The organism is Rhizobium sp. 10PS4 (assembly GCF_032464805.1).
GTDB classification, from domain to species: Bacteria; Pseudomonadota; Alphaproteobacteria; order Rhizobiales; family Rhizobiaceae; genus Rhizobium; species Rhizobium laguerreae.
This window is the reverse complement of record NZ_JAWDIW010000022.1, coordinates 1-56767: the sequence shown is the minus strand read 5'-3', so window position 1 is coordinate 56767 and position 56767 is coordinate 1. Positions and strand designations below refer to the sequence as shown.

At 61.3% G+C, this 56767-nt stretch carries 53 protein-coding genes and 1 pseudogene (1 of these 54 cut by a window edge); 17 read left to right on the top strand and 37 right to left on the bottom strand.

Annotated features, from left to right (window positions below):
* From RWJ89_RS31695 to RWJ89_RS31680, 4 genes are all read left to right on the top strand, one after another.
* Nucleotides 1-628, top strand: partial view of an ABC transporter ATP-binding protein gene (locus RWJ89_RS31695; protein ID WP_168283384.1) — the 3' portion only. It extends 176 nt beyond the left edge of the window; 628 of the gene's 804 nt are visible here — the last part of the coding sequence; its start codon lies off the left edge, out of view; its stop codon occupies nt 626-628.
* A gap of 76 nt (nt 629-704) precedes the next feature.
* Entirely contained in the window at nt 705-1715 is a 1011-nt protein-coding gene (locus RWJ89_RS31690; RefSeq protein WP_168283383.1) for an ABC transporter substrate-binding protein, read from the top strand.
* Between the two features lie 121 nt (nt 1716-1836).
* Nucleotides 1837-3057, top strand: coding sequence for an acyltransferase family protein (locus tag RWJ89_RS31685; protein ID WP_316031969.1), 1221 nt, complete (start codon nt 1837-1839; stop codon nt 3055-3057).
* Between the two features lie 167 nt (nt 3058-3224).
* Nucleotides 3225-3962, top strand: a complete 738-nt coding sequence (locus RWJ89_RS31680; protein WP_316031968.1) for a sugar transferase — start codon at nt 3225-3227, stop codon at nt 3960-3962.
* 154 nt (nt 3963-4116) lie between these two features.
* Here RWJ89_RS31680 and RWJ89_RS31675 read toward each other — a convergent pair whose 3' ends face one another.
* The 13 genes from RWJ89_RS31675 to RWJ89_RS31615 form a co-directional block, all read right to left on the bottom strand.
* Nucleotides 4117-4524 carry a F0F1 ATP synthase subunit epsilon gene (locus RWJ89_RS31675; RefSeq protein ID WP_131663230.1) on the bottom strand — a complete coding sequence of 136 codons (408 nt, stop codon included), beginning with the start codon at nt 4522-4524 and terminating at the stop codon, nt 4117-4119.
* Nucleotides 4524-4763, bottom strand: a complete 240-nt coding sequence (locus tag RWJ89_RS31670) for a hypothetical protein (RefSeq protein ID WP_003543462.1) — start codon at nt 4761-4763, stop codon at nt 4524-4526. The genes RWJ89_RS31675 and RWJ89_RS31670 overlap by 1 nt, the downstream gene beginning before the upstream one ends.
* The gene (gene atpD, locus RWJ89_RS31665; RefSeq protein WP_003543464.1) at nt 4763-6199 is read right to left on the bottom strand and encodes a F0F1 ATP synthase subunit beta; all 1437 of its coding nucleotides are present in this window, start codon (nt 6197-6199) and stop codon (nt 4763-4765) included. Before atpD ends, RWJ89_RS31670 begins: the two co-directional genes overlap by 1 nt.
* Before the next feature lie 23 nt (nt 6200-6222).
* Entirely contained in the window at nt 6223-7107 is an 885-nt protein-coding gene (locus RWJ89_RS31660) for a F0F1 ATP synthase subunit gamma (protein ID WP_131663229.1), read from the bottom strand.
* A gap of 28 nt (nt 7108-7135) precedes the next feature.
* Nucleotides 7136-8665, bottom strand: coding sequence for a F0F1 ATP synthase subunit alpha (gene atpA / locus RWJ89_RS31655; protein ID WP_168265461.1), 1530 nt, complete (start codon nt 8663-8665; stop codon nt 7136-7138).
* The gene (locus RWJ89_RS31650; protein WP_222061779.1) at nt 8665-9231 is read right to left on the bottom strand and encodes a F0F1 ATP synthase subunit delta; all 567 of its coding nucleotides are present in this window, start codon (nt 9229-9231) and stop codon (nt 8665-8667) included. Before RWJ89_RS31650 ends, atpA begins: the two co-directional genes overlap by 1 nt.
* Nucleotides 9232-9486: 255 nt before the next feature.
* Entirely contained in the window at nt 9487-9876 is a 390-nt protein-coding gene (locus RWJ89_RS31645) for an AGROH133_08824 family phage infection protein (RefSeq protein ID WP_168283381.1), read from the bottom strand.
* A gap of 80 nt (nt 9877-9956) precedes the next feature.
* Nucleotides 9957-12173, bottom strand: a complete 2217-nt coding sequence (locus RWJ89_RS31640; protein ID WP_316031967.1) for a primosomal protein N' — start codon at nt 12171-12173, stop codon at nt 9957-9959.
* Nucleotides 12174-12279: 106 nt separating this feature from the next.
* Nucleotides 12280-13170, bottom strand: coding sequence for an ABC transporter ATP-binding protein (locus tag RWJ89_RS31635; protein ID WP_221946039.1), 891 nt, complete (start codon nt 13168-13170; stop codon nt 12280-12282).
* Entirely contained in the window at nt 13167-14189 is a 1023-nt protein-coding gene (locus RWJ89_RS31630; RefSeq protein ID WP_410056125.1) for an ABC transporter ATP-binding protein, read from the bottom strand. Before RWJ89_RS31630 ends, RWJ89_RS31635 begins: the two co-directional genes overlap by 4 nt.
* A gap of 16 nt (nt 14190-14205) precedes the next feature.
* Nucleotides 14206-15063 carry an ABC transporter permease gene (locus RWJ89_RS31625; protein ID WP_168268754.1) on the bottom strand — a complete coding sequence of 286 codons (858 nt, stop codon included), beginning with the start codon at nt 15061-15063 and terminating at the stop codon, nt 14206-14208.
* 6 nt (nt 15064-15069) lie between these two features.
* Nucleotides 15070-16074 carry an ABC transporter permease gene (locus RWJ89_RS31620; protein WP_003543481.1) on the bottom strand — a complete coding sequence of 335 codons (1005 nt, stop codon included), beginning with the start codon at nt 16072-16074 and terminating at the stop codon, nt 15070-15072.
* 67 nt (nt 16075-16141) lie between these two features.
* A complete protein-coding gene (locus tag RWJ89_RS31615) occupies nt 16142-18043 on the bottom strand; it encodes an ABC transporter substrate-binding protein (protein WP_316031966.1) in 1902 nt (633 codons plus the stop codon).
* A gap of 349 nt (nt 18044-18392) precedes the next feature.
* Here RWJ89_RS31615 and RWJ89_RS31610 point away from each other — a divergent pair, with 349 nt between their 5' ends.
* Nucleotides 18393-20021, top strand: a complete 1629-nt coding sequence (locus tag RWJ89_RS31610; protein WP_316031965.1) for a GH39 family glycosyl hydrolase — start codon at nt 18393-18395, stop codon at nt 20019-20021.
* A 56-nt stretch (nt 20022-20077) separates the two neighbouring features.
* Here RWJ89_RS31610 and RWJ89_RS31605 read toward each other — a convergent pair whose 3' ends face one another.
* Nucleotides 20078-20749, bottom strand: coding sequence for a GntR family transcriptional regulator (locus RWJ89_RS31605; protein ID WP_077977825.1), 672 nt, complete (start codon nt 20747-20749; stop codon nt 20078-20080).
* A gap of 132 nt (nt 20750-20881) precedes the next feature.
* Nucleotides 20882-21907 (bottom strand): Gfo/Idh/MocA family protein, encoded by a 1026-nt coding sequence (locus RWJ89_RS31600; protein ID WP_316028336.1) that lies wholly within the window; start codon nt 21905-21907, stop codon nt 20882-20884.
* A gap of 239 nt (nt 21908-22146) precedes the next feature.
* Here RWJ89_RS31600 and RWJ89_RS31595 point away from each other — a divergent pair, with 239 nt between their 5' ends.
* The 3 genes from RWJ89_RS31595 to RWJ89_RS31585 are packed head-to-tail and all read left to right on the top strand — an operon-like array spanning nt 22147 to nt 25675.
* Complete coding sequence (locus tag RWJ89_RS31595) at nt 22147-23859, top strand: IlvD/Edd family dehydratase (RefSeq protein ID WP_316031964.1); 1713 nt, start codon at nt 22147-22149, stop codon at nt 23857-23859.
* On the top strand, nt 23856-24728 hold the full coding sequence (locus tag RWJ89_RS31590) for an amidohydrolase family protein (protein WP_316028338.1): 873 nt from the start codon (nt 23856-23858) through the stop codon (nt 24726-24728). Before RWJ89_RS31595 ends, RWJ89_RS31590 begins: the two co-directional genes overlap by 4 nt.
* A 14-nt stretch (nt 24729-24742) precedes the next feature.
* On the top strand, nt 24743-25675 hold the full coding sequence (locus RWJ89_RS31585; protein ID WP_131663219.1) for a dihydrodipicolinate synthase family protein: 933 nt from the start codon (nt 24743-24745) through the stop codon (nt 25673-25675).
* Here the strand turns inward: RWJ89_RS31585 and RWJ89_RS31580 are convergent.
* Together RWJ89_RS31580 and RWJ89_RS31575 are read right to left on the bottom strand one after the other, a co-directional pair.
* Nucleotides 25656-26153 carry a GNAT family N-acetyltransferase gene (locus tag RWJ89_RS31580; protein ID WP_221946045.1) on the bottom strand — a complete coding sequence of 166 codons (498 nt, stop codon included), beginning with the start codon at nt 26151-26153 and terminating at the stop codon, nt 25656-25658. The two genes, RWJ89_RS31585 and RWJ89_RS31580, sit on opposite strands and share 20 nt — an antisense overlap.
* Before the next feature lie 13 nt (nt 26154-26166).
* On the bottom strand, nt 26167-27117 hold the full coding sequence (locus RWJ89_RS31575; RefSeq protein WP_221946046.1) for a GNAT family N-acetyltransferase: 951 nt from the start codon (nt 27115-27117) through the stop codon (nt 26167-26169).
* 139 nt (nt 27118-27256) lie between these two features.
* Between RWJ89_RS31575 and RWJ89_RS31570 the strand changes: the two genes are divergently transcribed.
* On the top strand, nt 27257-28192 hold the full coding sequence (locus RWJ89_RS31570; RefSeq protein ID WP_131663216.1) for a tyrosine recombinase XerC: 936 nt from the start codon (nt 27257-27259) through the stop codon (nt 28190-28192).
* A gap of 184 nt (nt 28193-28376) precedes the next feature.
* Nucleotides 28377-29453 carry a TraB/GumN family protein gene (locus RWJ89_RS31565; RefSeq protein ID WP_222061659.1) on the top strand — a complete coding sequence of 359 codons (1077 nt, stop codon included), beginning with the start codon at nt 28377-28379 and terminating at the stop codon, nt 29451-29453.
* Nucleotides 29454-29582: 129 nt separating this feature from the next.
* Here the strand turns inward: RWJ89_RS31565 and lpdA are convergent, their stop codons facing one another.
* The 16 genes from lpdA to sdhC form a co-directional block, all read right to left on the bottom strand.
* Entirely contained in the window at nt 29583-30989 is a 1407-nt protein-coding gene (gene lpdA / locus RWJ89_RS31560; RefSeq protein ID WP_168283369.1) for a dihydrolipoyl dehydrogenase, read from the bottom strand.
* A gap of 96 nt (nt 30990-31085) precedes the next feature.
* The gene (locus RWJ89_RS31555; protein ID WP_168329272.1) at nt 31086-31838 is read right to left on the bottom strand and encodes an SDR family oxidoreductase; all 753 of its coding nucleotides are present in this window, start codon (nt 31836-31838) and stop codon (nt 31086-31088) included.
* The gene (locus tag RWJ89_RS31550; protein WP_077977834.1) at nt 31835-32365 is read right to left on the bottom strand and encodes a hypothetical protein; all 531 of its coding nucleotides are present in this window, start codon (nt 32363-32365) and stop codon (nt 31835-31837) included. Before RWJ89_RS31550 ends, RWJ89_RS31555 begins: the two co-directional genes overlap by 4 nt.
* Nucleotides 32362-33111 carry a DUF4241 domain-containing protein gene (locus tag RWJ89_RS31545; RefSeq protein WP_077977835.1) on the bottom strand — a complete coding sequence of 250 codons (750 nt, stop codon included), beginning with the start codon at nt 33109-33111 and terminating at the stop codon, nt 32362-32364. Before RWJ89_RS31545 ends, RWJ89_RS31550 begins: the two co-directional genes overlap by 4 nt.
* A gap of 13 nt (nt 33112-33124) precedes the next feature.
* On the bottom strand, nt 33125-34402 hold the full coding sequence (gene odhB / locus RWJ89_RS31540; RefSeq protein WP_132611230.1) for a 2-oxoglutarate dehydrogenase complex dihydrolipoyllysine-residue succinyltransferase: 1278 nt from the start codon (nt 34400-34402) through the stop codon (nt 33125-33127).
* Between the two features lie 39 nt (nt 34403-34441).
* The gene (locus tag RWJ89_RS31535; RefSeq protein ID WP_011653809.1) at nt 34442-34750 is read right to left on the bottom strand and encodes a YciI family protein; all 309 of its coding nucleotides are present in this window, start codon (nt 34748-34750) and stop codon (nt 34442-34444) included.
* Nucleotides 34751-34765: 15 nt separating this feature from the next.
* Nucleotides 34766-37750, bottom strand: coding sequence for a 2-oxoglutarate dehydrogenase E1 component (locus RWJ89_RS31530; RefSeq protein WP_168268443.1), 2985 nt, complete (start codon nt 37748-37750; stop codon nt 34766-34768).
* A gap of 168 nt (nt 37751-37918) precedes the next feature.
* A complete protein-coding gene (gene sucD / locus RWJ89_RS31525; RefSeq protein WP_065281498.1) occupies nt 37919-38821 on the bottom strand; it encodes a succinate--CoA ligase subunit alpha in 903 nt (300 codons plus the stop codon).
* A 19-nt stretch (nt 38822-38840) separates the two neighbouring features.
* Nucleotides 38841-40034, bottom strand: a complete 1194-nt coding sequence (gene sucC / locus RWJ89_RS31520; RefSeq protein WP_316031963.1) for an ADP-forming succinate--CoA ligase subunit beta — start codon at nt 40032-40034, stop codon at nt 38841-38843.
* A gap of 36 nt (nt 40035-40070) precedes the next feature.
* Nucleotides 40071-41033, bottom strand: a complete 963-nt coding sequence (mdh, locus tag RWJ89_RS31515; RefSeq protein WP_222420528.1) for a malate dehydrogenase — start codon at nt 41031-41033, stop codon at nt 40071-40073.
* Between the two features lie 177 nt (nt 41034-41210).
* Entirely contained in the window at nt 41211-42374 is a 1164-nt protein-coding gene (zapE, locus tag RWJ89_RS31510) for a cell division protein ZapE (RefSeq protein ID WP_316031962.1), read from the bottom strand.
* Between the two features lie 47 nt (nt 42375-42421).
* Nucleotides 42422-42937 (bottom strand): protease inhibitor Inh/omp19 family protein, encoded by a 516-nt coding sequence (locus RWJ89_RS31505; RefSeq protein WP_316031961.1) that lies wholly within the window; start codon nt 42935-42937, stop codon nt 42422-42424.
* Nucleotides 42938-43310: 373 nt separating this feature from the next.
* Nucleotides 43311-44090 (bottom strand): succinate dehydrogenase iron-sulfur subunit, encoded by a 780-nt coding sequence (locus RWJ89_RS31500; RefSeq protein ID WP_316031960.1) that lies wholly within the window; start codon nt 44088-44090, stop codon nt 43311-43313.
* Between the two features lie 18 nt (nt 44091-44108).
* On the bottom strand, nt 44109-45950 hold the full coding sequence (gene sdhA / locus RWJ89_RS31495; RefSeq protein ID WP_316031959.1) for a succinate dehydrogenase flavoprotein subunit: 1842 nt from the start codon (nt 45948-45950) through the stop codon (nt 44109-44111).
* Nucleotides 45951-45956: 6 nt separating this feature from the next.
* Complete coding sequence (gene sdhD, locus RWJ89_RS31490; protein ID WP_025396295.1) at nt 45957-46337, bottom strand: succinate dehydrogenase, hydrophobic membrane anchor protein; 381 nt, start codon at nt 46335-46337, stop codon at nt 45957-45959.
* A gap of 10 nt (nt 46338-46347) precedes the next feature.
* Nucleotides 46348-46743, bottom strand: coding sequence for a succinate dehydrogenase, cytochrome b556 subunit (gene sdhC, locus RWJ89_RS31485; RefSeq protein ID WP_025396296.1), 396 nt, complete (start codon nt 46741-46743; stop codon nt 46348-46350).
* A gap of 315 nt (nt 46744-47058) precedes the next feature.
* Between sdhC and RWJ89_RS31480 the strand changes: the two genes are divergently transcribed.
* Nucleotides 47059-47550, top strand: a complete 492-nt coding sequence (locus RWJ89_RS31480) for a hypothetical protein (protein ID WP_025396297.1) — start codon at nt 47059-47061, stop codon at nt 47548-47550.
* Between the two features lie 73 nt (nt 47551-47623).
* On the opposite strand, the gene RWJ89_RS31475 is transcribed toward RWJ89_RS31480, so the two are convergent.
* The 3 genes and pseudogenes from RWJ89_RS31475 to RWJ89_RS31465 all read right to left on the bottom strand — a co-directional run.
* Nucleotides 47624-47977: a RidA family protein gene (locus RWJ89_RS31475; RefSeq protein WP_077977842.1), complete on the bottom strand. Its 354-nt coding sequence runs from the start codon at nt 47975-47977 to the stop codon at nt 47624-47626.
* Between the two features lie 177 nt (nt 47978-48154).
* Nucleotides 48155-49024 carry a LysR family transcriptional regulator gene (locus RWJ89_RS31470; RefSeq protein ID WP_316031958.1) on the bottom strand — a complete coding sequence of 290 codons (870 nt, stop codon included), beginning with the start codon at nt 49022-49024 and terminating at the stop codon, nt 48155-48157.
* A gap of 131 nt (nt 49025-49155) precedes the next feature.
* Nucleotides 49156-49412: pseudogene (locus RWJ89_RS31465) on the bottom strand (TOBE domain-containing protein); the annotation flags it as partial.
* A gap of 197 nt (nt 49413-49609) precedes the next feature.
* On the opposite strand from RWJ89_RS31465, the gene speB reads away from it, so the two are divergent.
* The 6 genes from speB to RWJ89_RS31435 all read left to right on the top strand — a co-directional run bounded on the left by speB (nt 49610) and on the right by RWJ89_RS31435 (nt 56105).
* On the top strand, nt 49610-50671 hold the full coding sequence (gene speB / locus RWJ89_RS31460; RefSeq protein ID WP_316031957.1) for an agmatinase: 1062 nt from the start codon (nt 49610-49612) through the stop codon (nt 50669-50671).
* Nucleotides 50672-50755: 84 nt separating this feature from the next.
* Nucleotides 50756-51553, top strand: a complete 798-nt coding sequence (locus RWJ89_RS31455; protein WP_316031956.1) for a transporter substrate-binding domain-containing protein — start codon at nt 50756-50758, stop codon at nt 51551-51553.
* 144 nt (nt 51554-51697) lie between these two features.
* Nucleotides 51698-52366, top strand: a complete 669-nt coding sequence (locus RWJ89_RS31450; RefSeq protein ID WP_131663204.1) for an amino acid ABC transporter permease — start codon at nt 51698-51700, stop codon at nt 52364-52366.
* Nucleotides 52363-53010, top strand: a complete 648-nt coding sequence (locus tag RWJ89_RS31445; protein ID WP_025396304.1) for an amino acid ABC transporter permease — start codon at nt 52363-52365, stop codon at nt 53008-53010. Before RWJ89_RS31450 ends, RWJ89_RS31445 begins: the two co-directional genes overlap by 4 nt.
* A gap of 157 nt (nt 53011-53167) precedes the next feature.
* Complete coding sequence (locus tag RWJ89_RS31440; protein ID WP_316031955.1) at nt 53168-54139, top strand: ornithine cyclodeaminase family protein; 972 nt, start codon at nt 53168-53170, stop codon at nt 54137-54139.
* 163 nt (nt 54140-54302) lie between these two features.
* The gene (locus tag RWJ89_RS31435; RefSeq protein ID WP_316031954.1) at nt 54303-56105 is read left to right on the top strand and encodes an adenine deaminase; all 1803 of its coding nucleotides are present in this window, start codon (nt 54303-54305) and stop codon (nt 56103-56105) included.
* Nucleotides 56106-56300: 195 nt separating this feature from the next.
* Here RWJ89_RS31435 and RWJ89_RS31430 read toward each other — a convergent pair whose 3' ends face one another.
* The gene (locus RWJ89_RS31430) at nt 56301-56558 is read right to left on the bottom strand and encodes a CrpP-related protein (protein WP_168283364.1); all 258 of its coding nucleotides are present in this window, start codon (nt 56556-56558) and stop codon (nt 56301-56303) included.
* Nucleotides 56559-56767 lie beyond the last annotated feature (209 nt).

Here is a 56767-nt window from a genome sequence, read left to right as displayed (position 1 = left end):
CGGCACCATGCTCTTCAAGGGCGCGCCGCTGGAACAGGCGCCGCATTCCTTCGCCTTCATGCCGCAACGCGATGCGCTGATGCCCTGGCGCCGGATCATCGACAATGCCGCACTCGGCCTTGAGGTGCGCGGCATGAGCCGCCGCTCGGCCCGTGCCGCCGTCGCGCCTCTGTTCGAGCGCTTCGGCCTCGCAGGCTTCGAGCATCACTATCCCTCCGAACTGTCAGGCGGCATGCGCCAGCGCGCCGCGCTGCTGCGCACCGTCGTTCAGACCCAGGACATGCTGCTGCTCGACGAGCCTTTCGGCGCGCTGGACGCGCTCACGCGCACGCAGATCCAGGAATGGCTGCAGGGCATGTGGACCGAACACCGCTGGACGGCGCTGTTGATTACCCATGATGTTCGCGAGGCCGTGTTTCTCTCCGACCGTATCTACGTGCTCTCGGCTCGTCCGGCGCGTATCATCCGCGAATTCCGCGTTCCTCTGCCCCGTCCGAGAAGCATTGCCGATCTCGGCTCGCCGGCGGCCCAGGCGATCGAAACCGAAATCCTGCAAACCCTGCTTCATCCGCTAGAACAGGATGATTTTAGGCCGGTCGGCCTAAAATCTGAATCCTGTTCAATTTAAAGAGTTAGAGCATGATGTCGTCCGAAAACAGCTCACACTTTTCGGCATCATGCCCTAGAGACCTGAGGAGGTCACCATGCTGCTTCTCACCCGTCGCCAGACGATCTTCGCCGCCATCGCGGCAAGCCTCGCCGGCCGCACCGCCTTCGCCCAATCGGCGCCCGCAAAGGTCCGCATCGCGCTCGACTGGACGCCCAACACCAACCATATCGGCATCTATGTCGCTAAGGAGAAAGGCTTCTATGCCGATGCCGGCCTCGATGTCGAAATTCTTCCCTTTGCCGATACCAGCGCCGGAACGCTGGTGTCCAACGGCGTTGCCGATTTCGGCATCAGCAGCGAGATCGAGACCCTCACGCAGCGCGCTGGCGGCGGTGACGTGAAGATGGTCTACGGCGTCGTCCAGACGGAAACCGCACGCCTGATCTTCAAGGGCGGACGTGACGACATCAAGAGCCCGAAAGACCTCGACGGCAAGACCTATGGCGGCTTTGGCGGCACCTGGGAGAGCGCGCTGATCTCCGCGATGATCCGCAATGATGGCGGCAAAGGCGACGTCAAGACCGTCACCCTCGGCACCTCCGCTTACGAGGCGCTGGACAATGGCTCGATCGACTTCACGCTGGAGATCTACACCTGGGAAGGCATCGCCGCCGAACTGGAAAACCGGAAAATCGGCCGCTTCCACTATTCCGATTATGGCATTCCCGACGAGCAGACTACGGTCATCGTCTCCAGCGACGCCTATCTCTCCGCAAGTCGGGAACACGCCCGCGCCTTCATCCAGGCGACACGAAAGGGTTATGCCTACTCCGTCGACCATCCCGACGAAGCCTGCGACCTGCTGATCTCCGGAAGCAACGGCGCACTGATGAATACGGAACTGGTGAAGGCCTCCCAGAAGGCATTGATCGAGGGGCACTTTCTGAAATCCGAGGCCGGCGTGATCGGTAGGCTCGACCCGGCAAAGGCCGAGGCCCTTGGTGGCTTCCTGATGGAGAATGGCATTCTGGTCGATGCCAATGGCGCCGCACTCAAGGAGAAGCCGGATTTTTCCACCTATTATACCAACGAACTTCTCGACTGAGCCCAACGCCTGCCTTGCCCGTCGCGGCTTTCCGTTGCAAAATCCGAGACCGGAGCATGATGTCGTCCGAAAACCGCTCACACTTTTCGGCATCATGCTCTGGGCAAGGTGGGGAGGCAGGATGCGACAACAGGAGAGACTGGCCGGAGCGGACTTTCTGCGCGCGACGGCCTGTCTGCTGGTGCTCGCCCACCACTTTGCACTGCGGCTGGACATGCGTCGAATCCCCGACGAACTCGGACCGACCGCAAACATCCTCCGCTTCGGCAATTTCGGCGTCGCCATCTTCTTCGTCCTCAGCGGCTTTCTTCTTGCCCATCCCTTCTGGCGCGCGCTCGACATGGGCAGCGACATGCCCAGCCTGCGGCATTACGCGATCCGCAGGATGGCGCGCATCGCTCCGGGCTTCTGGTTCGCCGCCACCGTCGGCTTCGCGCTCAGCCTGGCGCTGCTTGCCTTGCCGCTAACGCCTGAGCTTGTGCTCCGCTACGTCTCCGGGCTGCTGTTCATGAGCCAGTGGCATTGGCGCACCTTTTTTCCTGTCGAAGCCGACGGGCCGCTCTGGTCCATTCCCTTCGAGGTCACCAGCTATGTGCTCCTGCCGGTCTGCTTTCTCCTGCTGTTTCGTATGCCATTCCTGAGGCAGCGCCCGTTGCTTGCCCGTTTCGCCTGGCTTTGCGTCATCACGAGCGTACTCCTCGCCCATGTGCTGATCCTGACCGTCTTTCCGCTCGACGACATCGAACGCGGCTGGCAGTACGGCCTGCAGGGCGGGGCGAAGGAGTGGATGCCGAGATATAATCCGATCGGCTTCTTCGCCGTCTTCGCGCTCGGCGCGCTTGCCGCCGGCGTCGAGGTCATGCTACCAAGAAGGCGCTCCTCCTGGTTCGATGCCGCAGCGCTCCTCGGCCTCGCCATTGCCGCCTACCGCCTCGTCATATCACTTGGCGGCTCCGCGGAAGCTTACGGCTGGCTCGAAATCCCCTACGGCTTTCCAATCTTTCCGCTGGCAGTCGCAACGGCACTCGTTTCGCTCAGCCATTCGCAACACCTGGGCAGGCTGCTCGACAATGCTCCGGTACGCTATATCGCGAAGATCTCCTTTGGCATCTACATCTGGCAGGAGATCATCCTGTTATTGATCCAGAGGCTCGATCGGGGCTCGTTCGGCTTTTCCTCTGAAAATGTCGTCACCGGCTGGCTGCAATCTTGCGGACTGGCGGCAGCGCTCATCCTACTCATCGCAAGCCTCAGCTACCACCTCTTGGAAAGACCGGCGATCCTTTTCGGAAACCGGCTGACATCTCGTCAACCCAATCGGGCTACTCCTTTCAAAGTATAAATTTCCGGTAATCGCAACTACAGGCATTAAGGTTAACGCCGAATACTCCCATTTTTGGCGTCTTTAGGGTTATCAAATTCTTATTTATACCGATGACAAACGATACGTGACCATGTATTTGTCTCCATGTTGTTCAGTATCGCATATAAACTTGTGGACCTTGCGTAATGAATGCTTTTACTTCGAAGACGAATCCACGCTTCGATCCGTCTCAGCGTCACGACAAAATCAAGACCCTGGTTATAGCGAACTCCAACATTCGCCAGCCGGATAGCCTTTCCATTATCGAAAGAAAGATGGCTGTGCGGCTGGGCGTGAAGCGGTTGATCGACATCGTCGCCTCAGTCAGCGCTCTCATCGTTCTGGCGCCGCTTTTTCTGGCAATCGCTCTTTTCATCAAACTCGACGATGGTGGTCCGGTGTTTTTCCGCCAGATCCGCTGGGGGCTGAACGGCCGGAAGATCACGGTCTTCAAGTTCCGGTCGATGCGCGCGGAAGCTTGCGACCCGAGCGGCATTCAACAGACCGTCAAGGGCGACAGCCGGGTGACGGGCATCGGCGCGCTGCTCCGCAAGACCAATATCGACGAACTGCCGCAGCTTTTCAACGTTCTCAGGGGTGAGATGTCGTTGGTCGGGCCGCGCTGCCACGCCATCAATATGCGGGCAGCCGGTCGGCTCTACGAGGAACTGGTGCCGGACTACCACTACCGCCACATCATGCGCCCCGGCATCACCGGCCTTGCGCAGACGCGCGGCTGGCGCGGACCGACGGCGCGGCCGCTGGCAGCCCGCGCTCGCATCGCCTGCGATATCTATTATGTCAGGAATTTCAGCCTGCTGCTCGACCTGAAGATATTGTTCAAGACGGTCGTCATCGAGCTGCGCGGCGGCACCGGCTTCTGAGACGATCCCGGCAAAGCGGCCTATCGGCCGCTTCTTCATTTCAAGCTACCCGCTTCTCTTCGCTCGCTATGACCAGCTTACGATGGGACTTCCACCCACCATGAAAAAAGGCGGCTGTCGCAGCCGCCTTTCATCTCGTCGCAACCGGTTGCGATCAATCCTGTTGAACGACGCCGCGCAGATGCGTCATTTCCATGATGAAGTGCTCAAGCTTCGACTTGTGCTCATGCAATTCGGCATGTTCGAGTTCCTGGCGGGCAGCATCGATGCGGCGTGTCAGCTCGTCCTTCTGGAGTTCCTCGACCGGAACCGCGGATTCGGCAAGCAATGTGCAGCCGGTCGGCAGGATATCGGCAAAACCGCCGAACACGACGTAGTCTTGCTTCTTGCCGGAGGCCGAACGCACGCTCACGACGCCCGGCTTGATCGTCGTCATCGTCGGTGCATGGTTTGCCATGACCGTCATCTCGCCTTCAGTCGCAGGGATGACGACCTCGGTCACCATCTCCGACAGCAGCAGACGCTCCGGCGAAACGAGCTCAAAGTTGAAATTGTCAGCCATCAGTGACTTACCTTCTCGGCTATGGCTTTCGCATCTTGCAATTTAGTCCCGCAAAACGGGCAGTGCATTATCGCTTGGTCGAGATAACCGAGGCCTTCCTCGCTCTGGACCAGACCCACCACCATCATCAGCACGCCATTATCGGCGCGATAGACGGTCGGCGCTGCTGGTTCCGGAAGATCCGCCACGACCCCTTTCAAGGAGTCGCAGCAGAATATCTCGTCTAGCGCATCGCTCATTAAGCAGCTGCGAGCTTCTTGGCCTTTTCGACCGCTTCTTCCATCGAGCCGACCATGTAGAAGGCAGCTTCCGGCAGGTGATCGTATTCGCCGTTGACGAGGCCCTTGAAGCCCTTGATCGTGTCTTCCAGAGCAACCAGTTTGCCCGGCGAACCTGTGAAGACTTCGGCGACGAAGAACGGCTGCGACAGGAAACGCTCGATCTTGCGGGCGCGGGCGACAGCAATCTTGTCGTCTTCGGACAGTTCGTCCATGCCAAGGATGGCGATGATGTCCTGCAGTGCCTTGTAGCGCTGCAGCGTCGACTGCACCTTACGGGCGACGTCGTAATGTTCTTCGCCGACGACCATCGGGTCGAGCATGCGCGACGTGGAGTCGAGCGGATCGACCGCCGGGTAGATGCCCTTTTCAGCGATGGAGCGCGACAGAACCGTCGTTGCGTCAAGGTGAGCAAACGAGGTCGCCGGCGCCGGGTCGGTCAAGTCGTCGGCCGGAACGTAGATGGCCTGGACCGAGGTGATCGAGCCGGTCGTCGTCGTCGTGATGCGCTCCTGCATCTGGCCCATGTCGGTTGCGAGCGTCGGCTGATAACCGACGGCCGACGGGATGCGGCCGAGCAGAGCCGACACTTCGGAACCTGCCTGCGTGAAGCGGAAGATGTTATCGACGAAGAACAGAACGTCCTGGCCCTGGTCGCGGAAGTGCTCGGCGACCGTCAGGCCGGTCAGGGCGACGCGGGCGCGGGCGCCCGGCGGTTCGTTCATCTGACCGTAAACAAGTGCCGCCTTCGAGCCTTCGCCGCCGCCATGCTTGTTGACGTTCGATTCAATCATTTCGTGGTAGAGGTCGTTGCCTTCGCGGGTGCGTTCACCGACGCCTGCGAAAACCGAGTAACCACCATGCGCCTTGGCGACGTTGTTGATCAGCTCCATGATCAGAACGGTCTTGCCGACGCCGGCGCCGCCGAAGAGGCCGATCTTGCCGCCGCGTGCATAGGGAGCCAGAAGATCGACGACCTTGATGCCGGTGACGAGGATCTGCGATTCCGTCGACTGCTCGACATAGGACGGTGCATCCTGGTGGATGGCGCGCTTGTGAGCGGTGACCAGCGGACCGGCTTCGTCAACCGGCTCACCGATGACGTTCATGATGCGGCCGAGCGTCTCGTTACCGACCGGAACCATGATCGGAGCGCCGGTATCGGCGACTTCCTGGCCGCGGACGAGACCTTCGCTCGAATCCATCGCGATCGTACGGACGACATTTTCGCCAAGGTGCTGCGCAACTTCGAGAACCAGGCGGTTGCCGTTGTTACTGGTTTCCAGCGCGTTCAGGATCTTCGGCAGTTCGCCTTCGAACGCAACGTCGACGACGGCGCCGATAACCTGGGTGACTCTGCCGACAGAGCCGATCTTGGGGGTAGCTGCCTCAGCCATTTTCTGACCCTCTTTTCCTAGCCTCAGAGCGCTTCCGCGCCCGAAATGATTTCAATGAGTTCCTTGGTGATCTGCGCCTGACGCTGGCGGTTATAGCTCAGCGTCAGCTTGTTGATCATCTCACCGGCATTACGCGTCGCATTGTCCATAGCGCTCATCTTGGCGCCCATCTCGCCTGCGACGTTCTCAAGGAGCGCGCGGAAGATCTGGACGGAGATGTTGCGCGGGATCAGATCTTCGAGGATCGATGCCGGATCCGGCTCGTATTCGTAGACGGCGCCTGCATGTGCGGCATCTTCGGTCTGCACAGCTCCCGTTGAAGCCGGGATGAGCTGCTGCGCCGTCGGAATCTGACTGATCACCGACTTGAACTCGGAATAGAACAGCGTGCAGACGTCGAACTCGCCAGCAGCATACATCTCGATGATGCGCTTGCCGATCTGGTCCGCATTCTCGAAGCCGACGCGCTTGACGTCGCGCAATTCCTTGCGCTCGATGATGAGCGAGGCGAATTCGCGGCGAAGGATGTCGTGACCCTTCTTGCCGACGGTGAAGATCTTCACCGTCTTGCCTTCGGCAAGCAGCTTGCGGACATGTTCGCGTGCAAAGCGTGCGATCTGCGAGTTGAAACCGCCGCAAAGACCACGCTCGGCCGTGCAGACCACCAGCAGATGGACCTTGTCCTGGCCGGTGCCGGTCATCAGCGTCGGTGCGCCGTCGGCATCGGTGACGGCCTTGGCGATGTTCGCCAGAACCACACCCATGCGCTGCGAATAAGGCCGGGCGGCCTCGGCCGCCTCCTGCGCACGCCGAAGCTTCGCCGCGGCGACCATTTTCATCGCCTTGGTGATCTTCTGCGTCGCCTTGACGGAGGCGATCCGGTTTTTCAGATCCTTAAGTGAAGGCATCCGTGATCCGTCCTAACTTAGGGCCTGATTACGAGAAAGACTTTGCGAAGCTATCGAGAGCAGCGGTGAGCTTGCCCCTGGTATCGTCGCTGATTGCCTTTTCCGTGCGGATCGCGTCGAGGATGGCAGAGCCTTCCGAACGCAGATATGAGAGGAAGCCCTGCTCGAACTTGCCGACCGAAGCGACCGGCAGCTTGTCGAGATAGCCGTTGACGCCAGCAAAGATCACGGCGACCTGCTCTTCCGTCTTCAGCGGCGAAAACTGCGGCTGCTTCAGGAGTTCGGTCAGGCGTGCACCACGGTTCAGCAGGCGCTGTGTCGCAGCGTCAAGGTCCGAACCGAACTGGGCGAAGGCGGCCATTTCGCGATACTGGGCGAGTTCGCCCTTGATCGAGCCGGCAACCTGCTTCATCGCCTTGATCTGTGCCGACGAACCGACGCGGGAAACCGACAGACCGACGTTCACGGCCGGGCGGATACCCTGATAGAACAGGTCGGTTTCAAGGAAGATCTGGCCGTCGGTGATCGAGATCACGTTGGTCGGAATGAAGGCCGAAACGTCATTGCCCTGCGTTTCGATGACCGGCAGAGCCGTCAGCGAACCGGCGCCCATGTCATCGTTCATCTTCGCAGCGCGCTCAAGCAGGCGCGAGTGCAGGTAGAAAACGTCACCCGGATAAGCTTCGCGACCCGGCGGGCGGCGCAGCAGCAGCGACATCTGGCGGTAGGAAACGGCCTGCTTGGACAGGTCGTCGTAACCGATCAGCGCATGCATGCCATTGTCACGGAAGTATTCGCCCATGGCGCAGCCGGCAAACGGGGCCAGGTACTGCATCGGCGCCGGATCGGAAGCAGTGGCGGCGACGATGATCGAATATTTCAGCGCGCCGCGCTCTTCGAGCACCTTGACGAACTGTGCGACGGTCGAACGCTTCTGGCCGATGGCGACGTAGACGCAGTAAAGCTTTTCGCCTTCCGGACCGTTGTCGTGAATAGCCTTCTGGTTGAGGAAGGCATCGAGAAGGATCGCAGTCTTACCGGTCTGGCGGTCGCCGATGACCAGCTCGCGCTGGCCGCGGCCGACCGGGATCAGCGCGTCAATGGCCTTGAGGCCGGTCGACATCGGCTCATGAACCGATTTGCGCGGAATGATGCCGGGAGCCTTGATGTCGACGCGCGAACGGCGCGTCGCATTGATCGGGCCCTTGCCGTCGATCGGATTGCCGAGCGCGTCGACGACGCGGCCGAGCAGTTCCGGACCAACCGGAACGTCAACGATGGCGCCGGTCCGCTTAACGGTGTCGCCTTCCTTGATGTCGCGGTCGGAGCCGAAGATGACGACGCCGACATTGTCGGATTCGAGGTTCAGCGCCATGCCGCGGATGCCGCCCGGGAACTCGACCATTTCGCCGGCCTGGACATTGTCCAGACCATAGACACGAGCGATACCGTCACCGACGGAGAGAACCTGGCCGACTTCCGAGACTTCTGCCTCTTTGCCGAAATTTTTAATCTGGTCTTTGAGAATTGCGGAAATTTCCGCGGCGCGGATATCCATCAGCCAACCTCTTTCAATGCGAGCTTAAGGGTAGAGAGTTTGGTACGAAGAGACGTATCAATCTGACGGGACCCGACCTTCACGATCAGACCACCAAGAATTGACGGATCAACCGTGACGGCAATCGTCACGTCTTTGCCGGTAACGCTCTTGAGTGCCACCTTCAATTCGGTTTCCTGCGCTTGCGAAAGCGCATGCGCCGAGGTGACCTCGGCGGAGATTTCACCGCGATGGTTCGCGGCGATGATGCGGAAGGCCTTGATCATGCCCGGCAGGGCGAACAGGCGGCGGTTACGCGCCACGACCTTCAGGAAATTGGCGAAGAAACCGCTGATGCCGGCATTCTCGCTGATGGCGACGATCGCCTTCAGCTGGTCTTCAGCGGAAAAAACCGGGCTTGCGACGAAGCGCTTCAGATCGGCGCTCTCATCCAGCATCGCCTGGAAACGGTCAAGATCGGCGGTGACGCTATCGACGGCGCCCTGCTCGAGCGCCAATTCGAAAAGCGACGAGGCATAGCGCTCTGCAACACCAGAAGTAAGCTGGGACGTGTCTGCCACTGGCACAAATTTCCCTGATTTCAACCCAAAATCCGGCTCTCGGCGGGCGCCGAACCTATGATCTTGAATTCGTTTTGATTTCCCCCAGAAATCACAAGAGAAGCCTCTTGCTTCTTCCGAAATTCGGGGTCCGTCTAACATAGGATGTTCGGACTCGCAACACGCGTAATGCCCGAATACGCCTTTCACATGAATTTCTGTCTGCAAAATCGCGCAATGGCCTGAAAGCAGGCCGAAGACGCCGTCTGCCGGCAGCGAGAGTCACGTCTGGATGAAGCCGAAAACGTAGAGCAGCGGTAGCGCCGCCAAAGCGATCTGCACAACCAGGAGTAAATAGTTGACGAGATTACTCCCCTTATCGGACAGGATCGAGATGACGCGGGCAAAGGCAGCCATCGCGAAGGAGGCGCCGAGCGCCATATAGATCCAGTCCTGGGCGAGCATGATCGCCGACAGCCCGAAGCCGAGATAGAAACCGCCCATCGAGCGCCCCTCGCCGAAGCCTTCCGGCCGCCCCTCCTGCGCCTGCAGACCGAGAAGACGGAAAGTTTGGCCCGGCGCGAACATCATGATGAAGCCGGCGAGCGCCGTGAAAGCGGCGGAGCAAAAGGCAAGCTGCTCGCCAAACTCGGTCGGAAAGTAAAACTCCATGCGTCAGCCCCAAATCACCCGGATGAATCAGTGTTTTATGGCATGCGCCGAAAAAGGAGGGAATGGCGGCCTTATTTGATTTAGAGAAAACTCTGCGGATCGATATCCAGCTGCACCTGCACCGATCCGCGCTCTTTGGGCGATTGCGACAGCATCGCCCGCAGGAACCCTTGCATGTCAGAGTTCCGCCGGCCGTGCACCAATAGACGGAAGCGGTGGCGGCCGCGCACCAGCGCGAGCGGCGCTTCGGCCGGGCCGAGCACCGAGATGCCCGACACCTGCGGCGCGGCGTTGCGCATGCCGCGCGCGTGGTTTTCGGCGTCGTGGCGGGTTTCGGCCGAAACGATGATCGAGGCGAGCCTGCCGAAGGGCGGCAACAGGGCGCGTTCGCGTTCGGTGATCTCGCGCTCGTAGAAAGCGTCGGAATCGCCGGAAACGATCGCCTGCATGACAGGATGCTGCGGCTGGTAGGTCTGCAGCAACCCATGACTCTTGAGGCCGGTGCGCCCGGCCCGGCCCGTCACCTGCGACAAAAGTTGGAAGGTGCGCTCGGCGGCGCGCGGGTCGCCATTGGCGAGGCCGAGATCGGCATCGACGATGCCGACCAGCGTCATCAGCGGAAAGTTGTGGCCCTTGGCCACAAGCTGGGTGCCGATGACGATATCGGCCTCGCCCTTGGCGATCGCTTCCAGCTCCAGCCGCAGCCGCTTCACCCCGCCCATGATATCGGACGAGAGAACGATCGTTCGCGCCTCCGGGAAATGCCGTTCCACCTCCTCGGCGATGCGCTCGACGCCTGGCCCGCAGGCGACGAGATGGTCGAGCGTGCCGCATTCCGGGCACGCCTCCGGCGTGCGCTCGGCATGGCCGCATTGATGGCATTGCAGCTGCTTGCGGAAGCGATGCTCCACCAGCCAGCTCGAACATTGCGGGCATTGGAACCGATGGCCGCAGACCCGGCAGAGCGTCAGCGGCGCATAACCGCGCCGATTGAGAAACAGCAGCGCCTGTTCGCGCTTTTCCACCGTCTTGCCGATCGCCCGGATCAGCACCGGCGACAGGAAGCCGCCCCGCTCCGGCGCGTGCCTGCGCATATCGACCAGATGCAGGTCCGGCATCGCCGCATCGCCGAAACGCGTCGGCAGGTGGACGGTGCTGTAGCGTCCGCTCTGGCCGTTGACCTGGCTTTCGACCGACGGCGTCGCCGACACCAGAATGACGGGAAAATCACCGATGCGGCCGCGCACGACGGCCATGTCGCGAGCATTGTAGAAGACGCGATCCTCCTGCTTGTAGGCGGGATCGTGTTCCTCGTCGACGATGATCAGGCCGAGATCCTCGAAGGGCAGGAAGAGCGCCGAGCGGGCGCCCGCCACGACGCGCACTTCGCCGGTCACCGCCTGGCGCCAGACCTTTTCGCGCATGCGCGGCGCAAGATCGGAATGCCATTCGGCCGGCTTTGCCCCGAAGCGGTCCTGGAAGCGTTCCATGAAACTGGCCGTCAGCGCGATCTCCGGCAGCAGGATCAGCACCTGCTTGCCGCGTTTCAGCGTCTCGGCAATCGCCTCGAAATAGACTTCTGTCTTGCCGGAACCGGTCACCCCGTCGATCAGCGACACCGAAAATTCGCATCTGCGGACATCGGAAACGATCTCTTCGGCCGCCTGGTTCTGCGGCCCTTCGAGACGTGCTGCGGCAAAATCCGGATCCGGCATCGCTACGACCGGCGGCGGCGGCAGGAATACAGTCTCGAAGATGCCCAGCGTGATCAGCCCGTCGACGACACTCGTCGAGACACCTGCCGCATGGGCAAGACCGCTGCGTGTCCAGGAAAAACCGTCGGAGGCGGTAGCGAGGACCCGGGCGCGCGCCGGCGTCATCCGCTCCGGTTCGCCGCCAACCAGCTTCAACCCTTCCACCATCGGTTCCGGCTCGAAGGCGTTCGGCGCCCGCAGCGCCATGCGGGCGACTAGGCCGGGCGGCGAGAGCGTATAGGTCGCCACCCAATCGATGAAATCCCGCATCTCCCTGGCAAGCGGCGGGCAGTCGAAGACATGGCTGATCGGCCGAAGCTTCTTCGGATCGACGCCGTCCTCGCCGCCGTCCCAGACGACGCCGATCACCTGCCGCGGGCCGAGCGGCACCTGCACGACCGAGCCGGGCTCGACCGCCATGCCATCCGGCACCGAATAGGAATAGGGTTTCGGCGCCGGCATCGGCACCAGCACCGGAACCGTTCGGTTCGCGGGCGGTGCCTCGAAAAGCGCGCCAAAGAGATCGGACGAATCTGTGCTCATTGCGCGAGACCATGCCCGCAAATCGATGGAATTGGAACCGCAAAGACGGAGCGACGCGTTCCAGGTCGCCGCGACGATTTAAACAGTGAAGCTCAAAAATTGCGCTTCACCTGGCAAGGCGGTCGCCACTGCCGGAAGTGGCTTCACTTGTCTCGGCATTGCGTTGCCGCAGGCGCAGGATCGCCGATGCCTCGCGCGGGTTGGGCGGCAGAACGGCGTTCTTCAACGCGATCGAATAGGCATGTTTCGGATGTTCCAGCACGTCCCTGGCATCGCCGCTCTCCACCACCACGCCCTTGCGCATGATCACCACGCGGTCGGAAATGTAATAGGCGGTCGCAAGGTCATGGGTGATGTAGACGATCGAGACGTTGAGTGCATCGCGCAGATCGCGGAAGAGATTGACGATCGACATGCGCAGCGATGCGTCGACCATCGAGACCGGCTCGTCCGCCACGATCAGCTTCGGCTCGGGTATCAGCGCACGGGCGACGGCGATGCGCTGCAATTGGCCGCCTGAAAGCTCGTGTGAGAAGCGACCCTTTATCTCCGCCATCGACAGGCCGACGCGTTGGAGGGCAACGTCGGCAAGCGCCTCTTTCTCGGCGCGGCTCTTTGCTCCCTTGAAGCGATGGGCGGTGGCCAGCAGATACTCGTCGATCCGCGTCAGCGGATTGAAAGCTTCGAACGGATTTTGAAAGACCGGCTGGACCTTGGCCATGAAGGCTTCGCGATCCCTGCGGGACCGTACCGCCTTCACATCCGTACCGTCGAAATGAATGCTGCCCCGATCGGCCTTTTCGCTGCCGAGGATCATCTTCGCCAGCGTCGATTTTCCGGAGCCGGATTCGCCGACGATCGTGAATATCTCGGGCTTGTCGGCGGCAAGGGCAAAGCTGACATCATCGACCGCCTTCATCTTTTCGCGCGAGAAGAAACCGCCGATCGGAAAGAGCTTGGTGACATGGTCGAGTTCGAGAAGGAAATTACTGCTCATTGGATCTGATACTCCCCGGCACGGAAGCATGCGACCCTTCCTCCCGTGGCGCTCGGCAGCATGGCCGGCACTTCACGTGCGCATTTGTCGATCGCGATCGGACAGCGTGGATGGAAGCGGCATCCCGAAGGCGGATCCGAAAGTGCCGGCGGCTTGCCCCTGAGGCTCTTCCGCGTCGAGACGTCGCCAATGCGCGGCAAGCTGCCGATCAGATGGACGGTGTAGGGATGCTGGGGATTGTCGAAGATCGCCTGCGTCGGCCCCTCCTCCGCCAGCCGTCCTGCATACATGATGGCCAGCCGATCGGTGATGGCGGCATGCACCGACATGTCGTGGGTCACGAAAATGACCGAGGATTGCATGCGGGCCTGCACTTCCTTGATCAGCGCCAGAACGTCTTGCTGCACGAGCACGTCGAGCGCCGTCGTCGGCTCGTCGGCGATGATGAATTCCGGCTCGCAGACGGTGGCGAGAGCAATCGTCAGACGCTGGCGCATGCCGCCGGAAAGCTGGTGCGGAAAAGCCTCGAGCACATGCGGATCGAGATGCAGCCTGGCAAGGTGCGCCTCGACGCGCGCCCGGAAGCCGGCGGGATCGAGGTTGATATGGCGGGAGGCGAAATCGGTGAAGGCGTGTTTGACCCTTCTGACCGGGTTCAGCACGTTCATCGAACCCTGCATGATGTAGGAAAGGTGACGCCAGCGTGCCGCCTTCATCTTATTCGGTTCGCCATAGACATCGATCGGCCCGTCGGCAAAATTGAATTTCACCGTTCCGCCGACGACGCGCATCGGCGGACGGATGGCGCCGGCAAGCGTCTTGATCAGCGATGTCTTGCCGCTCGAGGATTCGCCGGCAATGCCGTAGATCTCGTTCCTGCGGATGGTCAGGCTGATATCGTCGACTGCACGGATCTCCCGCCGCACGCCGAAATAGTCGTTGACGTAATAGCATTTCAGCCTGTCGATCGTCAGCGCGTCCGTGGCGTTTTCGGCAAGGGTCAAAGGCTGCGTCCTCATCAGGTTCTGCATCTCCTCAAGCTCCCATGCGGGCGAGCCGCGAGCGCGGGTCGATATATTCGTTCACCGACATGGCGAGCATGAATAGGCCGAGGAACAGGATGACGACGAAGAGCATCGGAAAAGCGACCCACCACCATATGCCCGATACCATCGCGGAATGCGCATTGGCCCAGTAGATCATGCCGCCGATCGTCGGCCGGTTGATGTCGGAAAATCCGAGCACCGAGAGCGTTACCTCGAGACCGATCGCCCAGATCATGTTGTTCATCGTCGTGAAGAAGACGATCGGCATGACATAGGGCAGGTGTTCGCGGATGAGGATCTGCCGTGTGCGCATGCCCGAGAAGACCGCGTGCCGCGTGAATTCCCGCTGACGGAGAGACAGGGCGACGGACCGGATCAGGCGGCTGTCGTGCGTCCATCCGAGCAGCGCTGCGGTGATCGCCAGCATGAACCACGTCATCTGGTCGCGGAGCACGAAGACCAGAAGCAGCAGGATCGGAATGTTCGGCAGTGCGCCGAGCGTATCGTTGACCGCCATGATGATCTGGTCGGTCCGGCCGCCGATATAGCCGGAGATCAGCCCGACGGCGATGGCGATGATGCGGCTGACGAAGGCGACGATGATACCGAAGAACAGCGTATTGCGCATCGAGGCGGCGATCTGCCAGAAAACCTCCTGGCCGCGCGAGGTGGTGCCGAGCCAGAATTCGGCCGAAGGCGGCATGTCGGGCGCGACGACATAGATAGCATTCTCGTCATAGGGCGAGAAGAACGACGCCACGATCAGCGCCAGGATGATAGAGATCAGGATGGTTCCGAGCAGGAACTCCTTGTTGTAGCGCAGCAGGTCTCTGAGGACTTTGAACATCACGGATTACCCCAGTTTCACGCGTGGATCGATCAGCGGATAGATGATGTCGATCACGAAGACCGCGGCGGCAACCGCGATGATGGCGATTGTGGTGACACCGAGCACGAGGCTGTAATCGCCGGAATAGATGCCGGAGATCAGAAGCTTGCCGATCCCTGGATAATTGAAGACGAACTCGACGATGACGGCGCCGCCGAAGACGTTGCCGAGACTGAGTGCCAGGCCGGTGACCTGCGGCAGCATGGCGTTGCGCGCCACATATTGCGAAAAGATGCTGCGCGAGCGCACGCCGCCAAGCTCGGCATAGACGACGTGATCGTCGGTGACGATGTTGGAAACCAGCGAGCGCATCGAGATGAACCAGCCGCCGATGCCGACGAGCACGAGGGTCAGGGCCGGCAGGATGCCGTGTTCGATCACCGAGCTGATGAAGGCCCAGTTGAAGGCCGGCGCGAGATTGACCTGCGCGCCGTCGCTGATCGGCAGGATCGGCCAGATGAAACCGAAGAGGATCACCAGGCTGAGACCGATGATGTAGGTCGGGATCGGCTGCAGCGCCATGATGACGATGCCGGCGACCTTCAGCAGCTTGCTGCTGCGGAAATAGCCGGCAAGCGCACCGAGAAAATTACCGATGATCCAGGAAATGATCGTTGCGAGCGTCAGAAGCCCGACCGTCCAGGGCAGCGCCCGGCCGATCACGGTCATGACGGGGGTCGGAAAAGAGGAAAGCGACGGGCCGAAATCGCCGGTCAGCACACGGCCCCAGAAGGTGAAATACTGCTCCAGCAGCGGGCCGCCGGTGCCGTAGAGCTCGCGCAGCGATTCGCGGAGGATTTCGACGGCCTGCGGATCGGTGGAGCCGAAGCTCGTCAACAGCGATACGGTCTGCTCGATCGGATCGACCGGCGAAAAATGCGCGATCAGGAAGGCCAGCGTGATGCCGGTGAAGACCACAAAGAGAAATTGCAGAAAGCGTTTTGCCGCATAGATCAGAAAGCCGTTCATGACATCGACCTTTCAATAGCAGAACCGAAACAGCCGGCGGCCGGCTGTTTCCTTTGTTGTGCCTCGATCAAGGCTTCGGCGCATCCGGATTGGCCTTCAGCCCGACCACCATGTAGCGAATGTTCGACCAGTTCGGACCCGAGGCCGAATAGGGATTGTCGGCGCTCGGATAGTTGGTCCAGTAGGTCGTATCGAGGGGTGCGAACTTGTTGTAGGCCATCAGCGGGATCATCGGCATTTCCTCGACGGCAAGCTTCAGGAAGTCCTGGCCGAGCTTGGCGACATCGGGCGAATCGAAGGCGATCGACCGATTGCGCTCGATGATCTGGTCGAGACGCGGATCCTGCCAGCGCTGCAGATTGCGCGGCGGCTGGATCTGCCCGACCGGCTTGATGAACTCCGAATGATAGCTGTCGAGGAAGAAGGAGAGGTCGGGATGACCGCCCCAGGTCTCGATGCTCCAGTAGATCGCCGCCTCGAAATCGCCGGTGCTGAGACGCTGGCCATTGGTCGGGCCGGCGACATCGACCTTGGTGGCGATGCCGGCTTGCGACCATTGCTGGGCAATCACCGTGCCGGCGCGGGCAAGCGTCGGGATGGCATCGCCTTCCACCTGCAGGCGGATCGTAAAGGGCGTGCCGTCTGGCTTCACCCACTGGCGGCCGCTTTTCTTGAAGCCTGCCTTCTGCAGCAGCTCGGTTGCAGCCTCAGCGTCCTTCTTCCACCAGCCGAAGCCGAATGTGCGCTGCAGCTTGGCCGGATCGGTCGGGATCTGATCGGCCCATTGGCCGCGCACCATATTGGCGATCTGCGCCGAGATGTTCGGATCGTAAGGCTTGATCTTCCGGGATCCGGTGTCGAGCTCGAAATTCGTCAGCCAGTCCTGCATCGGTGCATAATAATCGTCCGGGGCAGAACCCGTCGGCGGCGTGGCAAGGGCGGCGATATTGGCCGCGCCGCGGTAGGAGCCGAGGGCCACTTCGCGGATATCGATCAGCAGAGCGAGAGCCCAGCGCACGTCCTTGCTGTCGAAGGGCGCCTTCTTCGTATTGAAGAGAACGGAAGGCAGCGTCGGGTCCGGATGCGCGAAAGGAAAGCCCTTTAGCCAGGAGGCCGTGCTCTTGCTGTCGCGCATGATCGAGAACATGCCCTCGGGCGCCATGTCGTTGATGACGTCGAGATTGTGGTTGCGCTGTTCGATGACGCGAGCTTCCGGATTGCCGGCCGCACGATAGACGACGTATTTGACCTCAGGCGGTTGTGCCGCAGCCAGGCCGATCGACGTGCGCTGCCAGTCGTCGCGCAGCTTCCAGATCGTCCAGTTGCCGCCCTTGTCATAGCTCTGCAGCTGGTAGGGCCCGAGCGAAACCGGCGGATTGTTGTTGAAGGACAGCGGATCTGCGGCCTTCTCGAAGACGTGCTTCGGCATGATCCAGGCAGCATTCCAGCGCACGGTGAACAGCGTGTGGAAGCGCGAGTTCGGCTTTTTCAGATGGAAGACGACCGTCTGCGGATCCGGATTTTCGATGCTCTCGACATTGACGGTGAAGGGCGCGCTCCAGGCCATGCCGGGATGATCGATCTGCGTCTGCACCGTATAGACCACGTCGTCGCTGGTGAATTCGACACCGTCGCTCCAGAAGATGCCTTTGCGCAATTTCACCGTCATCTCGGTGAAATCGGCATTGTAGCTCGGCGGTTCGCTGGCCAGCGCATTCTGCCAGGCATCCTTGCCGCCCTCTGGATTGATGAACCACAGCGTATCGGTGGTCAGCTGCTGCAGGCCGTTGATGTTTGCCGCCGCCCCGCCGCCCGGAGCCCAGACGTTGAACCAGTCGGCGTTCTGCTGCGGCGTGCCCTGGATGATCAGCGTTTCGTTGCGCGGTATGCCGGCAATGAAATCCTGAGCAAATGCCGGAAGGGCCACGAGCGACAATAAGGCAATGGCTGCATATTTACGGAACTTCATCGGATGTTCCTCCTCCTCAACTCGCCACGGCGAGCGCTTCCCGTAATCAATTGACGATAGCGTCCAGCGAACCCCACCTGCACGTGCCCGGGGCACATGCACTCCTCGGCGGCGAGCGAACTCACGCCGCAGTTATCGACAATTTTTTGAGAAACGGCAACTGATAATTTTGCCAGCCATAAATAATTGCGCATTTTCAGGCGTTTTTGACGCATAGCGATGTTCTGCTTTTTTATATTATTGACAAAGAGAGCATTTCGCTTAGCTTTTGCGGCGAGCGCGGCGCCCCTCCCAAGAGGCCGCACTTCATCATCAGACAGGTCAGCTGCTTTCGGGAGGAGGCTTTGGTATGACCGTTCAAGAGGACACTAGGATGAGCAGCCCCTATGACGTGACAATCTTCGTTCACGCCAACCGGCCGACCGGCAAATACGAACCCTTGTGGAACTGGTTCGGTTACGACGAGCCGAACTACACTTACTCCCCGCATGGCAGGAAATTGCTCAAGGAACTCACCGAGCTCAGCCCCGAGCCGCCGCGCATCCGCGCGCACAATCTTCTGACCACCGGCGATGGCCTGCCTGCCCTCAAATGGGGTTCGACCAATGCCTATACCGAGGATGCGAACGGCAATCCGGTCTACGACTGGACAATCATCGACAAGATCTTCGACACCTATGTCGAGGCCGGCAATATTCCGCTGATTCAGATCGGCTTCACGCCAGAAGCGCTCTCCGACTTCGACGGCCCTTATCGCCACCAATGGGAGCCGGCCGACAAATACGCAACGATCACCACCGGCTGGACGGCCCCGCCGACGGACCTGAAGAAATGGGGCGACCTGATCGAAGCATGGGCGCGCCATCTGGCCGAAAGATATGGTGAGGACGTCGTTTCAAGCTGGCCATGGGAAGTGTGGAACGAGCCGGACGGCCACTACTGGACCGGCACCATCCCGCAATTTTGCGAAATGTATGACGTCAGCGCCAAGGCCTTGAAGCGCGCGCTTCCGAAGGCCCGCGTCGGCGGGCCGCATACCTGCGGCGCCTTTGCCAATGAAAAGGCCCAGACCTTCCTGCGCGCCTTCCTCAAGCATGTGGTCGACAACAAGTCGCCGATCGATTTCCTCGCCTTCCACGCCAAGGGCAATCCCGTGATCTACGAGGGTCACGTGCGGATGGGCCTGCACAAGCAGCTCCGCGACATCGAGACGAACCTTGCCATCATCAATGAGTTTCCGGAACTCCGCCACCTGCCCGTGGTGATCGGCGAATCCGACCCGGAAGGCTGTGCTGCCTGCTCTGCACGCGTCCATCCCCAGAACGGTTATCGCAACGGCCCGCTCTACGGCGTCTATGTCGTCGAAAGCATGATCCGCACCTATGAGCTCGCAAGACGCGCCAACATCCACATCGAAGGCGCGGTCACCTGGGCCTTCCTCTTCGACGACCAGCCCTATTTCGACGGCTTCCGCGATCTTGCCACCAACGGCGTCGACAAGGCTGTTCTCAACGGCTTCCGCATGCTCGGCAAACTCGGCGGCGAATGGCTGGAATCGGAAAGCGATTATCGCCGTGATATCGAAGATATCATGAGCCATGGCGTTCGCGGCAAGCCCGATGTCAATGTCGTGGCGACCCGCGACGACAAGGGTGTTTCCATTCTGCTCTGGCACTACCACGACGATGATGAAGCCGGGCCGTCCGCAGACATCACGGTCAATCTCGACGGCTGGGGCGACATGTCCGCCTCGCTCAAGCATTTCAGGATGGACGAGGAGCATTCCAACGCCTTCGGCGTCTGGAAGACAATGGGCAAGCCGCAGAATCCGACCGGCGAAGACTATGCCAGACTGGAAGCCTCGGGAAAGCTCGCCAAGATCGACGGTCAGGCGTCGGTCAAGGTTGATGACGGCAAGATCGCCCTCAAGGTCTCCCTACCGCGTCAGGGCGTGTCTCTCCTGCGCCTCGATTGGTGAGCCGGTAGGCGAAGGGAGCGCAATCGAAAGTTTGCGCTCCCTTTCAAACGACCCGGTTAACTCTCGCTGACATAGGCGAGATAACGTTTCTTGCTCGGCTGCAGATGGTCGACGCAGAGCTGGGCGAGAACCCAGTTATCCTCACCGCGCAGCATCTCAATCATCAGCCGGTGGTGCTCGTGCGAAATGCGCAACGAGCCCTTGCTCGACATCGAATTGGCGCGCACCGGCAGGCTGAGCCGCATATAGAGCTCGATCGATTGCACCAGATGCGCATTGCCGCAGGCGCCGAAGAGCGTCAGGTGAAATTTGTCGTTGGCCTCGTGCACACCCCTGAGATAGCCGGATTCGACGTGGCGACCATGCTCATCGTGCAGCGCCAGCAGTTCCTCGATCAATGCCTCGGGCGCCGGCAGCTTTATCCACAGCGCTGCCTGTCGTTGCAGCAATTCACGCACATCGTAGATTTCCTGGACCTGGCGGGCCGTCAGCGAACGCACGGTCGCCCCCTTGTTGCGCTCCCGAACGACGATGCCCATTGTCTCGAGCTGCACGATCGCCTGCCGGGCGAAATGGCGCGTGACGTGAAAGCGGGCAAGAAGCGCGTCTTCAGTCAGGCGGGTTCCGGGCGCTAGCCGCCCGAAAATGATGTCCTCCTCCAGCGCGCGGGCAATGCTTAGATCATCATGCTCGATGCCGTCTTCGCGGCTTTCGTTGAGCGTCTGCAAATGTCATCTCCTCTGAAGCATAACCCCGAAAATCGAAGTCGATTTTCGGAAAAGGATTATGCGCCAATTTAATGTGGTAGAGCGTCCTTAGCGCGTCCTGTCGGACGCGCGGCGCTCTAACGGCAGGCCATGTTACAGTGGATTGCGTTCCGGGTCGAACCGGCTCAGGCGATAGATATCCTCGACAAGAGCAAGCGTCTTGATGTTATCGCCCGGCGATGTCTCCATCGCCACCTTTCCATCGAGGCTGTCGAGGAAATGCGCGATGGTCGCGTCATAGGCGCCCTGGTAGGTCTCGTCAGGATCGAAGCTTTCCCGGCGCTGCTGCGCACCCTCAGCCGAGAGCAGATTGCCATCAAGTTCGAGCGTGCCGCGCGCCCCGAAGATGCGTAAGTGATCGCGCGGCGACGGCGGCGCGCCATGCACCGCGAGATTGGCATTGATGGTGACGAGAATGCCATCGCTCGTCCGGCGCAGGACGACGCTTGCGACATCCTCCGCGACGATATCGCGATTGCTCCTCTCAAGCCGCGCAGTGACCACCTCCAACTCGCCCAGAAGATATCTCAGCGTATCGAGATGATGGATCATGACTTCCATGACCAGCAATCGCTGCTGCATCCGGAAAAACGGCTGGCGTATCAGCGCCGGCCTCTTTCCCTCCGCATCCGCGATCATGCCGCTGGACAGGAATTCGAACTGCACCTGGCGGATCTCGCCGGCAAGCCCCTCGTCGAGCCATGCCTTCATCCGCCGATAATAGGCGCGGAACCGCCAGTTCTCGTGGATCATCAACCTGCCCATGTTGGGAAGGCTTGCCAGCAGATCGATCGCCTCGCCATAGGAGGGTGCCAGCGGCTTCTGGCAGATGATGTCGAGGCCCTTTGCCGCCGCCAGCCGGACCAACTCGACATGGAATTCCCGCGGCGCGCAGATATCAACGGCATCGAGCTGCTCGGCATCCAGCATCGCCTGCGCACTTGTATAGTGGTGCGCGATATCGAAGGCGGCAAGCCGAGCTTCGATGGCGCTCGGCGACGGATCGGCAATCGCCACGACCTCGGCTCGTTCCGATTGCCGCATCCATGCAGGCAGATGGTAGGCACTGACCCAGCCGGCGCCGATAATGCCGATACGCCGTCGCTCCATTCCCATCACGGCGCTTCCTCTATGTTCAATTCAATTTATCAATAATCTACCCTGTTTCACCGCAAAAGCCAATCACCTGACTGCCGAGCGAAAGCACGAATTTCGGAGATTTTCATTATATTCTATGGCGATCACGGAAGAAATCCAAAAATACGATACAATGGCGCCATCTTATTTATTGACAATCATCGGTATCCCTCTACCCTGACGCCACGGCCATGGATCAATTTGGCGAGGGAGGAACAGCTTTGTCGAACGGTCTTCGCCGCAAGCTGACGAGTTATGGCGATCAGGGATTCTCCCTTTTCCTGCGCAAAGCATTCATCAAGGCCATGGGTTATTCGGACGATGCGCTCGACCGTCCGATCGTCGGCATCGCCAATACCTACAGTGATTTCAATCCCTGTCACGGCAATGTGCCGCAACTCATCGAGGCAACCAAACGCGGCGTGATGCTGGCGGGTGCGATGCCCATGGTGTTTCCGACGATCTCGATCCACGAGAGCTTTGCCTCGCCGACCTCGATGTATCTGCGCAATCTGATGGCGATGGAAACGGAAGAGATGATCCGCGCCCAGCCGATGGATGCCGTCGTCCTGATCGGCGGCTGCGACAAGACCCTGCCGGCCCAGATCATGGCGGCCGCCAGCAGCGAGATACCGGCGATCTTCCTGCCGACCGGCCCGATGGCCGTCGGCCACCACAAGGGTGAACGGCTTGGCGCCTGTACGGATTGTCGCCGTTTCTGGGGGCGCTTCCGCGCCGGAGAGATCGACGAGGCCGAGATCGCCGAGGTCAACAACAAGCTGGCCAGCTCGATCGGCACCTGCACGGTGATGGGCACGGCGAGCACCATGGCGAACCTGACCGAGGTCATGGGGCTCTGCCTTCCCCGCGCCGGTTCGGCACCCGCCGTCGAATCCGAACGGGTCCGCCTTGCCGAGGAGACGGGCCGTGTCGCTGCACGTCTCGCCATGGATGAGGCTTCCCCAACCGTGCGCGATATCCTGACGCCGCAGGCAATCCGCAACGGTCTCGTCGCGCTGCAGGCGATGGGCGGCTCGACCAATGCCGTCGTCCATCTTGCCGCAATCACCGGCCGCCTCGGCCTGCGCCTCGACATGGCCGAACTCGACCGCCTGGGCCGAAGCATTCCCCTGCTCGTCGACCTGCAGCCCTCCGGCCAGCATTATATGGAGCAGTTCCACGAGGCGGGCGGCGTCCCGGCTCTGTTGAAGGCGGTGCGCCATGAAATCGACGGCAGCGCCCCGACGGTCTACGGCAGGACGATCGGCGAGATCATCGACGATGTCATCGACGAACCGGGCCAGACCATCATCCGCACCGTCGAGAAACCGTTGAAGCCGATCGGAACGATCGCCGTCCTGTACGGCAATCTCGCGCCGCGCGGCGCCGTCATCAAACAGTCGGCTGCCTCCAAGGAGCTGCTCCAGCATATCGGACGCGCCGTGGTCTTCGATTCCGTCGAGGATATGACGCTGCGCATCGACAGCGACGATCTCGACGTCCATGCCGATGACATCCTGGTCCTGCGCAATGCCGGACCAAAGGGTGCGCCCGGCATGCCGGAAGCCGGCTATCTACCCATCCCCCGCAAGCTCGCGCGGCAGGGTGTGAAGGACATGGTGCGGATTTCCGATGCCCGCATGAGCGGCACGGCCTTCGGCACGATCATCCTCCATATCGCGCCTGAGGCTGCCGATGGCGGTCCTCTGGCGATCATCCGCACCGGCGATCGTATTCGCCTCGACGTCGAGGGCCGGCGCATCGACCTCGATATCGACCAGGCGGAATTCGATCGCCGCATGCTTGATGTCGTCGATCGGCCTTCCCCTGCGCCGTCGCGCGGCTATGCGAAGCTCTATCAGGAACGCGTGCTCCAGGCCGACGAAGGCGCCGACTTCGACTTCCTGCAAAGCGAGGAGCTCGACGCGCGATGAGCGCCGCTGATATGGACGCACCGCTTTGCCTGCCCCGCCGGCCGCTGACGCGGCTGCCGCGGGCGGCACTGCCGCAAGGCACGGTCGATACGCATTTCCACGTCTTTCGCGTCGGCGCTCCGCTCAACACGCCACGCAGCTACACGCCTGACATCGCGACGATTGCCGACTGGATCGAATTCTCCGGCAGCCTCGGCATCGACAGGGGCGTATTGGTGCAGCCAAGCGTCTATGGCCTCGACAACAGGGTGCTGCTCGAGGCGCTGGCCGCCTATCCAGATCGTCTGCGCGGCATCGTCGTCATCGATCCCGAAACCGCAGAAACCGAGATAGAGCGGCTCGACCGGCTCGGCGTGCGCGGCGTGCGGATCAATACGCGCAACAAGGGCGGCCTCCCACTCGCCGCCGCCAGAACACTGGCGGAAAGCATTGCCCCTCTCGGCTGGTCGCTGCAGTTGCAGATCAATCCCGAACAACTTCCCGATATTGCGGCAACGCTGTCCGGCATCCGCCTGCCCATCGTCATCGACCATCTCGGCTTCATTCCGCTTGCCAGAGAGACGAGATCATTGCATGTCGATGCCCTGAAAAGACTGACGGACAGAGCCGAGGCCTACGTCAAAGTCACCGCGCCCTATCGTCTGACGAAGGACGTGAATTACGACGGTTTTGCCGAGGTCACCTGCGCTCTTGCCGCCAGCCATGCGGAGAGGCTGCTCTGGGGCAGCGATTGGCCGCACACCGAATTGTGGGACGGCATGCCCGATGACGCCGAGCTGGTAGAGACCATGCATGCCGCCATCGACAACCCCGCGATTGCTGAGAAGATTTTTGTTCGAAATGCCGAAGCGCTGTTCTTCGGCCGCTGAATTGGAGAGCACCAATGGCCAGACTGACTGAAGATGCCAAGGGCGTCTATGTGATCGCCGTAACCCCCTTCACCGATGACGGCGCGCTCGATCTCGCCAGCATCGACAGCATGGTCGATTTCTACGAGGGCGCCGGCGTCACCGGCCTGACGGTGCTTGGTCAGCTCGGCGAGGCTCCGAAGCTGACCGCCGAGGAATCGCGGACAGTCGTCGAACGGGTGTTGAAGCGCCTCGACGGGCGCCTTCCCGTCGTCGTCGGCGTTTCGGCGCCAGGGCTTGCGCCGATGAGCGAACTCGCCGAAGCCGTCATGGGTGAGGGTGCCGCCGGCGTCATGGTCGCGCCACCCTGGACCGTCAAGACCGACGATCAGGCTTTCGCCTTCTACCAGTCGGTCGGCGAGGCCCTGGGCAATACGCCCTTCGTGCTGCAGGATTACCCGCTCACCACCAATGTGACGATCGCGCCCAAGGTCATCGAGCGCATCGTCAACGAGGTGCGCAATTGCGTCATGCTCAAGCACGAGGATTGGCCGGGTCTTTCGAAAATCTCGGCACTTCGCGCCGCCAGCGACAAGGGCGCCATGCGGCGCATCTCCATCCTCTGCGGCAACGGCGGGCTTTTCCTGCCCGAAGAGATGGGCCGCGGCGCCGATGGCGCCATGACCGGCTTTTGCTATCCCGAGATGATGGTTGGCGTCGTCGAGGCCTATGCAGCCGGAAATCCGGATCGCGCCCATGCGATCTTCGATGCCTATCTGCCGCTCGCCCGCTATGAACAGCAGCAGGGCATCGGTCTTGTCTCGCGCAAATATGTGCTTGCCAAGCGCGGTGTGATCAAGTCCGCCACCCTGCGCAAGCCGGGCGCCAAGCTCTCGGCGCTTGATATTGCCGATGTCGAACGGCTGCTGGCACGCCAGACCATCCGCCTCAAGGAGATCGGGGCGTAACACACTGGCGCAAATTCGAAGCCGCTGGATCATCGCTATGGTGCTGCAGCGCGAGCTGATGCGTATGTCCATCTCGTCCGTAAGGCTGAAACCCGAGCGACTCCCAGAACTTCGCAGCAGCATCGTTTCCCGCATGAACGGTGACGACGGTGCAGAAGGAACGCGCATGGTCGAGCAGAGCTAGGGCAAGCATCCGGCCGATGCCGCGCCCGCGCATTGCGGGACGAATGTAGAAACGCCGCATCCGCAGCGCCCCTGACATGGCGGGGTCGACGGTGATGCCGCCGATGCCGACGAGCGCGTCATCTGCATAGGCGCCAAGCAGCCTTTCGCCGTCACGATCGAACCTGACGGCGCCGGTCGACCATTCGTCGATAAGGCGGGCGACATGGCGATAGCCCTCCCGCCGGGCCTCGCTTTCAAGATCTGCGATCTCCTGCGGCAACCGATCACGGATCCGGCGGATATCGATCGTCATGGCAATGCCGGTATTAGATTGCAGGAACCGGAATCTCGCGGCACGTCGCCGCAACCGGCAGGCCGACCGGCACGAAACTCGCGTCACCATCGACTGCCATGTCGTGCACCGTATGTTTCTCCAGCGCCTTCGTCACCTCGTTGAGGTCGCCGTCCAGCTGTTCGGCCGGAATGAGGTTGCCGATGACGAAATCGAAGCGGTCGCCACGTTTGTTCAGCAGTTCGTGGAACACGGTCATGTCGCGAAGCTCCGTCGACCATTTCGCCAGCCAGTAGAACAGGCCGGAATTGCGTGCGGTCATATGGACGGGAAGGATCGGCAGATTGTATTTGCGCGCCAGCCCGACGGCCGAGGTCTTCCACGGACGCTCATTCAGCCGGCCGTTCGCCCAATAGGCGATGCGGCCTGAGGGAAAGAGCACTGTCGCCTTGCCTTCCTTCACCGCATGGTTGGTCAGCTGCAGCGTTTCGCGCGCTTTCAGCTTGCTCTTATGCTCCTCCCGCCATTCGACGGGAATGATCATCTCGGCAAAGCGCGGATTGACGCGGATGGCATCGCGATTGGCAAAGAACATCATGTCCGGCCGTCGCGCCTTCAAAAGATCGAACACGGCAACGCCGTCGGCGATGCCGGTCGGATGGTTGCTGACGAGGATGAAGCCGCCGGTATCGGGAATGCGTTCGCCATTGATGAGGCCGATGTCGAGTTTCAGCACGTCGCTCAGATATTCGAACGACTGGAAGCCCGGCATTTTGGCGACCGCATTGGCGAACTCGAGAGCCTTGTTGTAGCGCAGCAGCGTATAGAGGAATGGCCGCATGACCGGCCAGAGCGGATTTTTCACGATCCTCTGGCCGCGTTCGGCAATCAGCGTATCGACGATATGACCGGGCTTTCCCTGTGAAATGAGAGCGATCGCTTCCGCGAGCTGTCCGAAAGCCGTCATGGAATCGCGCCGTGCCATGAAAGATCCTGTCTATGGGGTATAAGCTATCGCAGTAGAATATGATCGAAGGATGACAATGGCTTGGCCGGCATTAGCAATTCCATAACTGTTCCTGCTCCAAATTGGCGGACTTGAAGGCAAAATCAAGGCCCGCAACGTGAACGAACTGCTTGTTATCGCCGATCAGCGCCTGATGGCGGAACGGGCCGCGTGGCTCGAAAACCTCGCCCGTGAGCGCCGTCTTTCCGAGCACACGCTCGACGCCTATGAGCGCGATACCCGCCAGTTTCTCACCTTTCTGACCGGCCATCTCGCTGGCCCGGCGACGCTCCGCGATATCAGGGAATTGCGCCCCGCCGATTTCCGCGCCTTCCTGGCGGCCCGGCGCAAGCAGGGCTCCGGCGCCCGCTCGCTCGGCCGCAATCTCGCCGGTCTTCGCTCGCTGCTGCGCCATCTCGAAAAGAAGGGCCTGGTCAATGCCGCCGGTGCTGCCGCGGTGCGCTCGCCGAAACAGCCAAAATCGCTACCCAAGCCGCTGTCGGACACCCAGGCGATCACCGTCGTCAGCGATGAAGCCCAGCTCCATGACGAGCCCTGGATTGCGGCGCGCGACGCGTCGGTCATGACGCTGCTCTACGGCTGCGGCCTGCGCATCTCCGAAGCGCTGGACCTTACTCCCGCCGACCTACAGAAGGGCGCAACGACGCTGCGCATCACCGGCAAGGGCAACAAGACGCGGCTGGTGCCGCTGCTGTCTGTGGTTTTCGACGCCGTCGAGAAATACCGAGCGCTCTGCCCATACCATCTGGAAAGCGCAGAACCGCTGTTTCGCGGCGCCCGCGGCGGCAAGCTGCAGGCAGCGATCATCCAGCGCACCATGCAGAAGATGCGTAGCGCTTTCGGTCTGCCGGAGACGGCGACACCCCATGCACTGCGCCACTCCTTCGCCACCCATCTGCTTGCCGGCGGCGGTGATCTGCGCACCATCCAGGAATTGCTCGGCCATGCCAGCCTTTCCACAACGCAGGTCTATACCGGCGTCGATGCATCGCGGCTGCTCGAGGTGTATGATCGCGCGCATCCGCGAGCGTAATGGATGTCGCCCAAAAGTGCGCAGCGGTTTTGGGGCAACGACATGCATAGGCTTACAGCGCATCGCATGGATGCGATTGAATGTGAGGCGCTTTAAGCTCTCGTTAAGGCATTCTCTTAAAGGAATATGCGCAAGCCGGGCGTAGAGCATGAAGCCTATAGAGCATGTGATCGGAACATCCATCATGACGACATCAATCGGCCGCCGGACGTCTTACCTCGCAGTGCCGGCCAATCTGTTGCTCTGGCTGATCGCGGCCTTTCACATGCTGCTTCTTGCCGCCCTGTTTGCCGCCTTCCTGACGGCAAGGCCGGCGGCGGCCGAAGATGTCGCCTGCACCGGCCGCAACCTGATGGTCGAACTGCAGCAGAACGACCCTGCCCGCTACGCAGAGGCGCTGAAGGAAGCCGACGCCACGCCGAACGGCAAGGGCATCTTCTGGAAGATCGAGAAGCCGGGCCTTGCACCCTCGTGGCTGCTCGGCAGCATGCATGTCACCGATCCGCGCGTGCTGGCCCTGCCGCCACGCGCCCAGGCAGCCCACGACGCCGCCGACACGATCATCATCGAATCCGACGAGATCCTCGATGAGCGGAAGGCGACCGCCGCCCTGCTCGCAAAGCCGGAACTGACGATGTTCACCGACGGCACGACGATCGACAAGCTGCTTTCTCCCGAGGACTACAAGCGTCTCGAAACCGGCCTCAAGCAACGCGGCATCCCGATCAGCGCCGTTTCCCGGATGCGGCCCTGGATGATTTCGAGCGCCGTCGCCCTGCCGGCCTGCGAAATCGCCCGCAAGGCAAAAGGCGCGAAGTTCCTCGACCAGAAGATCGCCACCGATGCCATTGCTCAGGGCAAACAGGTCAAAGGGCTTGAAACCCTTGCCGAGCAGATCCAGGCCATGGCCGATCTGCCGGTCGAGTTCCATCTGAAATCGCTGATCCAGACGCTGGAACTCGGCGACAAGATGAGCGATGTCGTCGAGACGATGACCGACCTCTACCTCTCCGGCGACATCGGCATGACCATGCCGATGCTGAAAACCGTGACACCGGAGGAAGAAGGCGAAAACAGCGATTATGCCGCTTTCGAGCAGCGCGTGATCCTTGACCGCAACAAGGTGATGGCCGAGCGCGCAGCGCCCATCCTCGACAGCGGCAACGTCTTCATGGCCGTCGGCGCCCTGCATCTGCCCGGCAAGAACGGCGTCATCGAACTGCTGCGCCAGCAGGGCTTCACCGTGACTGCGGTGAACTGAGGCCGCCGGCGGCCAGCTGGTCGTCGTTCGACCGGGCACGCTGCTTTCCAAAAGCGCCGATACGCACCCAATAAAACAGCCGCCTGCCTCACGGCAAGCGGCTGCATGCGTTGTTGCGAATATGTAAGATCACATATGGATCGGCTTGAAGAAGGTTGCGAGCGCAGCCTCTTTCACCGCTTCCGACATGGTCGGATGCGCGTGGCAGGTACGGCCGAGATCTTCCGACGAACCGCCGAATTCCATCAGCACTGCGATCTCGTGGATCATCTCGCCGGCGCCGAAGCCGACGATATGGCCGCCGAGCACCCGGTCGGTTTCCTTGTCGGCAAGGATTTTGACGAAGCCGTCGGTCGCCAGCATCGCACGCGCCCGGCCGTTCGCCGTGAAGGGGAACTTGCCGACCTTGTAGGTGACGCCTGCCGCTTTCAGCTCTTCCTCGGTCTTGCCGACGGAAGCGATTTCCGGCTGGGTGTAGACGACGCTCGGAATGACCTCGTAATTCACATGGCCATGCTGTCCGGCGAGGATTTCGGCAAGCGCCACGCCCTCGTCTTCCGCCTTGTGCGCCAGCATCGGCCCCTTGACCACATCGCCGATCGCGTAGATGCCGTCGACATTGGTCTTGTAGTGGCCGTCGATCTCGACACGGCCGCGATTGTCGAGCGTAACACCGGCCTCTTCGAGGCCAAGCCCCGCCGTATAGGGCTTGCGTCCGGTGGCAATCAGCACGACCTCGGCATCGAGTGTCACCTTGTCGCCGCCCTTGACCGGCTCGAAGGTGACCTTGGCGCCCGTGTCCCCCTTCTCGACGCCTGTGACCTTGGCGCTGAGATTGAAATCGATGCCCTGCTTGGCGAGCATGCGCTGGAATTGCTTGGAGACTTCGCCGTCCATGCCGCCAAGGATGGTGTCGAGATATTCGACGACGGTGACTTTGGCGCCGAGGCGCGACCAGACGGAACCGAGTTCGAGCCCGATGACGCCGCCGCCGACGACGATCAGCGTTTCCGGCACTTTTTCCAGCGCGATGCCGCCGGTGGACGAGATGATGGTCTTTTCGTCGATTTCGACCTGCACGCCGGGAATGCCGGCGACGTCGGAGCCGGTGGCGATGACGATGTTTTTGCCTTCGATTTCCTGCACCTTGCCGTCATCGGCGGTGACGGAGACCTTGCCGGCCGAGACGATCTTGCCGGTACCCTGGAAGGCATCGATCTTATTCTTCTTGAAGAGGAAGGCGACGCCGTCGACATTCGACTTCACCGTCGCATCCTTGTGGGCCATCATATTGCCGAGATTGAGCGTCGGCGCCGGGACGTCGATACCGAGGGCGCTCATCCCGTGGCCGGCCTGATGGAACATTTCGGAGGCATGCAGCAGCGCCTTCGACGGAATGCAGCCGACGTTCAGGCAGGTGCCGCCATAGGTCGCCCGCCTTTCGACGACGGCGACCTTAAGGCCAAGCTGGGCCGCCTTGACGGCGCAGACATAGCCGCCCGGACCGGTTCCGATAATGATCACATCGTAGGACATTGCTTCTTTCCCTTTGGATTTTTGTTTAATCGGCCGCGCGCGATATCAGGCCGAGGAATTCGATAATATACTGCATGCTGTTTTTCGCCCGTTGCTCTAGCGGCCGCCGCTCACATTGAGGATCGCGCCGGTGATATAGGAGGCCGAAGGTGACAGAAGATAGAGGACCGCATCGGCCACCTCCTCGGGCGTGCCCGCGCGCTGCATCGGGATCGAGGGCGCCAGTTCGCGCGGCCGATCCGGCAGGCCGCCGGAGGCATGAAGGTCGGTTTCGATGACGCCGGGCCTTATCGCATTCACGCGGATACCCTCGGCTGCGACCTCACGCGCCAGCCCGACGGTGAACGTGTCGATCGCCGCCTTCGAGGCGGCATAGTCGACATACTGCGTCGCCGAACCGAGGATCGCCGCCATCGACGAGATGTTGACGATCGCCCCGCCCTTGCCGCCATGCCGGCTCGACATGCGGCGTATGGCCTCTGCCGCGCAGAGTATCGACCCGGTCACATTGACGCGCAGCATGCGCTCGATCCGCTCTACCGACATCTCGTCGACGCGCTGGGGATAATCGACGATGCCGGCATTGTTGACGAGCCCGTCGAGCCGGCCGAATTGCCGATCGACTGCCGTGAACATCGAGACGATATCCGCAGCCTTACCGACATCGCCCTGGATCGCCACGGCCTCGCCGCCATCCGCGACAATCGCAGCCACGACGGCATCCGCAGCTTGACGGTTGGCGGCGTAGTTCACCGCGACACGCCAGCCCTGGCGCGCGGCGAGCCGTGAAGCCGCGGCGCCGATACCCCGGCTTCCGCCGGTAATGAGAACAACAGGTGCATCGCTCATGTCGCACACTCCTTAAATGTCAGCACGTCCCAGGGTGCCACCACGGCCTTGCCCTCGCCCCAGGCGCTGGATTCGCGGATGGCAGGACCAAGGCCGGGAAGCACGAGTTTTTCAGCCGCCGCCGCACCTTCGGGCTGCAGATTGTCCATCTCGCCCTCGGCATCCATGCCATAGACGGCGCCCTGCCAGACCGTGCAGGCATTGAGATCGGCGCCGGTCGCATCACCCTCGGGGCAGTTGAACATCAAGATGCCGATGGCGCGCACCGGATCTTCCGATGGCATGACATAACCTTCCATCACGACAGGTGTCTTCAGCGCGCTGAACTTGAACTGGTTGCTGGCGGCGGCCGATGGAGAATTCAGCGGTGCAAAGCGCAATTCATAGGCACCGTCGCGATCGACGTAAACGGCCTGCTCCTGCTTGCATGCGGCAGCGAAGGTGGATGCCGGAACGACGAAAAACGCGGCGGCTGCGATTGCAGCCACGCCTGTCCGTCTCGTCATGATCCCGGTCCTTCCCCTCATTGCAGCTTCGGCTCCTTGCGCCCGTCCGCATTCTCGACAACGCTGAAATCCGTCAGCAGCACCAGCGCGCGGCCATGCCTGTCGAGCCCCCAGAAGACAGGATAGAAACCGTCACCCCAGCCGCTCCAGAACACCGCGACATTGCCTCGTCTGCCGGCGACCGGCCGGTGCAGCGCATAGATGCCCTTGCTGGCGTCGAGGTCCGACGCCAGCACGTCGTCGTAATAGTTGACGTCGGAATCCGCTTTCTGCGCCTGCACCTGGGCCTCGCGCTCTTCGATCAAATCAAGCGTATCGGCATCCATGTAGCAGCCGAGACCGGCATCGACGGGATAGCCGAAAATCTCGCCGTCCTTCAGCGTCGCCGGCTCCTGCCCTGGCAGGACCGCAAGCTCCCAACGATCCGGCTTGCCCTCGGCAAACCGCATGCTGGCAGCGGCGATGCGCCCGAAGGCCTGGTAGAGCGTCACCGGATATTCGCCCGGCGCGACCGTTCTTGCGAGTGCCGGACGGTCGGGCTGGGCCAGCGGATCGGCGGCAACGATGCGCCCCGAGGTCAGTTCGACATTGCCCATATGGATGACGCCGATCGACCGCCCGGAAAGCTCGGCATCGCCAAGCGCCACCAGCTCGAAATTGCTGCTTGCCTTGCCGATATCCCAGCCGGCAGCCGATGCGGAGACCGGGACATGCGCGGCGGCAGCGCAAAAAAGAAGGCGCGCCGCCCGCATGATCCGGTTCCGCATCGAAAACGCTCCCTTAGAGATCGAGAACCAGACGTTCCGGATCTTCCAGGCTTTCCTTGACGCGCACGAGGAAGGTGACCGCTTCCTTGCCGTCGACCATGCGGTGATCGTAGGACAGCGCCAGATACATCATCGGACGGATGACCACCTGGCCGCCGATCGCAACCGGCCGCTCCTGGATTTTGTGCATGCCGAGAATGCCGGACTGCGGTGCGTTGAGGATCGGCGAAGACATCAGCGAACCGTAGACGCCGCCATTGGTGATGGTGAAGGTGCCGCCCTGCATGTCGGCCATGGAGAGCGAGCCATCACGGGCTGCCTTGGCAAGACGGCCGAGCTCCTTCTCGATTTCGGCGATCGACATCTGGTCGGCGTCGCGGATGACGGGAACGACGAGACCTTTGTCCGTGCCGACGGCCATGCCGACATGGCAGTAGTTCTTGTAGATGACGTCGGTGCCGTCGATTTCGGCGTTGACGGCCGGCAGTTCCTTCAGCGCATGCGTCACCGCCTTGGTGAAGAAGCCCATGAAGCCAAGCTTGACGCCGTGCTTCTTCTCGAAAATGTCCTTGTACTTGTTGCGCAGATCCATGACCGCCTTCATGTCCACCTCGTTATAGGTGGTCAGCATGGCGGCAGTATTCTGCGCATCCTTGAGGCGCTTGGCGATCGTCTGGCGCAGGCGCGTCATCTTCACGCGCTCTTCGCGCGAGGCATCCTCGACCGTCGACGGGCCACGCGCGGCGGCAGGCGTCGCCGCCGGTGCGGCCGCCGGAGCGGAAATGCCCTTGGCAACGGCGGCGATGACGTCGCCCTTCAGCACCTGGCCGCGCTTGCCGCTACCGTCGACCTGATCGGCGGAAAGGTTGTTTTCAGCAAGCATCTTCGAAGCTGCCGGTGCCGGCGGCATGGTGGAGACGGAGGCGCTCGACGACGACGCAGCAGCGGCGGCAACCGCCGGCTGGGCCGGAGCAGCAGCGGCCGGTTGGGCGGGAGCCGGAGCAGCAGGCGCGGCGGCCGGTGCAGCGGCAGCAGGCGCGGCGGCAGCGGCTGCACCTTCGGCGATCTGGCCGAGCAATGCGCCAAGGCCGACAGTCTCGCCGGCAGCGACAACGATTTCCGAAAGCGTGCCGGAGGCGGGTGCTGGAACTTCGATGGTCACCTTGTCGGTTTCAAGCTCGAGAATCGGCTCGTCGGCCTTGATGGCGTCGCCGACCTTCTTGAACCAGGTGCCGACGGTTGCCTCGCTGACGGATTCACCGAGAGTTGGAACGCGGATTTCTGTGGCCATTGTTCAGATCCTGATTTCGTGTGTTTTCGTTTATGCGTTTCAGACGGCGGGCGGCCGCGAGATGATCGAGGGCATCGGCAGGATATCGAAACGGAAACCGAAGCCGGAAGCGATGATCGGATCGCCGTCGGCAAGAACCTGCGCCGCCGCCTGATCCTCGACCTCGACGATCGCCATGCCCCAGGCGCCTTCACCCTCGAAGACGGGGCCGACGATAATCGCCGATCCCGCAAGAGCGTTCCGATGCCAGTATTCGGCATGGCGTTTCATCGCCGCCATTTCCTCCCCGGTCCCGTCATGCGGGAAAGTGGGGCGCGGCGGCTGCAGTCTCAGAAAGAAATAAGCCATTGCGCCCCCCTTGTTTTAACCGCCCAATGCATCCTCGAGGAATGCGGCGAGCTGCGACAGATGCTTGGACATCAGGCCCGTCGCCGGCGAGGCGGCGGCCGGACGGCCGGTATAGCGGACACGCTGGTATTTCGCGTCGATATGGGCGAGCACCCATTCGAGGAAGGGGTCGATGAACGACCATGCGCCCATGTTCTTCGGCTCTTCCTGGCACCAGACCATCTCGGCATTGCGGAAGCGCGACAGCTCGTTGATCAGCGCCTTAGCCGGGAACGGATAGAGCTGTTCGACACGTAAGAGATAGACGTCGTCGATACCGCGCTTTTCACGCTCTTCGAGAAGATCGTAATAGACCTTGCCGGAGCACATGACGACGCGGCGGATCTTGTTGTCCTTCTGCAGCTTGATCGGACCATCCTTGATCACCTCGGCATCGTCCCAGAGCAGGCGATGGAAGGCGGATTCGCCGGCCATTTCGGCAAGCGTCGAAACCGCCCGCTTGTGGCGCAGCAGCGACTTCGGCGTCATCAGGATCAGCGGCTTGCGGAAATCGCGCTTCAGCTGCCGGCGCAGGATGTGGAAGTAGTTCGCCGGCGTCGTGACATTGGCGACCTGCATGTTGTCTTCCGCGCAAAGCTGCAGGAAACGCTCGAGGCGGGCCGAGGAGTGTTCGGGACCCTGACCTTCATAGCCGTGCGGCAGCAGGCAGACGAGGCCCGACATACGCAGCCACTTGCGTTCGCCCGACGAGATGAACTGGTCGAAGACAACCTGCGCACCGTTGGCGAAATCGCCGAACTGTGCTTCCCAGAGCGTCAGCGCATTCGGGCGGGCGAGCGAATAGCCATATTCGAAACCGAGCACGGCCTCTTCCGAAAGCATCGAATTGATGACTTCGTAGCGCCCCTGCGTCGGCGAAAGATTGGCGAGCGGGATATAACGCTCTTCGGTTTCCTGATCGTAGAGAACCGAGTGACGCTGCGAGAAGGTGCCGCGTTCACAATCCTGGCCGGACAGGCGGATCTTGCTGCCTTCGACGCAGAGCGCGCCGAAGGAGAGCGCTTCGGCCATCGCCCAGTCGATACCCTCGCCGGTGGCGATCATGTTGGCGCGGTTTTCCATGAAGCGCTGGATCGTGCGGTGCGCGTTGAAGCCAGCCGGGATCTCAGAGAGCTTGCGGCCGATCTCCTTCAGCGTCTTCATCGGCACGGCGGTCTTGCCGCGGCGTTGCTCGTCGGCATTGTCGGCCGTGCGCAGGCCTGACCACTCGCCGTCTAGCCAGTCGGCCTTGTTCGGCTTGTACTGCTGGCCGGCCTCGAATTCCTGTTCGAGATGGAGGCGCCAATCGGCCTTCATCTTCTCGACTTCACCGTCGGTCAGCAGGCCCTCGGCGACGAGACGGGCCGCATAGAGCTGCAGCACGGTCTTGTGGGCGCGGATCACCTTGTACATCTTCGGCTGCGTGAAGGACGGTTCGTCGCCTTCATTGTGGCCGTAGCGGCGGTAGCAGAACAGGTCGAGCACAACAGGCTTGTGGAACTTCATGCGGAATTCGGTGGCGATCTTCGCCCCATAGACCACCGCTTCCGGATCGTCGCCGTTGACGTGCAGGATCGGCGCCTCGATCATCTTGGCGACGTCGGACGGATAAGGCGACGAGCGCGAAAAGGCCGGGTTGGTCGTGAAGCCGATCTGGTTGTTGATGATCACATGCATGGTGCCGGCGACGCGGTGGCCGCGCAGACCGGAAAGGCCGAGGATTTCGGCAATGACACCCTGGCCGGCAAAGGCCGCGTCGCCATGGATCAGCAGTGGCAGAACCTTGGCGCGTTCGGAAAGCGGGATGATGTCGCCGTCCCAGACGGTGGCGTTCATATCCTGCTTGGCGCGGGCCTTGCCCATGACGACGGGATCGACGATTTCGAGATGCGACGGGTTCGCCGTCAGCGAAACGTGGATCTTGTTGCCGTCGAATTCGCGGTCGGAGGAGGCGCCGAGATGGTACTTGACGTCACCCGAGCCCTCGACCTCGTCAGGAGCGGCCGAGCCGCCCTTGAACTCGTGGAAGATCGCCCGGTGCGGCTTGCCCATGACCTGGGAGAGCACGTTCAGGCGGCCGCGATGGGCCATGCCGAACACGGCTTCCTTGAGGCCAAGATGGCCGCCGCGCTTGAGGATCTGCTCCAGCGCCGGGATCAGCGATTCGCCGCCGTCGAGACCGAAACGCTTCGTGCCCTTGAACTTGACGTCGAGGAACTGTTCGTAGCCTTCGGCTTCGACGAGCTTGGCAAGGATCGCCTTCTTGCCTTCCGGCGTAAAGGCCACACCCTTGTCCGGTCCTTCGATGCGCTCCTGGATCCAGGCCTTTTCTTCCGGATTGGAGATATGCATGAATTCGACGCCGAGCGTCGAGCAATAGGTGCGCTCAAGGATCCCGATCATCTCGCGGATGGTCGCGTATTCCAAGCCGAGCACGTTGTCGATGAAGATCTTGCGATCGTAATCGGCGGCCGTGAAGCCGTAATTCTCCGCCGAGAGTTCGTGATAGTCGTCAACGGGAGCGGCGATGCCGAGCGGGTCGAGCTTGGCATGCAAGTGGCCGCGCATGCGGTAGGCGCGGATCATCATGATGGCGCGCACGGAATCGCGCGTCGCCTGCAGCACCTCGGTGCTGTCGGCAGGCTTGCCCTGAGCTTCGGCCTTGGCCTTGACCTTGGTTTCGATCACCTTCTCGACGATGCCCCAGTCGCCATCGAGAGCCGATACCAGATCGCCGCTTGCCTGAAGCGGCCAGTTCTTCTTGCGCCAGGAAGCGCCCTTGGCCGCCCTTTTCACATCGCTGGGATCCTCCTCCAGCGCCTTGAAGAAGGACCGCCACTGATCGTCGACCGATGCCGGATCTTCTTCGTACCGCGCGTAGAGCTGCTCGATATAGGCAGCGTTGGCGCCATCCAGAAACGAGGTGATCTGAAACTGCTCGTTGGCTTCTTGCCGTGCCATGGTGATATGCGGACGCTTCCGTCCGCCTCCTGACTTTGATGAATTTGCCGGCTTGATGGCCGGCTGCCGCATTCCGATTGCCGCCTGTCCGCGGCGCATCTGCTGGTCTCGTGTCGAGGCCGGGCGGGAGCACAGATGCCGTTCCTCCGCCCGGTCTATATAGGTGGCTTAGCCCTTGAGGACTTCAACCAGCGTCTTGCCGAGGCGGGCCGGAGAGGGCGATACCTTGATGCCTGCCGATTCCATCGCCGCGATCTTCGATTCCGCATCGCCCTTGCCGCCGGAAACCACAGCGCCGGCATGGCCCATGGTGCGGCCCTTCGGCGCCGTACGGCCGGCAATGAAGCCAGCCATCGGTTTCTTGCGGCCCTTCTTGGCTTCGTCCTTGAGGAACTGGGCTGCGTCTTCTTCAGCCGCACCACCGATTTCACCGATCATGATGATCGACTGGGTCGCTTCATCGGCCAGGAACATTTCCAGGACGTCGATGAACTCGGTGCCCTTGACCGGGTCGCCGCCGATACCGACGGCCGTCGTCTGGCCGAGACCTTCATTGGAGGTCTGGAACACGGCTTCATAGGTCAGCGTGCCCGAGCGGGAAACGATACCGACCGAACCCTTGCGGAAGATCGAGCCCGGCATGATGCCGATCTTGCATTCTTCCGGCGTCATGATACCCGGGCAGTTTGGACCGAGCAGCCGCGACTTGGAGCGGTCGAGGCGAGCCTTGACCCGCACCATGTCCATGACCGGGATGCCTTCGGTGATGCAGGTGATGAACGGGATCTCGGCGTCGATCGCCTCGATGATCGCGTCTGCGGCTCCCGCCGGCGGGACATAGATGACGGTCGCGTTGGCGCCGGTCTTTTCCTTGCCCTCGGCAACGGTTGCGAAGATCGGCAGGCTTTCGCCCTTTGCGCCGGTCCAGGTTTCGCCACCCTTCTTCGGATGGATACCGCCGACCATCTGCGTGCCGTAGTAAGCAAGCGCCTGTTCGGTGTGGAACGTGCCGGTCTTGCCGGTCAGACCCTGAACGAGGACCTTGGTGTCTTTATTGACGAGAATAGACATTCTTTCAGATCCTTCAAAATTAGCCGTTGATCGCCGCGACGATCTTCTTGGCCGCATCGTCCAAGTCGTCAGCCGCCGTGATCGCCAGACCCGACTCGTTCAGGATCTTCTTGCCGAGCTCGACATTGGTGCCTTCAAGGCGCACGACGAGCGGAACCTTGAGGCCGACTTCCTTGACCGCGGCAATCACGCCCTCGGCAATGACGTCGCACTTCATGATGCCGCCGAAGATGTTGACGAGAATGCCTTCGACCTTGGGGTCTGCGGTGATGATCTTGAAAGCCGCAGCAACCTTCTCCTTGCCGGCGCCGCCGCCGACGTCGCAGAAGTTAGCCGGCTCCTTGCCGTAGAGCTTGATGATGTCCATCGTTGCCATGGCAAGGCCCGCACCATTGACCATGCAGCCGATGTTGCCGTCGAGCGCGACATAGGCGAGGTCCCACTTCGAGGCCTCGATTTCCTTGGCGTCTTCTTCGGTCTCGTCGCGCAGCGCCTTGACGTCGTCGTGACGGAAGAGCGCATTGCCATCGAAAGACATCTTGGCATCGAGGACGCGCAGGTGGCCGTCCTTCATGACGATCAGCGGATTGATCTCCAGCAGAGCCATGTCCTTCTCGCCGAAGGCCTTGTAGAGCATCGGGAAAAGCGTCTTGGCATCTTCGGCGGCAGCACTCTCGAGCTCAAAAGCCTTGGAGATCGCAGCAACGTCGGCAGCCGTCACGCCGGCTTGCGGATCGATGGCGATCGTCTGGATCTTCTCAGGCGTGTCGTGGGCGACAGCTTCGATGTCCATGCCGCCTTCGGTGGAGACCACGAAAGCCACGCGACCGACCGAGCGGTCGACCAGCAGCGAGCAATAGAGCTCGCGAGCGATGTCCGCGCCGTCTTCGATGTAAAGCCGGTTGACCTGCTTGCCGGCTTCGCCCGTCTGCGCCGTCACCAGCGTGTTGCCCAGCATTTCCTTGGCATGGGCGACGACTTCGTCGATCGACTTGGCGAGACGCACGCCGCCCTTGGCTTCCGGCGACAGTTCCTTGAACTTGCCCTTGCCGCGGCCGCCGGCATGGATCTGGCTCTTGACCACGTAAAGCGGACCGGGAAGCGACTTGGCGGCGGCCTCGGCTTCTTCAACTTTGAGAATAGCCACACCTTCGGCAACCGGCGCGCCATAACCCTTCAGCAGAGCCTTGGCCTGATATTCATGAATGTTCATGGGTGTATCCCTGTTTCGATTACTTCAGCCCATCGACTACTTGAGGGCAGGCGCGATATTGATGCAGGCTTCGCAGAGACCGGCGACGGCGCCGACGGACTTGTCGAAGGCTTCCTTCTCGGCCTTGTTGAGGTCGATCTCGATGATGCGCTCGACGCCGCCGGCGCCGATGACGGTGGGAACGCCGACATACATGTCCTTGACGCCGTACTGACCGGAGAGGTGGGCTGCGCAGGGCAGGACCCGCTTCTTGTCCTTTAGGTAGGATTCGGCCATCTCGATCGCCGAGGCGGCCGGGGCGTAATAGGCCGAGCCGGTCTTCAGCAGGCCGACGATTTCCGCGCCGCCATCACGGGTGCGCTGGATGATCTCTTCGAGGCGCTCCTTGGTGACCCAGCCCATGGTGACGAGATCGGTGAGTGGAATGCCGCCAACCGTCGAATAACGGGCGAGCGGTACCATCGTGTCGCCGTGGCCACCGAGAACGAAGGCCGTGACGTCCTGGACGGACACGTTGAATTCCTTGGCGAGGAAGAGACGGAAGCGCGAGGAGTCGAGAACGCCGGCCATGCCGACGACCTTGTTGGCCGGAAGGCCGGAAAACTTCTGCAGCGCCCAGACCATGGCGTCGAGCGGGTTGGTGATGCAGATCACGAAGGCGTTCGGGGCATATTTCTTGATGCCGGCGCCGACCTGCTCCATGACCTTGAGGTTGATGCCGAGAAGGTCGTCGCGGCTCATGCCGGGCTTGCGGGCGACGCCCGCCGTGACGATGCAGACGTCAGCGCCTTCGATCGCGGAATAGTCGCTGGCGCCCGTCAGATTGACGTCGAAGCCTTCGACCGGCGACGACTGCGAAATATCGAGACCCTTGCCCTGGGGAATACCGTCGGCGATGTCGAAGAGAACGATGTCGCCCAGTTCCTTCAGGCCGGCGAGGTGCGCCAGCGTGCCACCAATCATGCCAGAACCAATGAGTGCGATCTTGTTACGCGCCATTTTCGCTGTTTCCTTTGCGATCAAATTCGTCGAACGGACGCGCAAGGCACCGCCCAATGACGCAATCGCATAGACCCAAAGCCAAAAAATGGCAATCCATTATTTTTGATGCAGCGTTTTCAATCGTTTAGATACAAAAATTCTTACGTAAACGTAAGGTATTCTGTCACCAAATTGTTACTCTGCGGCGCGTTTTTCATGGTGCAGCGCAAGATATTCCGCACTGCGCATCTCGAACAGGCGCGATGCCGTGCGGTCGAATTCGAAGCCCTCGGTGCCCCGGCGGTGCAGCAGCAGTTCCTCCGGCATGGCCGCCGCAGAAATGTAAAGCCGCACGGCATGATCGTAGAACGTATCGACCAGAATGATGAAACGTTTGATCTGGTTCCGCTTTTCCGGCCCGAGCAAGGGAATGTGATCGACGAAGACCGTATCGAAACGCTCGGCGATGGCCAGGAAGTCGACCGCCCCGAGCGGCTTTTCGCAAAGATCGGCGAAAGAGAACCGCGCCATGCGGTCGACGGCGAGCGGCACATGGATGTGGCGCCCCTTCATCGGAATATCCAACGGCTGCGCCTTGCGCCCATGCAGCGCCTGCGTCCAGGACGCATCCATCGCCATGTCGTTATGGTCGTTGATCGGCACCAGATAGACCGGCTGGCTGCTCAGCTTCTCCATCCTGTAGTCGGTCAACGAATCCAGGGTGACGATATCGACATGCTGCTTGAGCAAGGCGACGAAGGGCAGGAAGAGGCCGCGATTGAGACCATCCCGGTAGAGATTGTCGGGCTCGACGTTCGAGGTCGCGACCAGCACGCATCCGCGCGCGAAAAGCTCGGAGAATAGCCGCGACAGGATCATCGCATCGGCGATGTCGGTGACCGTGAACTCGTCGAAGCAGAGCAGTTCTGCCTCGTCGTAGAGTGCTGCGGCGACTGGCGGCATCGGATCGGCCTGCTTCGTCTCGCCGTTCTTGAGCTTCAGCCGGTGCGCCGCGATACGGTTATGCACATCTGCCATGAATTCGTGGAAATGCGCCCGGCGCTTCTTCCGGCACGGCGCCATCGCGAAAAACATGTCCATCAGCATGGTCTTGCCGCGCCCGACGCTGCCGTGGATGTAAAGCCCCTTGATGCCGTCGGCGGATTTCTTCTTGGCGGCAAACAGCCAGCCGAGAGCGCTCGATTTTGCCGCCGGCCGCCGCTGCTTCAGCCCGGCGAGCACCCGGTCGAGGCTCTTTGCCACATCCATCTGAGCGGAATCGACCTGGAGGGCGCCCGATGCGGTCAGCGCTTTAAGCTGTTCGCAGACGCTGAGCGCATAATCCGGCATTGGTTGCATGAGGGCATATCCGCCTGTCAGTCAACGGCGGAGATCCGCCGGAACATTTACCGGCTGAGACTGATCGACTGGCCTGTGCTCGTCTGCCCCTCGAAGCGGTTGTCGGCCGTCTTGTAGACGCTACCGAGCTGGTTGCCCGAGCGGTCCTTGAGCAGCACCTGTTTGCCGGCGACCTCCCAGGAGCCCATCGCCGTCAGCTCGCCGACGCAGCCACGCGTTCCGCCGCGCGAACCGCTGCCGAGATTGGTGAGCGTCAGGAACATGTCGCAGCTGCCGTTGACACGCCAGCTTCCGACCATCGATTCCTTGGTGATATCGAGCGCATTGGCGGCCATTGCGCCAGGCTGGGCGCCCGGCATCGGCGACGCTGACGCCGGCGCGGCCGGAAACTGCGAGCTGCCGGTCGGCGGCGGAAGCTGCCCGCCCTGCACCGAGGGAACCGGCTGCGCCGTCAACGGCGCCGGGCCGGCACTGGCGTTGGAGCTGTAATCATATGCCGTACGCTGACAACCGGCTAGCGCGAGAGCCACCACCAGACCTGTCATCGCATATCGCAACTGCATCATCATACTCCTGAATTCGGCCATCGCCGTAGAGAAACGGGCGTGAGACAAGTCCGATTATCGTAATTCGCTTTGGTTAATCAAGTCGGGCAGCATAAATTGCCCGTGACAACAACTAACCGAAAAACGATACAGTTCAACTGTCCCGCTGCAAACTTCCTGCACATAGAATTTGTCAGCAAGGTGTTGCCCGCGTTCATCTCTGTCAGGATCCCTGTCGAACGCGCGCAATGTCTCGGAATAGTGCCTCACCGCATCTTGCAGAAGGATTGCACCGGGACCGGTGCGCACGCCCTGTTCGCGTACCGCGACCTGATCTCGGTGACGGCTTCTGGATCGAAGCCGTCTCTTCCGCCATCGGTACCGAGGCTGATCAAACCCGGCGCTCGACCATCATCTTCTTGATTTCGGCGATCGCCTTGGCCGGGTTGAGGCCCTTCGGGCAGGTCTGCGCGCAGTTCATGATCGTGTGGCAGCGATAGAGACGGAACGGATCCTCGAGATTGTCGAGGCGCTCGCCGGTCGCCTCGTCTCTGGAATCGATCAGCCAGCGATAGGCCTGCAGCAGAACGGCCGGACCGAGATAGCGGTCGCCGTTCCACCAGTAGCTCGGACAGGAGGTCGAGCAGCAGGCGCAAAGGATGCATTCATAGAGGCCGTCGAGCTTCTGCCGGTCCTCGTGGCTCTGCTTCCATTCCTTGGCCGGCGCCGGCGACACCGTCTTCAGCCATGGCTCGATCGAACGGTGCTGGGCATAGAAGTTGGTGAGGTCGGGCACCAGATCCTTGACGACGGGCAGATGCGGCAGCGGATAGATCTTCACCGCGCCCTTGATATCGTCGAGGCCCTTGGTGCAGGCGAGCGTGTTCGTGCCGTCGATATTCATCGCGCAGGAGCCGCAGATGCCCTCGCGACAGGAGCGGCGCAGCGTCAGCGTCGGGTCGATCTTGTTCTTGATATAGAGAAGACCGTCGAGCACCATCGGCCCGCAATCGTCGACATCGATGTGGAAGGTGTCGATCGACGGGTTCTGACCGTCGTCCGGGCTCCAGCGGTAGACGCGGAACTCGCGGGTGTTCTTGGCATCCGCCGGCTTCGGCCAGACCTTGCCTTCGCGCATCTGAGAATTCTTGGGGAGAGCGAGTTCAACCATGTCCGGTTCCTCTTGAGATCAGTACACGCGAGCCTTCGGCTCGATCTTATGCGGATCGATGCCTTCGGCAATGAGCTCGGTGTGAACCGGCCGGTAGTCGAGCTTGACGTTGCCGGCCTCGTTGACCCAGGCGAGCGTGTGTTTGCGCCAGTTGACGTCGTCGCGACCGGCGAAAGCACCCTCGGTATAATCCTCGCGTGCATGCGAACCGCGGCTCTCCTTGCGGGCTTCGGCGCCGTAGATCGTCGTGATGGCGTTGGCCATCAGGTTCTGCAGCTCCAGCGTCTCGACCAGATCCGAGTTCCAGATCATCGAGCGGTCGGTGACCTTGATGTCCTTCATCTCGCCCCAGATTGCCGAGATGCGCCGGCAACCGGATTCCAGCGATTCCTGCGTCCGGAACACCGCGGCGTCTTCCTGCATGGCGCGCTGCATCTTCTCGCGCAGTTCCGCCGTCGGCGTGCCGCCGCTGGCATGACGCAGACCGTCGAAACGGTCCATGATCTTGTCGCAGGCTCCGACGTTGAGATGCGGGATCGGCGCTGCGCGGTCGATGACCTCGCCGGCGCGGATCGCAGCGGCCCGGCCGAAGACCACGAGGTCGATCAGCGAGTTGGAGCCGAGGCGGTTCGCGCCGTGCACCGAGGCACAGCCGGCTTCACCCACCGCCATCAGGCCGGGAATGATCCGTTCCGGATTGGCACCGTCGGCATTCAGCACTTCGCCCCAATAATTCGTGGGAATGCCGCCCATATTGTAGTGAACGGTCGGCAGAACCGGGATCGGTTCGCGCGTGACGTCGACGCCGGCGAAGATCTTGGCGCTCTCGGAAATCCCCGGCAGGCGCTCATGAAGAACGGCCGGATCGAGATGATCGAGATGCAGGAAGATGTGGTCCTTCGCCTTGCCGACACCGCGGCCCTCGCGGATTTCCAGAGTCATGCAGCGCGAAACGACGTCGCGCGAGGCAAGGTCCTTGGCCGAAGGGGCATAACGCTCCATGAAGCGCTCGCCCTCGGAATTGACGAGGTAACCGCCTTCGCCGCGCGCGCCTTCGGTGATCAGACAGCCCGAACCGTAGATGCCGGTCGGATGGAACTGGACGAATTCCATGTCCTGCAGCGGCAGGCCGGCACGCGCCACCATGCCGCCGCCGTCGCCGGTGCAGGTGTGGGCGGATGTGGCCGAGAAATAGGCGCGGCCGTAGCCGCCGGTCGCCAGCACCACCATCTTGGCGGCGAAGCGATGGATCGTCCCGTCATCGAGGCACCAGGCAACGACGCCGACGCAGCGGCTGCCGTCTTCCGACATGATCAGGTCGAGTGCGAAGTACTCGATGAAGAATTCGGCATTGTTGCGCAGCGACTGGCCGTAGAGCGTATGCAGGATGGCGTGGCCGGTACGGTCGGCAACGGCGCAAGTGCGCTGTACCGGCGGGCCTTCGCCGTAATTCTGCATGTGGCCGCCGAACGGGCGCTGATAGATCTTGCCTTCCTCGTTGCGCGAGAACGGCACGCCGTAATGTTCGAGCTCATAGACCGCCTTCGGCGCTTCCATGGTGAGATACTGCATGGCGTCGACGTCGCCGAGCCAGTCGGAACCCTTGACGGTGTCGTAGAGATGCCACTGCCAGCTGTCCGGCGTCATGTTGCGCAGCGAGGCGGCGATGCCGCCCTGGGCAGCGACCGTATGCGAACGGGTCGGGAATACCTTGGTGATGCAGGCCGTGCGGAAACCCTGCTCGGCCATGCCGAGCGTCGCGCGCAGCCCGGCGCCGCCGGCGCCGACGACGATCACGTCGTAGGAATGATCGACATACTTGTAGGCTTTGCCATTCTGGGCGGGTGAAGTCGGTGCCATATCAGCTTATCCTACGAATGCGATTTTCAGAATGGCGAAGAGACAGAGGCCGGCGATCAGGATCGCAAAGAACGTGTTCAGCATCAGGAGAGCGACCTTGCCGAATTCGCCATGCACATAATCCTCGATGATGGCCTGCATGCCGAGCCTCATGTGAATGACGCCGGAGATCACCATCAGCCCCATGACGACCGCGACGAAGGGGTTCGACAGCGCGCGAACCACATCCGCATAAGGCGCGCCGGCATAGGCGAGCATGAAGATGACGAAGAAGAGGATGAGCGGAACATTGGCGACGGCCGTCAGTCGCTGACGCCAGAAATGATCCGTGCCGTCCTTGGCGGAGCCGAGCCCGCGAACCTTGCCGAGGGGGGTGCGCATATCCATGAGAGGACCTTCAGAAGCGAATGAGGAAGCCGATCACCCAGACCAGCACGGTCAGACAGAGCGACCCGATGATGTTGGCGATGGCGAGCTTGGTCGAGAATTCTTTCCCGAAGCCATAGCCGAGGTCCCACATGAGATGGCGGAAGCCGCCGAGCATGTGGTGCAGCAGCGCCCAAGTGTAGCCGAGAAGCACGAGCTTGCCGAGAAGGCTGCCGAGCACCCAGTTGGCCCAGTCATAGGAGCCCTGGCCGCTTGCCGCCGCGATCAGCCACCAGGCGACGAGCAGCGTGCCGACGTAGAGCGCGCTACCGGTAATGCGGTGAACGATGGACATGACCATGGTGGGAATAGGTTTGTAGATCTGCAGATGCGGCGATAGGGGCCGGTTATTTGTCACGTTCGCCATCAGAACCTCGCGGCGGCTTCTCTGCGCTCCCGGATTTCGGAGCATGCTCAGTCAACCACACGAATGACAAAATTCTCTGTGTGCGTTGCATCAATTGCGACGTTTAATCACCGGGAACGCCGACGACAAGCACAATCGCTGTCTGCTTTTAATTTAATCGATTCGCGTTACCGGGAAGTTTGCAGGCTAAAGAAACTGGTTTTTTCCGCTCAAATTTTGTGCCGGTTGTCCGAGCTGAATGGACAAGCTCCGGCTTTTGGCGCAATCTGGCGTTAACGATTTGTTAGGGATCGGAATTCCGGAGGCCGGCCACCCATGTTTCGCAGTCTGTCCGCAGTCGCCCTGCTTGCCCTGTCCGCGCTTGCTGCACTTCCCGCCGAAGCCGGCGACCGCCGTCATGATCGCCGCTTTTCCGACCACCGCCACGCTTTTCATGGCGGACTGCTTCTCGGCGAACGTGTGAACTGGCGCAATCGCAGCATCCGTTTCGACAATGCCTATCGATCTCGGAACCGCAAAGAACGGATGCCGTTCCTGAAACATTTTTCCTCGCCGGCGACCAACCGCGTCACCCGCAACAATATCGTTGTCGTCGTACCCCAGGCGCAGCGCGACGTCGGCGACACCTATGCCGGCACGTCTTACGTCTATCAGGCCGATGGCGGAACCTATGTCGGCGGCGAGGGCTATGGCTTCTATCCCCCCGCACGGCGTGAGCCGCTAGCCCCAAAGGCGAAAGTCATCGATATTGCAGTGCAGGACGATCCCTGCACCTATGAGGCCAATGTCTGCGTCATCCGGCCTTAGCGCATGATGCCGAAGGGCGCAATTCCGGTCCGGCTTCGCTGACAAGGGTAGGAAGATGACGAACGCAGGCGGCTCAAATTTGCCCGGCCCCACTCTTTCGCGACGCGGCTACGTCAATACGGATGGCGCACATCGGCGGGAGATTCTTGTCCTCAAACGTCGCCCGCCGTGGCGTTCCGCTATTCGGCATCCAAGCATCCCAGGCTCCGTTCATTTCTTCGAATGAGGCAAGGTCCCTGAGCCAGATGTTGGCGAGAATGATCTCTGACTTGTCGGTACCTTCGCGCAGCAGCATGTCATCGATGCGCTCCAGTATTTCGTTGGTTTGCGCCGTCACGCTCGCTCCCCTCGTGAGGTTTGCGACCTGGCCGGGCAGATAGGCGGCAGCCGCGAGGAGAGTTTCGTCAACTTTGGCTTGCCCCATCATCGTATTCGCAGACTTCCATGAATGCTTGAGATTGGGTCGTCGACCCTTCATGGATCACTGTGGGGCTTCGCTCGCCAGTCCGGTAGAGCGAATTAAATTGACCCGATATAATGGAAGCTGAACGCTCCTCGAGCAGAATGTTGTCCGAAAACCGATCACACTTTTCGGCATCATGCTCTAGCTGGACAATATGGCCGTATGCCGCGAAATGAAGTCCACAAGGTAGCGCGCGCCTTCGGCCGTCTCGGGTTGAGCATAGAGACCGATCTCGATGCGCACCGGACCGGGCAGGTCCGCCGATCTGTCAAGCGTCCGGCAGCCCTCCGGTTTCGTGTTGAGCATCATTGGCGCGATACCGATACCGACGCGAACCGCGGTCGCCATAGCGACCAGCGTCGATGCGACGCACGTCGTCTTCCACTTGACGTTCCGCTGGGACAGCGCCGCAATCGTCGGGAGCGTCCAGGGGCACTCCTCCTCGAACATAATGATGGGAAGCGGCTTTTCCGCATCCGCCACGAAGTCGGATCTGACCGTCCACATCAAATATTCGGTCCAGATCAGCGTCGGTTTTCGCGAGAGGCAGGTGATGTCGCAAACCACGAGATCCAGCTTCCTGTCTTCAAACAGTTTGGCGAGGCGGCGATTCGGCTCGACAATGATGTCGATCTCGACCTTCGGGTTCTGGGCTCTGAAGGCACTAAGAATGTCGATCAGGTGGCCGGCTGCGAAGTCCTCAACGACGCCGAGGCGAATGCGGTCCTCGATCATCTTGCCTGTCAGCCTTTTCCCGACCTCGTCGCTGAGGGCGACCATTTCGCGGGCATAAGCCAGCATGATCTGCCCATGGCTCGTCAGCTCGAGGCCCTTTGATGAACGCGAAAACAGCGTAACGCCGACAAGCTCCTCCAGCTTGCGGATCTGCATGCTCACGGCCGCCTGCGTTCTGTTCAGCTTGACGGCTGCTCCATTGACGGTGCCGATCTCCGCGACCGTCAGAAATGCACGAAGCAGATAGGAATCAAGATCAAGCATCAGAAGCCGCATTCCATACTTTGTGGCGATCGAGAGCCGAGGGCCTCTCTGCCTACGAGTGGATATTGGACGAACCATGTCCTTCCGGCAACTGGTGACCCTTAGCCCCGGGCGAGCGCAAGCTGCGCCCGGTCAATGCCAGCTTATCGCGCGAACAGAACGCATGCCTCGGGCGGAATCGAAACGCTGATCTCCTGCCCGCGCGCGAAGGCTATGTCTGGACGGTTCGGAGCAAGCCGAGATTATCCGGTCGCCACTGACGAGGTCCAGAACAACATGCCTGAAGGCACCGAGTGTCACGACGTCGGCAACGCGTCCGGTCATGGCTCCGGCACCCGGAGCGCCGGACGATATCTCGACGCTTTCCGGCCTCACGCAAATCTCGGCGGCGCCTGAGGTTTCCAACCGCGGTAGTGGGAAAATTCTCGCCGGCTTATAAAGTTTTCTGAACATACTGATGAACGCATTGCCCGCCTCGCGGAGCCTCGGCAGGCCTGGTCTATCAAGAATCGTTATATCCCCTCTTGAATTTTCGCGGTTCCAAGAGAAGCGTGCGGCCCCGATGATGATGGCAGCATCAGACCGTGGGAGCCTGCCTTGACCATTGACCGGGATTTTCTGGAGGACTTGAGAAAGCGCTTCGGCAGCGCTGCAGGCGGGGAGATGGAAGATCCGCACTTCCGCGCCGTGGCGGCGAGCGTATTCAAGGACGGCGACAGCCGCAAATGGCCCTTCGCCGATCCTGCGACCTTTCTGGATGCCAGTTTCATCGAGAACGGCTTGCGGCCCGAGGTGCTTGAGGCGCTTGACGTGGCTCTGATCGGCGTGCCGATGGACCTCGGCGTCACCAATCGCGCCGGCGCGCGGCTGGGGCCGCGGGCCGTCCGGGCGATCGAGCGTATAGGCCCCTACGAACATGTTCTGCGTGTCGCGCCGATGGGAGGGCTAAAGGTCGCCGATGTCGGCGACGCGCCGATGCGCAGCCGGTTCGGCCTGGCCGAATGCCATGCCGACATCGAGGCCTGCTACCGGATGATCGCGGCGACCGGAGTTATCCCGCTGTCGGTCGGCGGCGACCATTCGATCTCCGGCGCCATTCTCAAGGGCCTGGCGGCTAGCCAGCCGGTCGGCATGATCCACATCGATGCTCATTGCGACACCGCCGGTCCCTATGAGGGCTCGAAGTTCCATCACGGTGCGCCCTTCCGCGAGGCGGTTCTGGCAGGCGTGCTCGATCCGAAGCGTACGATACAGATCGGCATCCGCGGCGGCGGCGAATATCTCTGGGAGTTCTCCTTTGCCTCCGGCATGACCGTCATTCACGCCGAAGAGGTGGCGGAGATGGGGCTCAAGGCGGTGATCGCAAAGGCTCTGGAGGTTGTCGGTGCCGGTCCGACCTATCTCAGTTTCGACGTGGATAGCCTCGATCCGGCCTTCGCCCCGGGAACCGGCACGCCAGAAGTCGGCGGGCTTCAGCCGAGGGAAGCCCTGACCCTGCTGCGCGGCTTCAAGGGCATCAACCTCGTCGGCGGCGACGTCGTGGAAATCGCGCCGCAATACGACAACACCACCAACACCGCGCAGATCGCGGCGCAGGTGCTTTTCGAACTCCTGTGCCTCGCGATGTTCAGTCCCGCGGTCAGGACAAAGCTGACCTGAGAACCAGCTCCACAACGGCAGCGTGCCTCGTGCCCGCTGCCATCCATCACCTGTCGCACAACACGTCTCAAAAAGGGGAACGACATGACTGCTCTTATGAAATTGCGCTACACCGCCACCGCGGCAATTGCCGTGTTCGGCATTCTGGCAGGGGCCGCACAGGCCGACGAACTTGCCGATATCAAGGCCGCAGGCGAGATCAACATCGGCATCTTCTCCGATTTCCCGCCCTTCTCTTCGGCAAGCGCCGATATGAGCATCAAGGGCTATGACGTCGATGTCGCTCAGAAGATCGCCGACGGGCTCGGCGTGAAACTCAATCTGGTTAGCGTTACTGGCCAGAACAGGATCGCCTACCTGAACGACGACCGCGTCGACCTGCTGATGAGCGTCGGCTATTCGAAGGAGCGCGCCGAGGTTATCGATTTTGCGGCCCCGTACGCACCCTATTATATCGCCGTCATTGGTCCGGCTGCGCTGAAGGTCAGCGGCAAGGAAGACCTCGCCGACAAGACCGTTGCCGTCAATCGTGGGACGCTCGAAGACACGTCGCTGACGGCCGTCGCCCCCGGCTCGGCTGCGATCCAGCGTTTCGAGAACTATAATTCGGTCATCCAGGCCTTCATATCCGGCCAGACCCAGTTGATGGTCGTCGGCAACGATGTCGGTGCGCAGGTTCTCGCACGACAGGAGGAGCTGAAGCCGGAGCAGAAGTTCCAGCTCCTCAGCTCCCCCTCGCACATCGCGCTCCGCAAGGGCGAGGAAGGCCTGAAGAAGGCTGTCAACGACAGCGTCGCCGCAATGATCGCCGATGGTTCGCTCGACGCGAGCTCGAAGAACTGGCTGAAAGCGCCGCTCAATCCTGAAAACCTGAAGGACTGACGAGGGCGGCCTCCCACTCACCAGAGCATGATGCCGAAAACTGCAAGCGATTGCGGTGGCATCATGCTTCAATTCTTTGCTTGAGAGGCGGATCGGGATTTCGGGCCGACCCGGCCCGGATCATCCGGCTCCAAAGGACAAGCGATGAAATACAGCCTCGATTTCAATTGGCTTTGGGACGGAATGGGAGCTCTGGCTTATGGCGCAGGCACGACGCTTGCACTGACGGTCTCCACATCGGTCCTCGGGATCGTTCTCAGCATTCTCGGCGCGGCCGTGCGCCGGGGACCTTATCCATGGTTGCGCAAGGTCGTCGGCCTGTATGTGGAAATCATGCGCAACACGCCATTCCTGGTGCAGCTGTTCTTCATCTTCTTTGGCTTGCCTAGCCTCGGCATTCGCCTCGATCCGATCACTGCCGCCGTGCTTGCCATGACCCTCAACATGGCGGCCTACACGATCGAGGTGGTCGGGGCCGGGCTCGATGCCATACCGAGAGGCCAGAAAGAGGCGGCGCAGGCACTCGGCCTCAGGCCTCGGCTGGTGTTCTTCAAGATCATCCTGCCGCAGGCGATCGCCATCATTTTTCCGGCGCTAACGAGCCAGATCATCATCATGATGCTGGAATCGGCGGTGGTTTCGCAAATATCCATCCGCGAGTTGGCGCAGGAGGCCGATCTGCTTCAATCACGCACCTTTCGCTCCTTCGAGACCTATCTGGTGGCGACGTTGATCTACCTTTCGATGTCCGCCGCACTTCGCCGGCTCCTTTTCGCCGGGAAACGCCGTTTTCTGGGAGCCGGTCTGACATGATTGAGTTCACCTTTTGGGACATTCTGCGCAATCTTGTCTTCGCGACACGCTGGACCCTGCTGCTTTCGCTCGCAGCCTTTGCCGGCGGCGCCATCGTTGGCCTGGCGATTCTATCTGCACGGATATCGAAAACACGCTGGCCGCGCAGCTTCGCATCCGGCTACATTGCCCTGTTTCAGGGAACGCCGCTCCTGATGCAGCTGTTTTTGATGTTCTTCGGCCTGCCGATGCTCGGCTTCCGGATCGAGTCATGGACCGCCGCCGTCTGCGGTCTAACGTTCTACGCCAGCGCTTATCTTGCCGAAATCTGGCGGAGCGGTGTCGAGGCAGTGCCGCGCGGGCAATGGGACGCCGCAGCCAGCCTGGGCTTGCATCGTCTCCTCGAACTTCGCCTTATCATCCTGCCGCAGGCTTTCCGGATCACCCGCGCGCCGACCGTCGGGTTCTTGGTCCAGTTGATCAAGAGCACCGCACTGGCCTCGATCCTCGGCTTCGACGAACTGCTGAAAACCGCAAACGCCATCAACAACGCGACCTTCGAACCTTTCAAGGTCTACGGTCTCGTCGCGGTGATCTTCTTCGCCCTGTGCTATCCGCTGACGCAATACGCCAGAATGCTGGAGAAGAAAGCGGCGTTTGCCTGAGCGGTGCTCAAGGCTCCGTATTCCGATCGCAACGAAGTTTTTTCCAAAGGGCGATGCCGGTTGAAGCTGATACGCCGCGCAGAGGCGACGCGGCTCTCGTTCAATCACACAGAACTCGCTTTATCCAGCAGTCAGAACTTACTGGGAGATCGCTTCAATGACCGACACACAAATTCGTATTCTCGATGCCCGGACAACGGGCGAGCTCCTCCCTTTCGGCCCGCTGGTCGCGACCCTGCGGCAAGCATTTGCCGAAGGCTGTGTCGTGCCGGTGCGGCATCACCACACGATAGCCAATAGCGGCGAGCCGGATGCGACGCTGCTTTTGATGCCGGCCTGGCATGAAACGCACCGGTCGGAGCGCTACCTTGGCATCAAGATCGTCACCGTCTTTCCCGGCAACACGCTGAGCGGCATTCCCGGTTTGACCTCGACCTACATGCTCTATGATGGCCGGACCGGGATGCAGCTTGCGCTCCTTGACGGAAACACGATCACCGCGCGCCGCACGGTAGCGGCATCGGCCCTTGCCGCGGATTATCTTGCCCGAAAGGACGCCCACCGTCTGCTGGTGATCGGCGCAGGCCGCGTCGCGAGCCTCATACCCGATGCCTACCGCGCCGTCCGGCCGATCGCGCATGTCGATATCTGGGATATCGATCCCGCCAGCGCCGAACGACTGGCGCAGAGCCTCCGGCAACGTGGGCTCCAGGCCACTGCCGTCACGGATCTGGAAGCAGCAGTGCGGCAGGCCGATATCGTCAGTGCGGCGACGCTGGCGACAGCACCGCTTATCCGCGGCGCATGGCTGCGGCCGGGCACCCACGTCGATCTGATCGGCGGCTTCACCCCGGCGATGCGCGAGGCCGATGACGAGGCGCTTCGACGCTCGTCTGTCTATATCGACACCCACGAAGCCCTTCACGAAGCGGGCGATCTGGTTCAGCCGATCAGCGCTGGCGTCATTTCTGCAGATGCGGTGCGTGCGACACTTGACGAGCTGAGCCGCCGGGATGTTCCAGCGCGGACGTCCAACGATGAGATCACCCTCTACAAGGCAGTCGGAACGGCGTTGGCCGATCTTGCCGCCGCGACGATGGTGTATGAAGCCGCCTCGGTCGCCGGCTGACGTCTTCTGGTCCGGGCGATCGCGAACGATCGGAACGCGCCTGTTGCTCGTCTCCGGTAGTCCAGGACCTGCGCCAGAGGCAAGAACTATTGGTGCTTCCTTCCGCCGACGGCGTTCCCTACAATCTCGCCTGCCCTCCCCGAGCCCTGGAAATGAGGTTTACATGAGCACGCTTACCCGCTTCTCCGTTCAGCCGCTCTCGACCATGACCCGCCGTCTTGCGGATGTCGCCTCCGCTCGTCGCGAACCCGACCTGGTTATCCAGGGCGCACGCGTCTTGTCCACCTATTCGGAGCGCCTTCTCGACGGACGCGAAGTCTGGATTTCGGGGGGCCGCATTGCAGCCGTGAAGCCGGCCGGCAGCTACAGAGGCGGGAGTGCCAAGCTCTACGACGCAAAGGGCGGCATCATCGCCCCGGGCTTGGTCGATCCGCATATCCATATCGAATCCTCGATGGTGACGGCCTGCGCCTATGCGGAAGCGGCGCTCCTCAACGGCACGACGACGATCTTCTGCGACAGCCACGAGATCGGCAATGTCATGGACGTCGCCGGCGTCGAGGCCATGCTCGAGGATGCACGGCAGGCGCCGCTGTCGATCTTCCTAACCGTGCCGAGCACCGTGCCGGCGACGACGCCGGATCTGGAAACAGCCGGCGGCGACCTGACGCCGGACAAGATCGCCGCCCTGTTCGACAAATGGCCGGAAGCCGTGGCTCTCGGTGAGAAAATGGATTTTGTCCCCGTTGCGATGGGCGACGAGCGCAGCCATGCGATCCTGGCTGCAGCACTCGGGCGTGGCAGGCCGGTGTCGGGCCATGTCTACGGACGAGAGTTCGTTGCCGCCTATGCCGCATCCGGCGTTACCGACACGCATGAAGCCATCGACCGCGACATTGCCGACGACCTGCTGGAAGCCGGCGTGTGGATCTTCCTGCGCGGCGGCCCGCCGACGACTCCCTGGCATTCGCTGCCGCAGGCGATCAAGACGATCACCGAGCTCGGCGCTTCCCACAAGCGCGTCGCCGTCTGCACCGACGACCGTGATGCGGAAGATCTGCTCGCCTTCGGCCTGGACTGGGTAACGCGCGAAGCCGTGAAATACGGCATGAGGCCGGAAGAGGCCTGGGCGATGGGTTCGCTGCACGGCGCGACGCGGTTCGGCATGGAGGGCGAAATCGGCGGTCTGGGCGGCGGGCGCCGCGCCGACCTGGTGCTTCTCAGCGACGACCTTACGCCGATCAGCACCTGGTATGGCGGCGAACTCGTCGTCGACGGCAAGAAGATCACGCCGATCCTCGACGAAGCCCTATCGAAACCGTACCGCTATCCGGATGCCGCCTACCACACGGTCAAGCTGCCGAAAAATCTCAAGCTGACACCGGACCTACCGACGGAGACGGTCGTCGCTCATACGATCAGGACGGAGCTGCCTGGCATTACCCTTGGCCATGTCATCGTCACGCTGGAACCGGCCAATGACTGGCAAGCCCATTTCGACAAGCACGACCTCTGCTTCGTGACGGTGGTGGAACGTCACGGCAAGTCTGCCGGCAATGTCGCCCACGGACTGCTCAACGGCTTCGGGCTCAGACAAGGGGCTGTCGCATCCTCGGTCGGCCACGACAGCCACAACATCATCGTCGCCGGCACCAATGCCGCGGACATGCAGGTGGCGCTCGACGCGATCGAGGAAAAGCAGGGTGGCGTCTGTGTCGTCATGGACGGCAAGGTGACGGCCATGGTGCCACTGCCGATCGCCGGGCTTTTGTCCGACAAGCGCGTGCACCAGGTCGCGGACGAGGTAAAGGCCTTGAAGCTCGAATGGGAAAGGGCAGGCTGCACCATCGCCTATATGGGCTTCAACCTTATCCCGCTATCGGTCATCCCGGAAATCCGGATAACCGACAAGGGCCTGGTGCTGGTGCCGGAAATGGTGATCTCGCCGCTCTTCGAAAAGGCCTGAAAGCTGGCAATCCGATGGTGAAAGAGGTGCCGATCCTTCGCCGTGACGGGGCAAGAAAACCGAATTTGTCGCTAGAGCAATTCCAGGAAAAGTGCGAAGCGGTTTTCCGTCCGGAATGCGTAAAAACAAAAGGATAGAGCGGTTCTGCGCTTCCGTTAAAAGCTGAACCGCTCTAACAAACCACGATCAATAACGTTAGGCATCGAGCGCACGTTGTTTGGCAGTCGAGATCAGATCCTTGAAGTGCGCAGCAATTCTATCTTCGCGGCTAGCGTCCTCTGCTTCCCATCCGAACTTCCACGCGTCGTGACGCGCAAGCCAATCGCCGAGGGCGCTGGTATCACCAGTCGGCATCCTATGGGCGGCGAGGTATGGGTTTTCGTGAGCCTTCAGGCCGAGCACCCGCGCCCTTGAGCCCGCTTCCTGCAGATCGATCAGCTCTTCAATCGTCATACGCGATCCCCCACGATGCCGGCGACGGTAGCATCGTAGTCCGCGCATGCAAGTGAATGCTAATTAATGGGTTAATTTGGGACAGTTGCGGTGACAAGCGTCCAATGACCACACCCCAGAATAACCTCCTGCCACCACGGGCCGGTGTCGCCCGCCGCCTCCACCCGCATCCAACTCTTGCCGTGACACACAAAAATGCAACTGCAATA

What these genes read in the sequence shown, in the direction of transcription:
- RWJ89_RS31690 (WP_168283383.1), top strand. Translation starts at nt 705, where the DNA reads ATGCTGCTTCTCACCCGTCGCCAGACGATCTTCGCCGCCATCGCGGCA.
- RWJ89_RS31685 (WP_316031969.1), top strand. Translation starts at nt 1,837, where the DNA reads ATGCGACAACAGGAGAGACTGGCCGGAGCGGACTTTCTGCGCGCGACG.
- RWJ89_RS31680 (WP_316031968.1), top strand. Translation starts at nt 3,225, where the DNA reads ATGAATGCTTTTACTTCGAAGACGAATCCACGCTTCGATCCGTCTCAG.
- RWJ89_RS31675 (WP_131663230.1), bottom strand. Translation starts at nt 4,524, where the DNA reads ATGGCTGACAATTTCAACTTTGAGCTCGTTTCGCCGGAGCGTCTGCTG.
- RWJ89_RS31670 (WP_003543462.1), bottom strand. Translation starts at nt 4,763, where the DNA reads ATGAGCGATGCGCTAGACGAGATATTCTGCTGCGACTCCTTGAAAGGG.
- atpD (WP_003543464.1), bottom strand. Translation starts at nt 6,199, where the DNA reads ATGGCTGAGGCAGCTACCCCCAAGATCGGCTCTGTCGGCAGAGTCACC.
- RWJ89_RS31660 (WP_131663229.1), bottom strand. Translation starts at nt 7,107, where the DNA reads ATGCCTTCACTTAAGGATCTGAAAAACCGGATCGCCTCCGTCAAGGCG.
- atpA (WP_168265461.1), bottom strand. Translation starts at nt 8,665, where the DNA reads ATGGATATCCGCGCCGCGGAAATTTCCGCAATTCTCAAAGACCAGATT.
- RWJ89_RS31645 (WP_168283381.1), bottom strand. Translation starts at nt 9,876, where the DNA reads ATGGAGTTTTACTTTCCGACCGAGTTTGGCGAGCAGCTTGCCTTTTGC.
- RWJ89_RS31640 (WP_316031967.1), bottom strand. Translation starts at nt 12,173, where the DNA reads ATGAGCACAGATTCGTCCGATCTCTTTGGCGCGCTTTTCGAGGCACCG.
- RWJ89_RS31635 (WP_221946039.1), bottom strand. Translation starts at nt 13,170, where the DNA reads ATGAGCAGTAATTTCCTTCTCGAACTCGACCATGTCACCAAGCTCTTT.
- RWJ89_RS31630 (WP_410056125.1), bottom strand. Translation starts at nt 14,189, where the DNA reads ATGAGGACGCAGCCTTTGACCCTTGCCGAAAACGCCACGGACGCGCTG.
- RWJ89_RS31625 (WP_168268754.1), bottom strand. Translation starts at nt 15,063, where the DNA reads ATGTTCAAAGTCCTCAGAGACCTGCTGCGCTACAACAAGGAGTTCCTG.
- RWJ89_RS31620 (WP_003543481.1), bottom strand. Translation starts at nt 16,074, where the DNA reads ATGAACGGCTTTCTGATCTATGCGGCAAAACGCTTTCTGCAATTTCTC.
- RWJ89_RS31615 (WP_316031966.1), bottom strand. Translation starts at nt 18,043, where the DNA reads ATGAAGTTCCGTAAATATGCAGCCATTGCCTTATTGTCGCTCGTGGCC.
- RWJ89_RS31610 (WP_316031965.1), top strand. Translation starts at nt 18,393, where the DNA reads ATGACCGTTCAAGAGGACACTAGGATGAGCAGCCCCTATGACGTGACA.
- RWJ89_RS31590 (WP_316028338.1), top strand. Translation starts at nt 23,856, where the DNA reads ATGAGCGCCGCTGATATGGACGCACCGCTTTGCCTGCCCCGCCGGCCG.
- RWJ89_RS31585 (WP_131663219.1), top strand. Translation starts at nt 24,743, where the DNA reads ATGGCCAGACTGACTGAAGATGCCAAGGGCGTCTATGTGATCGCCGTA.
- RWJ89_RS31580 (WP_221946045.1), bottom strand. Translation starts at nt 26,153, where the DNA reads ATGACGATCGATATCCGCCGGATCCGTGATCGGTTGCCGCAGGAGATC.
- RWJ89_RS31575 (WP_221946046.1), bottom strand. Translation starts at nt 27,117, where the DNA reads ATGGCACGGCGCGATTCCATGACGGCTTTCGGACAGCTCGCGGAAGCG.
- RWJ89_RS31565 (WP_222061659.1), top strand. Translation starts at nt 28,377, where the DNA reads ATGACGACATCAATCGGCCGCCGGACGTCTTACCTCGCAGTGCCGGCC.
- lpdA (WP_168283369.1), bottom strand. Translation starts at nt 30,989, where the DNA reads ATGTCCTACGATGTGATCATTATCGGAACCGGTCCGGGCGGCTATGTC.
- RWJ89_RS31555 (WP_168329272.1), bottom strand. Translation starts at nt 31,838, where the DNA reads ATGAGCGATGCACCTGTTGTTCTCATTACCGGCGGAAGCCGGGGTATC.
- RWJ89_RS31550 (WP_077977834.1), bottom strand. Translation starts at nt 32,365, where the DNA reads ATGAGGGGAAGGACCGGGATCATGACGAGACGGACAGGCGTGGCTGCA.
- RWJ89_RS31545 (WP_077977835.1), bottom strand. Translation starts at nt 33,111, where the DNA reads ATGCGGAACCGGATCATGCGGGCGGCGCGCCTTCTTTTTTGCGCTGCC.
- odhB (WP_132611230.1), bottom strand. Translation starts at nt 34,402, where the DNA reads ATGGCCACAGAAATCCGCGTTCCAACTCTCGGTGAATCCGTCAGCGAG.
- RWJ89_RS31535 (WP_011653809.1), bottom strand. Translation starts at nt 34,750, where the DNA reads ATGGCTTATTTCTTTCTGAGACTGCAGCCGCCGCGCCCCACTTTCCCG.
- RWJ89_RS31530 (WP_168268443.1), bottom strand. Translation starts at nt 37,750, where the DNA reads ATGGCACGGCAAGAAGCCAACGAGCAGTTTCAGATCACCTCGTTTCTG.
- sucD (WP_065281498.1), bottom strand. Translation starts at nt 38,821, where the DNA reads ATGTCTATTCTCGTCAATAAAGACACCAAGGTCCTCGTTCAGGGTCTG.
- sucC (WP_316031963.1), bottom strand. Translation starts at nt 40,034, where the DNA reads ATGAACATTCATGAATATCAGGCCAAGGCTCTGCTGAAGGGTTATGGC.
- mdh (WP_222420528.1), bottom strand. Translation starts at nt 41,033, where the DNA reads ATGGCGCGTAACAAGATCGCACTCATTGGTTCTGGCATGATTGGTGGC.
- zapE (WP_316031962.1), bottom strand. Translation starts at nt 42,374, where the DNA reads ATGCAACCAATGCCGGATTATGCGCTCAGCGTCTGCGAACAGCTTAAA.
- RWJ89_RS31505 (WP_316031961.1), bottom strand. Translation starts at nt 42,937, where the DNA reads ATGCAGTTGCGATATGCGATGACAGGTCTGGTGGTGGCTCTCGCGCTA.
- RWJ89_RS31500 (WP_316031960.1), bottom strand. Translation starts at nt 44,090, where the DNA reads ATGGTTGAACTCGCTCTCCCCAAGAATTCTCAGATGCGCGAAGGCAAG.
- sdhA (WP_316031959.1), bottom strand. Translation starts at nt 45,950, where the DNA reads ATGGCACCGACTTCACCCGCCCAGAATGGCAAAGCCTACAAGTATGTC.
- sdhD (WP_025396295.1), bottom strand. Translation starts at nt 46,337, where the DNA reads ATGGATATGCGCACCCCCCTCGGCAAGGTTCGCGGGCTCGGCTCCGCC.
- sdhC (WP_025396296.1), bottom strand. Translation starts at nt 46,743, where the DNA reads ATGGCGAACGTGACAAATAACCGGCCCCTATCGCCGCATCTGCAGATC.
- RWJ89_RS31480 (WP_025396297.1), top strand. Translation starts at nt 47,059, where the DNA reads ATGTTTCGCAGTCTGTCCGCAGTCGCCCTGCTTGCCCTGTCCGCGCTT.
- RWJ89_RS31475 (WP_077977842.1), bottom strand. Translation starts at nt 47,977, where the DNA reads ATGATGGGGCAAGCCAAAGTTGACGAAACTCTCCTCGCGGCTGCCGCC.
- RWJ89_RS31470 (WP_316031958.1), bottom strand. Translation starts at nt 49,024, where the DNA reads ATGCGGCTTCTGATGCTTGATCTTGATTCCTATCTGCTTCGTGCATTT.
- RWJ89_RS31455 (WP_316031956.1), top strand. Translation starts at nt 50,756, where the DNA reads ATGACTGCTCTTATGAAATTGCGCTACACCGCCACCGCGGCAATTGCC.
- RWJ89_RS31450 (WP_131663204.1), top strand. Translation starts at nt 51,698, where the DNA reads ATGAAATACAGCCTCGATTTCAATTGGCTTTGGGACGGAATGGGAGCT.
- RWJ89_RS31445 (WP_025396304.1), top strand. Translation starts at nt 52,363, where the DNA reads ATGATTGAGTTCACCTTTTGGGACATTCTGCGCAATCTTGTCTTCGCG.
- RWJ89_RS31440 (WP_316031955.1), top strand. Translation starts at nt 53,168, where the DNA reads ATGACCGACACACAAATTCGTATTCTCGATGCCCGGACAACGGGCGAG.
- RWJ89_RS31435 (WP_316031954.1), top strand. Translation starts at nt 54,303, where the DNA reads ATGAGCACGCTTACCCGCTTCTCCGTTCAGCCGCTCTCGACCATGACC.
- RWJ89_RS31430 (WP_168283364.1), bottom strand. Translation starts at nt 56,558, where the DNA reads ATGACGATTGAAGAGCTGATCGATCTGCAGGAAGCGGGCTCAAGGGCG.